Here is a 57,192-nt window from a genome sequence, read left to right on the forward strand (position 1 = left end):
TTTATACGAGAAACTGCAAACAGAGACGCATCATTATCGATATGGGGATGATATTCGCGACTTGCTTGTCAAACATTCGCTTTTTGTGCCTGCTTATTCTCTCCCTTATACGATTGATGAAAAGAAAAAAGAGCCAATTTTTCTTGTGAAATAAGTCATGATCCCTTCTCTAAACAAATACATTTTAGAGAAGGGATTTTTTTAGTCATAAACAAATAGGACAACAACATATGCATATAATGTCCTCATATGTTTTAAATATAAGGGAGGGAAGGCAGTTGGAAAAGGTCGATCTTTTTAAAGATATTGCTGAACGAACAGGCGGAGATATTTATTTAGGGGTTGTCGGTGCCGTTCGAACAGGCAAATCGACATTTATTAAAAAGTTTATGGAACTTGTTGTCATTCCGAATATTCAAAACGAAGCAGATAAAGCTCGGGCACAAGACGAACTGCCACAAAGTGCAGCTGGAAAAACGATTATGACGACAGAGCCGAAGTTTGTTCCGAATCAAGCGGTAAAAGTGAAAGTAGACGATGGACTTGAAGTGAACATTCGTCTTGTAGATTGTGTCGGTTATACAGTGCAAGGGGCAAAAGGTTTTGAAGACGAAAACGGGCCGCGTATGATTCATACACCGTGGTATGAAGAACCAATTCCGTTTCAGGAAGCGGCCGAAATTGGCACAAGAAAAGTCATTCAAGAGCATTCAACGATTGGTGTTGTCATTACAACGGACGGTTCAATTGGAGAAATTCCGCGCGAAAATTATATCGAGGCAGAAGAGCGTGTCGTCAACGAATTGAAAGAGGTCGGTAAGCCGTTCATTATGATTATTAATACGGTGCGTCCACAACACCCAGAAACAGAAACGTTGAAGCAACAATTAAGTGAAAAATACGATATTCCGGTGTTAGCATTAAGTGTGGAAGGCATGCGTGAAGCAGATGTGTATCAAGTGCTTCGAGAAGCATTATATGAATTCCCTGTGCTAGAGGTGAATGTCAATTTACCAAACTGGGTTATGGTGTTGCGTGAAAATCATTGGTTGCGTGAAAGTTATCAAGATGCAGTGCGTGATACAGTAAAAGATATTAAGCGATTACGCGATGTCGATCGTGTCGTACAACAATTTAGCGAATATGATTTTATTGACGAAGCGCGTTTAGCTGGTATTGAAATGGGGCAAGGCATTGCAGAAATTGATTTATATGCGCCGGATGAATTGTACGACCAAATTTTAAAAGAAGTTGTCGGCGTTGAAATTCGCGGAAAAGATCATTTATTGCAATTGATGCAAGATTTTGCTTATGCGAAAGCAGAATACGATCAAATCGCCGATGCGCTTCGCATGGTGAAGCAAACAGGTTATGGCATCGCTGCTCCATCACTTTCTGATATGAGCTTAGATGAACCAGAAATTATTCGCCAAGGCTCTCGTTTTGGGGTTCGACTAAAAGCCGTTGCACCATCCATTCATATGATTAAAGTCGATGTCGAATCGGAGTTTGCGCCGATCATTGGAACAGAAAAACAAAGTGAAGAGCTCGTCCGTTACTTGATGCAAGATTTTGAGGATGACCCGCTGTCTATTTGGAACTCTGATATTTTTGGCCGTTCCCTCAGTTCCATTGTTCGCGAAGGCATTCAAGCGAAGCTAGCACTTATGCCTGAAAATGCCCGTTATAAATTAAAAGAAACGTTAGAGCGCATCATTAACGAAGGATCCGGTGGACTGATTGCCATTATATTATAAAAAGACTCCATTTGGGGTCTTTTTTGCTTTGAAACGAAAATTTTTTCTTGCAGTGAAAAAGAGCGATATGATAATCTTTATTCAGAAAATGTTAGGCTCGTTGGAGAATAATAGGCAAATTGCATGATTTTGCTGAAAAAATGTTGAATTATGAGCAAGAATCAGTTAATATAAGGCATGTTAATGTATAGAAACAATAGAAAGTGTAAACAACTGAAAGTAATGTATAATACATACGCTTTGGGAGGAGGTGAATGGCATGAACAAAACGGAATTAATCAACGCGGTAGCTGAAGCAAGCGGTCTTTCTAAAAAAGATGCATCAAAAGCAGTTGATGCGGTTTTTGACGCGATTACAGAAGCGCTTAAAAACGGTGATAAAGTGCAATTAATCGGTTTTGGTAACTTCGAAGTGCGTGAGCGTGCGGCGCGCAAAGGACGCAACCCACAAACAGGAGAAGAAATCGAAATTGCTGCAAGCAAAGTTCCTGCTTTCAAACCTGGGAAAGCGTTAAAAGATGCTGTAAAGTAAGAAATTACATACAGCCAAAGAGGTAGCCGGTTGCGAGCTACCTCTTCTTTTTTGCCTTTTTTCATCTTTATGTGCTAGAATCGGATTACGTGAGGTTGAATGCTAGGAGGATGCAACAAATGAATGTAGAACAAATCGAACAGGCAGTCCGCTTAATTTTAGAAGCTATTGGCGAAGATCCAAATCGTGAAGGTTTGCTTGATACGCCGAAGCGGGTAGCAAAAATGTATGCAGAAGTGTTTTCAGGTTTAAACGAAGATCCGAAAATACACTTACAAACGGTATTTAGTGAAGATCATGAAGAACTTGTCCTCGTCAAAGACATTCCGTTTTATTCAATGTGTGAACATCATCTCGTTCCATTTTTCGGTGTTGCTCATGTCGCATACATTCCACGCGGCGGCAAAGTGACAGGGTTAAGCAAACTAGCAAGAACGGTTGAAACAGTCGCGCGACGCCCGCAGTTGCAAGAGCGGATTACGGCAACCGTAGCTGACGCCATTATGGAGACGCTCGAACCGCATGGAGTGATGGTTGTTGTCGAAGCTGAACATATGTGCATGACGATGCGTGGCGTGAAAAAACCAGGGGCTAAAACAGTTACAACGGCAGTACGTGGAACGCTGGCAACAGATGACAAAGCACGTGCGGAAATATTAGCGCTTATTAAATAGGAGGGGTATTATGATGCAAGGCGATTATGTTGTGATTAAAGCGTTAGAAGACGGAGTGAATGTCATCGGGTTAACGCGTGGTTCGGATACGCGTTTTCATCATTCTGAAAAGCTCGATCAAGGGGAAGTACTAATTGCGCAATTTACAGAGCATACATCAGCGATTAAAGTACGTGGAAAAGCACTTATTCAAACGCAACATGGCGAAATCCAGTCTGATGCGAAAAATCATCGTTAACGTGAAGACGGTTTATGATATAATAAAGTTTGAGTTTTTGGGAAGCAAGGGTGATAAGTCATGGATATGCAACAGCAAATCGAACAAGTACAAATGCGCATTCAACGCGCAATTGCCCATTCGTACGTAGATCGTTATATACAACCACGCATCATAGACGAAGATCGCGTATCGTTTGCTCTTTCTATGTTACGTTCGGCTCAGGTGGAAGAAAGCATCGCGCTCGATTACGTGTTTGCCATGATGTTAATTCAACTCGCCCTTGACACCCATGACGAAGTAGATGAGCAACAAATGATGCAACAAAAGCAATTAACTGTGCTTGCCGGAGATTTATATAGTGGATTGTACTACGACTTTTTAGCGCGACGACACGACATTTCACTCATTCGTCGCTTTGCTGAAGCGATTAAAGAGATCAACATACAAAAAATTCACCTGCAGCAACTGTCGTCGGATGATCTTGAACGCTTTCATTGCATCGCTGTTATTGAATCCGCCTTGCTTCGTCAGCTTGCGGAACATGTGCATGCCCATGAGTGGGGAGAGTTAGCGTATTACTTATTCGCGCTAAAACGTGTTCGGCGTGATGGAGCGAAATCGACAGCCTTGATGGATTATATCGATCACTGTCAGCGAAAATTACAAGATCTTCTCCCGTTTCATGTGCACGAAGAAGTAAAAGAGCGATTCTCTCATCTCCTCGCTTGATTTTAGTTGAAAGAAGGGGATTTTATGCAACAATCGAAAGAAGAACGTGTGCATCGCGTGTTTGAAAAAATTTCTGACCATTATGATCGGATGAATTCAGTTATTAGTTTTAAACGTCATGTCGCATGGCGAAAAGATACGATGAAACGAATGAATGTACAAAAGGGAGCGAAAGCGCTCGATGTATGTTGCGGGACGGCAGATTGGACAATCGCGTTAGCCGAAGCCGTTGGACCTAGCGGTGAAGTGTATGGGCTTGATTTTAGTCGCAATATGTTAAAAGTAGGGGAAGAAAAAGTAAAAGAGCGTGGTTTTCAACATGTTACGCTTGTCCATGGCAATGCGATGAGTTTACCGTTTCCTGACGATACGTTCGACTATGTTACTATCGGTTTCGGATTGCGTAACGTTCCTGATTATATGACGGTATTAAAAGAAATGTATCGTGTAGCAAAACCAGGCGGAAAAGTTGTTTGTCTAGAAACATCACAGCCAACGCTTATCGGTTTTCGGCAACTGTACTATGCCTATTTTCGCTATATCATGCCCTTTTTTGGGAAAATTTTTGCGAAAAGTTATGAAGAATACTCGTGGTTACAAGAGTCAGCACGCGAATTTCCGGGAATGGATGAGCTCGCAGATATGTTTCGTCAAGCCGGTTTCGTGCGCGTACAAGTGAAACCGTATACGTTTGGAGTGGCGGCGATGCATCTCGGACATAAACCTGATAGATGTTAAGGTGAATAGTGATGAAGCTAAAAGCGATGTATTCGTTTTTAAATGGAGATTTAAACCGAATTGAAGAACAATTGAAAATAACGGTGCAAACGTCCGACCCGCTCGTCAATGAAGCATCGTTACATTTGCTTGAGGCGGGCGGAAAGCGCATTCGTCCAGTGTTTGTTTTGCTTGGCGGACAATTTGGTACGTATCATTTTGAGAAGATGAAGCGGGTAGCTGTGGCTCTGGAGCTCATTCATATGGCTTCCCTTGTCCATGATGATGTGATTGATGGGGCGATGTTGCGACGTGGAAAGGAAACGATTCAAGCGAAATGGGGCGATCGATTTGCCATGTACGTTGGTGACTACTTGTTTGCCCGAGCGCTCGAGCAAATGTGTGAAATCGATGATCCCGTCGCTCATCATATTTTAGCAAACACCATTGTTGAAGTATGTCGAGGAGAAATTGAGCAAATTAGTGACAAATATCGATTTGATCAAAATTTACGTCGCTATTTGCAACGAATTAAGAGAAAAACGGCGTTACTCATTGCAGCAAGTTGCCAACTCGGTGCGGTCGTAGCAGGAGCGCCGGAAGCTGTCCATAAAAAATTGTATTGGTTCGGTTATTACGTCGGTATGTCGTTTCAAATTACAGACGATATTCTCGATTTTATTGGGACGGAAAAGCAACTCGGTAAGCCAGCAGGAAGTGATTTATCGCAAGGAAACGTGACACTTCCTGTTCTGTATGCCATGAAAGAACGAACATTAAAGGAACAAATTATGAAAGTAAACGAACATACGACAAGTCGTGAAATGGCGAATGTCATTGATCGCATTAAGCAAACAAATGCGATCGAAAAGTCATATGAGCTTGGGGATCGCTATCTACAAAAAGCGCTTGATACATTACAAAAGTTGCCACGCAACCGTGCCTGGACAGCGCTTTACAATATTGCAAAATATATCGGGAAACGGAAGTACTAAGAGAAAAAATTAAATCGTTTTCATGGCGAATATTGCTAATTTATATGTAAGATGATATAATTGCAAAGGAATCATTTCCAATACATAACGTATCAGGGGTGGAGAATTCGTCATGGAAAGAACATTTCTAATGGTCAAACCAGATGGGGTACAGCGTGGTGTCATCGGTGATATTGTTGCTCGTTTTGAGCGCAAAGGTTTTCAGCTTGTCGGTGCAAAGTTGATGCAAGTATCGCGCGAGCTTGCTGAACAACATTATGCAGAGCATAAAGAGCGTCCGTTTTTCGGTGAGCTCGTTGAATTTATTACGTCCGGTCCAGTATTTGCGATGGTATGGGAAGGCGAAAACGTCATCGCAACAGCTCGTCAAATGATGGGAAAAACAAACCCACAGGAAGCGTTGCCAGGGACCATTCGCGGTGATTTCGGCCTAACGGTCGGGAAAAACATCATTCACGGCTCTGACTCCAAAGAGAGCGCTGCACGCGAAATTCAACTATTTTTCAAAGAAGAAGAACTCGTTTCTTACAACAAGCTAATGAACGAGTGGATATACTAAAAAAGGTAGGCGCATGCCTATCTTTATTTTTTTATTCCCGTTTTTTCACATTTTCGTTATACTGTATGTATGAAAGAAAAGGAAGAGGAGTTTTTAGAATGAGTGATTATCAACAATTTATTGCAAACGTGAAACGAAAAACAGGCATTGATTTAGCGCTATACAAAGAAGCGCAAATGAAACGGCGATTAACTTCCCTTTACGAAAAAAAAGGATTTAAAAATTTCGATGAATTTTTTCGGGCGATGAATCATGATCAAGCGTTGTTTCATGAGTTTTTAGATCGCATGACGATCAACGTATCTGAATTTTTCCGGAATGCAAAACGATGGGAAGTGTTAGAGAAAAAAATTATTCCGAAACTTCTTGAAAAAAACAAACGATTAAAAGTATGGAGTGCCGCTTGCTCAACTGGGGAAGAACCGTATACGTTAGCAATTATTTTGTCTAAATTTATGCCATTATCGCAAGTGTCTGTATTAGCGACGGATATTGATGATAACGCCATGGCGCGCGCGAAGCTTGGCATTTATATGGAAAGGTCTCTTCAAGAAGTGCCAGAAGACGTGAAGAAAAAATTTTTTGTTAAAGAAGGAGCTCACTATAAAATTATCGATGATATTAAACGAGCGGTCACGTTTAAAAAGCATAATTTGCTTGCCGATCCGTTTGATACAAATTTCGACTTAATTGTTTGTCGCAACGTGCTTATTTATTTTACAGAAGAAGCAAAACATGAATTGTACTTAAAATTTAATCGCGCCCTTCGTCCTGGGGGAATTTTTTTCGTTGGTAGTACGGAACAAATTTTTAATCCGACTGCATACGGTTTTGAAGTGGAAGATACGTTTTTTTATCGAAAAATGTAGTTGCGGCCGAGCCAGGTCGCTTTCTGTGCAATTAAGGGGTTACGTCCGTAGAAAAAATGTGCTATATTCATACATAATCGCTTTAAAGAGATGAAGGGAGAGAGGGAATTGCGATACTTAACAGCTGGTGAATCTCACGGTCCACAATTAACAACAATTATTGAAGGTGTCCCGGCCGGATTGACGCTTTTGGCGGAGCATATTAACGAAGAGTTAGCTCGTCGGCAAAAAGGGTATGGTCGTGGGCGACGCATGCAAATTGAAAAAGACGAAGTAAAGATTTTAAGCGGTGTTCGTCACGGGAAAACGCTCGGTTCTCCGATTACGCTCGTTGTTGAAAATCGCGATTGGAAACATTGGACGAACATTATGGGGATCGAACCGCTCGCTAGTGATACAGAAGAAGTGAAACGAAAAGTGACGCGCCCACGTCCAGGACATGCTGACTTAAACGGGGCGATCAAGTATGGTCATCGTGATATGCGCAACGTATTAGAGCGTTCCTCGGCGCGTGAAACAACGGTGCGCGTAGCAGCTGGAGCGGTAGCGAAGCGCATTTTATCGGAATTAGGTATTCGCATCGCAAGCCACGTCGTTGAAATTGGAGGGGTAAAGGCGGAAAATACCGCATATACATCGCTTGAGGAGTTGCAACGAGTGACAGAACAATCTCCTGTTCGTTGTTTTGATGCGGAAGCGGAAAAAAAGATGATGGCCGCAATTGATGAAGCGAAAGAAAAAGGCGACTCGATTGGTGGAATTGTTGAAGTCATTGTTGAAGGTGTTCCGGTAGGCGTTGGGAGCTATGTTCATTATGATCGGAAGTTAGATGCAAAAATCGCTGCTGCGATTGTTAGCATCAATGCCTTTAAAGGCGTTGAGTTTGGCATCGGATTTGAAGCTGCACGTCGCTTTGGCAGCGAAGTGCACGATGAAATTATATGGAGCAAAGAAACGGGATATACGCGCAAAACAAACCGACTTGGCGGATTTGAAGGCGGGATGACGACGGGCATGCCGATCGTTGTTCGCGGAGTCATGAAGCCGATTCCGACATTATATAAACCGCTCATGAGTGTCGATATTGAAACGAAAGAACCGTTTGCAGCAAGCATTGAACGTTCAGATAGTTGCGCAGTTCCAGCCGCAAGCGTTGTTGCGGAAGCTGTTGTAGCATGGGAAGTTGCCAATGCCATTGTCGAACAATTTGGACAAGATCGCATCGATCTCATTATAGAGAATGTTGAAAACATGCGCCGGTACGCAAAGGAGTTTTAATGATGAAACGCATTCACATCGCTACGTCGTCGAAACAATATGAAGTTGTCATTGGGAATGAATTATTGCATATGATAGATCGCATGATTGATCGTATTTGTCCACATGTGACAGCTGTCCTTATCATTACAGATGAAACAGTCGCTTCGCTTTACTTAGCTGATGTGCAACAAGCTCTTCGTCAAACATATGACCGTGTGTATACTCATATTATTCCAAGTGGAGAAGAAGCGAAGTCATTTGAACAGTTTTACGCGTGCCATACAGCAGCATTAACAAACCGTCTCGATCGTGATTCATTAATCATTGCGCTTGGCGGAGGGGTCGTTGGGGATTTAGCAGGTTTTGTCGCAGCGACATATATGCGTGGCATTCGATTCGTTCAAGTGCCGACGACGTTGCTAGCGCATGATAGTGCTGTTGGTGGGAAAACGGCTATTAACCATCCGCTCGGAAAAAATATGATTGGCGCTTTTTATCAGCCTGAACTCGTTTTTTACGATATTTCTTTGCTTCATACGCTTCCAGAACAGGAAATGCGGTCAGGTTTTGCGGAAATTATTAAACACTCTTTAATTTATGATCGTGTTTTTTTCGGCTGGTTACAAGCGAATGTGCAAAAACTCGATGATTTACGTGGTGACCGTTTGCAATACGCGATTCAAAAAGGAATTGAAATTAAAGCGGCTATTGTCGCCAAAGATGAAAAAGAGCACGGTGTTCGCGCTCATTTAAACTTTGGTCATACGCTCGGTCATGCGCTAGAGAGTGAACTTGGTTATGGGGTGATGACGCACGGAGATGCGGTTGCTCTTGGTATGCTATTTGCCATTTTTGTAAGCGAACATTTTTACAAACAACCGCTTTTTTATTCATCTTTTCGAACGCTGTTTAAACATTACGGGTTTCCAACATCCCTTCCATCGCACGTATCACCTGAACGGTTGCTCGAAAAAATGAAACAAGATAAAAAAGCGAAAGATCAAACGGTGCGTATGGTGTTAATGAAAGAGATTGGAACGGTATGTGTAGAGCGGATAGATGATGAGCAATTACTACAATGGCTATACGTGTTCGCTGAAGAAGGAGGAGGAAAGTGTGATTCGAGCGATTCGCGGGGCAACGACTGTGAGCGATAACGATGAACGAGAAATTATAGACGAAACGAAGCGATTGTTAACGGAAATGATACAGCAAAACGATGTGAAAGCAGAAGACGTCGTATCGGTACTCATTTCGATGACCGATGATTTAAACGCTACGTTTCCAGCAAAAGCGTTGCGTCATCTGGACGGCTGGACGTATGTGCCCGTCATGTGTATGCGTGAAATTAACGTTCCACACGCGTTACCAAAATGTATTCGCGTCATGATGACCGTACATACAAATCGAACGCAACAAGATATGCATCACGTATATTTACGCGATGCTATCCAACTTCGCCCAGATTTAAAGTTGACAAAAAAGTCAGACATATAATATGATGGTTTATAAGTTAGTTGAGTAGAGTAAGAGTTGAGTAGAGTAGAGAATGAGTGAGAGCGGAGCAGAGGATCATTAGGATACGTACGCCTAAAGGCCGCTCGTCTTTAGGCTTTTTTACTTTCCTCTTTGTTTCCCCCTCATGTTCATTCTCCAAGAAAGGAGAACGATCATGAATATAGCTACATTTTTACAAACAGCTTCCCGGTTTCGAACGATTCCGATTGTGCGCCGTTTTTTTGCAGATACGTTTCAACCCATACAGCTATTTGTGGCGTTACGTGATGAGGCGGCGTTTTTGCTTGAGAGCAAAGACGATATGTCCCCTTGGTCGCGCTATTCGTTTATCGGCATTCGCCCGTTTATGTCGATTGAAAGCGATGATGGTAAACAATTTTTTGTGAAAGAAAAGCAACAAGTGCTCGCGTGTACGGCGACAATCCAAGAAGCGTTTGTGACGATGCAACAGCACTTAAACGTTCAACTGTTATCATTGGACGTCCCGTTTCGTGGAGGAGCTGTCGGTTATATAAGCTACGATTTTATTTCTTACATTGAGAGAGTCCCGTATCATGCGTATAACGATTTGCAAATGAAAATCGTCCATTTTGTCGTCTGCGAATCACTTTTTGCCTTTGATCACATAAAAAAAGAGTTATTACTCATTCATTATGTTCGTTTAACGGAAACAGATGATGAAGAAAAACAAGTAGAGAAATATGAGGCAGCTTGCCGAAGAATCGATGAGCTAGCACGTCAAATGGTTCAAGGCTACGATGAACAAGCACATATGATGTTCGACCGAAATATATGTGTTTCATTTGACCGAGTTCGTTCGAATATGGATCGCGAAATGTTTTATGAAGCTGTTGAAAACATTCAATCGTACATTGCCAGCGGAGATGTGTTTCAAACGGTGTTGTCGCAACGATTTGAGATTGAAACTTCCATTCATGGACTTGAGCTATATCGTTTATTACGTTTATTAAATCCGTCACCATACTTATTTTATTTAAAAATTGGTGAAGAACACATCGTCGGTAGCTCCCCAGAGAAGCTCATTCAAGTACGAAACAGGGAGCTTGAAATTGATCCGATCGCAGGGACGCGTCGCCGCGGTAAAAATGAACAAGAAGATGTTGCGCTCATGAACGAGTTGCTTCATGACCCGAAAGAGCGAGCGGAACATTATATGCTTGTCGATTTAGCACGAAACGACATCGGTCGCGTTGCTATGTATGGGACGGTGCGTACGCCACAATTTATGCAAATCGGGAAGTTTTCACACGTCATGCATTTAATCTCAAAAGTAACGGGAACGCTCCGTGATGACGTTCATCCGCTTGATGCCCTTATCGCAGCTTTTCCTGCAGGAACGGTGAGCGGAGCACCGAAAATTCGGGCGATGCAAATTATTCAAGAGCTAGAGCCGACAGCGCGCAACGTGTATGCAGGTGCAGTTGCCTATATTGGTTTTGACGGGAATATTGACTCGTGCATAGCGATTCGCACAGCTGTATTAAAAAATAATGTAGCATACGTACAAGCAGGGGCGGGAATCGTTGCGGATTCATTGCCTGCATTGGAATGGAAAGAAACACGAAATAAAGCGAGCGCTTTAATTCATGCGATTCAGCTTGCAGAGCACGTATTTCAAAGGGGGAAGCGACATGTTTGAACGGTTTTTGCATAAATGTGCTGGACAACAAACGTTGACGGAACAAGAAGCGTATGAAGCGATGCATGCGATGATGAGCGGGGAAGTGGATGAAAGACAAGTAGCTGCTTTTTTAGTTTTGTTGCGGTTTCGTGGTGAAACGGTTGATGAGCTTGTTGGCTTTATTCGGGCCATGCGTGAACGTATGCGAACGGTTTCTTTCGACGAACCAGTGATCGATACGTGTGGAACAGGTGGAGATGGAAAAGGGACATTTAACATTTCGACAGCCGTCGCTTTGCTTGTGGCTTCGCTCGATGTTGCTGTCGCAAAGCACGGCAATCGTGCGGTGTCGTCGACAAGTGGAAGCGCGAATGTCATTGAGCATTTCCTAATCCCAATGCCGAAAACGGAAGAAGAAGCAAAACAAGCGTTACGTACACATCGGCTCGTTTTTTTATTTGCTCCATTTTATCATGAGGCAATGAAGCATGTTGCCCCTGTTCGCCAAAGTTTAAAAATGCGAACAGTATTCAATTTGCTCGGTCCGCTCGTCAATCCAGCTCAACCGAAACGCCAAGTCATTGGCGTACATGATAAAAAAGATGCGCGCAAAATGGCTGAAGCGTTGCGACGAATCGGAACGGAACATACCGTGTTTGTCACAAGTGATGACGGTTTAGATGAATGCAGCATTAGTGCGGCAACGCAATTGATCGAACTCAAACACGACCATATCATTGAGCGCATCATTACACCAGAAGATGTAGGGTTACAGCGTGGTTGTTTGTCTCATATATGCGTTCATAGCGTAAACGAAAGTGCGCAACTCATTGAACACGTGTTTGCTAATCGTGCAAATAAAAGTGCGACAAATATCGTTTTACTAAACGCAGGTGTTACTTTATATGTTGCAGGTGTTGCATCACATATTGAAGAAGGAGTCGATATGGCGAAGCGAGCGATTGAAACGGGTCGTGCTTATGCATATTTACAGCGATTGCGAGGTGCTATGTATGCTTGAAGCCATTTTACAAACAAAGAGAGAAGAAGTTTTATCGTTACAATTACCAGAGACATATGAACAACTTCCGCGTCGTTCGTTTTACGACGCTTTAGCGAAGCCACGTCGCGTTTTAGGATTGATTGCAGAAGTGAAAAAAGCGTCACCATCAAAAGGAATCATTCGACAACATGTGAATGTCGTTGATATTGCCCGCGCATACGAGCAAGCAGGTGCCGATGTCGTGTCTGTTTTAACAGATGAAAAATATTTTGCTGGCCATCGGTCATACGTGACGCAAGTGAAACAACACGTGCAAATTCCAATTTTACGTAAAGACTTTATTATTGATCGTAAACAACTTGTCGAAAGTGTGCGCATTGGCGCAGATGCCATTTTACTCATTGGTGAAGCGCTTGATCCGAGTTTTTTGCATGAATTATATGAAGAAGCGCACGAAATGGGATTGCAATGTTTAGTAGAAGTGCATACCAAAAAAACAGTAGAAGCGATTTTAAAACGTTTCACACCGAAAGTGATTGGCATCAATAATCGCGATTTAACAACGTTTCACACATCGCTTCATGTGACAAAACAAATTGTTCCGCTTTTGCCTCCATGCATTATCGTTAGTGAAAGTGGCATTCACACATACGACGATGTGCAGACGATACGACAAGCCGGTGCCCATGCGATGCTCGTTGGTGAGGCATTTATGCGCAAGCCAGCTGTCGATGTGGCCATTTATGAATTGTTTGGGGAGCGGTATGTATGACCGTTTTAAAATATTGTGGAAATCGTTCATTGCAAGATGTGCAACTTATTGCCAAAAGCAAAGCGGACTATATCGGATTCGTGTTTGCAGAAAGTAAGCGAAAAGTCGAACCGAAAGATGTGAAACGATGGTTATCTGTCGTTCAACTTGAAACAAAACAAATTGTTGGGGTTTTCGTTCATCCAACCGTTTGTTCCGTTGCTTCCGTTCTTGAGCACGTTCCATTATCCATTATTCAATGTCATGGGATGGAAACGGTCCAGACGGTGCAGCAGTTAAAAGAGAGGTTTCAACTTCCAGTTTGGAAGGTTATTCATCACAACCTAGAAGCGTGGACATATATGCGCGCATGGAAAGGCGTTGCAGACGGTTTTGTTATTGATAGCGGACGAAAGGGAGCGTGGGGAGGAACAGGCATCTCATTTGATTGGTGTAATGTTCCTCAATACATGGAAGAAGCATATAAACAAGGTGTGCCTTGTTTCATCGCTGGAGGTATTACGCCAGACAACGTTGAGCAGCTGTTAGCATATGAACCATTCGGGATCGATATCAGTAGTGGAATTGAAGAAAATGATAGAAAAAGCGAAAAAAAAATAAACAAAATTGAACAGAAGGTGAAATGATGTTGACGTTACCAAATGAACGTGGTCGTTTTGGCATGTTTGGTGGAAAATTCGTTCCAGAAACATTAATGCGTCCATTAGCTGATATAGAGCGCCAATTGCATGAAGCATTGGCTGATCCTTCGTTTCATGCCGAATATATGCATCATTTGTATGAATATTCGGGACGACCGACCGCTTTAACATTTGCAAAAAACTTGACAGAACGATTAGGCGGGGCGAAAATGTACTTTAAACGTGAAGACTTAAACCATACCGGTGCTCATAAAATTAACAACGCCATTGGGCAAGCGTTGTTAGCGAAACGAATGGGAAAACGAAAAATTATCGCTGAAACAGGTGCAGGTCAACACGGAGTAGCTGCGGCGACCGTTGCCGCTCGTTTTGGTATGGAATGTAAAGTGTTTATGGGTGAAGAAGATGTGAAGCGACAAGCATTAAACGTATTTCGTATGAAATTGCTTGGTGCACAAGTCATTCCAGTAACAAGCGGCAATCGTACACTAAAAGATGCGACAAACGAAGCGATTCGTTATTGGGTGGAGCATTGTGACGATCATTTTTATATGATTGGCTCTGTCGTTGGACCGCATCCGTATCCGATGATGGTGCGTGAATTTCAACGTATTATCGGGGAAGAAGCGCGCGAACAAATGTTAAAAGTAGAAGGAAAACTCCCAAATACGATCATCGCTTGTGTTGGTGGTGGAAGTAATGCGATTGGCATGTTTCATCCATTTTTAGAGGATGACGTCGAATGTATTGGTGTCGAGGCAGCCGGAAAAGGTGTGCATACAACTGAGCATGCTGCAACAATAACAAAAGGGACAAAAGGTGTCATTCATGGCTCCCTCACATACGTATTGCAAGATGAACACGGTCAAATTACGGAACCTTATTCGATTTCAGCGGGATTGGATTATCCAGGTGTCGGACCAGAACATGCATATTTAGCACATATCGGTCGTGTTCGCTATGAAAGTGTCACAGATGAAGAAGCGATTGCAGCAGTTCAAATGACTGCAGAAACAGAAGGAATCATTCCAGCGATCGAATCGGCGCACGCACTTGCCAAAGCGTTTCAAATCGCCCCCCTTCGCCCAAAACATGAAACGATTCTCGTTTGTTTATCAGGAAGAGGAGATAAAGATGTGCAAACGGTGATGAACTATTTGGAAGGGGATGAGCGGTAATGAAACATTTTATTCCATTTATCGTGGCGGGCGATCCGTGTGAAGAAGTGACGATCGATTTAGTTATTGCTCTTGAACAGGCAGGTGCAACGATATTAGAGCTTGGTGTACCATACTCGGATCCGCTTGCAGATGGTCCGATCATTCAACGGGCAGCGAGCCGGGCTCTAAAAAATGGAATGACCTTAACAAGAGCGCTTGAACTCATCGGCCAAATGCGAAAAAAAGGTGTAAAAATTCCGATTATTGTCTTTACGTATTACAATCCTGTGTTACAATTAGGAGAAGAACGCTTTTTTGCTTTAGCGCAACAAAACGGTGCGAGCGGCGTGCTCATTCCAGATTTACCGTTTGAAGAAAGCGAGCATATGAGAATATTAGGTGACACATATGGAATTCCTTATATTTCGCTCGTCGCCCCAACGTCTCATGAACGCATCGCAATGATTGCCTCGCAAGCTCAATCGTTTTTATATTGCGTGTCATCGTTAGGTGTAACGGGCATTCGGGATTCGTTGCCGGCGGAATTGCACGAATTTTTGAAACAAGTGAAATTATATAGCCGTGTCCCTGTTGTCGTCGGATTCGGTATTTCGACAGCTGAACAAGTAGATCGACTACAACACGTGTGTGATGGCATCGTCATCGGCAGCGCCATTGTACAAAAAATTGAACAGCTTCAACATCAGTTAAACGATGTGCATACACGCTCAAATGCGCTCATCGCTTTTTCTCAATATGTCGTTTCACTTATTGAACCATTAAAAAGGGTGGGGAAAAATGAAAGTCAAACAACAACTGAAACAACTAAAACCGTATCAACCGGGCAAACCGATTGAAGAAGTAAAACGTGAATATCGGTTAGAAACGGTCATTAAACTTGCATCAAATGAAAATCCGTACGGATGTTCACCACTTGCTCAACAGGCGATTATGAAAGAACTTGATTACTTAGCACTGTATCCTGACGGATATAGCCGGTCGTTGCGCGAGGCGCTCGCTAAGCATGTTGGCGTCAATGAAAAACAACTTATTTTTGGAAACGGTTCGGATGAAGTCGTTCAAATCGTTTGTCGCGCCTTTTTACAAAAAGGAACGAATACAGTGATGGCTACGCCGACGTTTCCGCAATATCGTCATAATGCGATCATCGAAGGTGCGGAAGTGCGTGAGATTCCGCTTCAAGACGGACATCATCATTTAGAAGCGATGCTTGAAGCGATCGACGACGATACGCGCGTCGTTTGGATTTGTAGTCCAAACAATCCGACAGGTACGTATGTCAATGACGCTTCTTTACGTGCCTTTTTGGACAAAGTACCGAAACATGTGCTCGTCGTTGTTGATGAAGCGTATTATGAATATGTGCAAGCGGAAGATTATCCAAATACCGTTTCTTTGCTTCAACAATATGAAAATATGATGATTTTACGCACGTTTTCAAAAGCATACGGGTTAGCAGCGCTCCGCATCGGATATGGCATTGCCCACGAGCATATTTTACAAGCAATCGAGCCAGCGCGTGAACCATTTAATACATCTCGGCTGGCGCAAGTGGCAGCATTAGCCGCATTAAACGATCAAACATTTATTGAACAATGTGCACAAAAAAATAAACAAGGGCTAAGTCAATTCTACACATTTTGTGATGAACATAGCTTGCATTACTACAAGTCGGAAGGGAATTTTATTTTAATTGATTTCGGTTTTAGCGGTGACGAAGTGTTTACGTATTTGCTTCAACGCGGCATCATTGTTCGTTCAGGATGCGCTCTCGGTTTTCCAACCGCTGTGCGCATTACAGTCGGATCACCGGAACAAAACGAAACGATTATTCGTGTTTTAACAAACATGTTGAAAGAAAGAAGTGAGCAGTTTTGCGAGGAAACATTTTAATTGCGGGTCTTGGCTTAATTGGTGGTTCGATTGCGCTTGCTATAAAGCGAGCGCATCCGAACGCGACAATGATCGGATATGACGTATCAGACGAATCGTTGCGTTTGGCGCGTTCGCTTGGTGTCATTGATGAAGCAGTATCGTCGTTTGCTCATGGGGCATGTGAAGCGGATGTCATCGTGCTTGCTGCCCCTGTCGTTCAAACGGAGCAATTGCTTCGAGACTTAGTTCATCTCTCGTTGCGCCCAAACGTCATTGTAACAGATGTCGGAAGCACAAAAGAGCGCATCGTCAAACAAGCATTGCCGTTATTAGAAAAAGGAGCGACGTTTATCGGTGGACACCCGATGGCCGGCTCGCATAAAAGTGGAGTGGCAGCTGCGCGTGCGCATTTGTTTGAAAATGCGTTTTACATTTTAACACCAACGGAACATGTGAAAGAAGAAGATGTCATACGACTAAAACATTGGCTTGAAGGAACGAAAGCTCATTTTGTTACATTAACACCGAAAGAGCATGACCGCATTGCTGGCGTCATTAGCCACTTTCCGCACATCATTGCAGCAAGCCTTGTTCATCAAGCACAGCAGTATGAGCGAGAAGATGAACTTGTGAGCCGATTAGCGGCAGGTGGATTTCGTGATATTACGCGCATTGCTTCAAGCAATCCGGAAATGTGGCGTGATATTTTCATACATAATAAAGAGGAGTTGCTGCAGCTGTTTGATCGTTGGATCGAGGAAATGAAAAAAATCCGCACATACGTTGCTGACGGTGATAGCGAACGCATTTATCAATATTTTCATGAAGCGAAACAGTTTCGTGATGGGTTGCCTGTTCGAACGAAAGGAGCGATTCCTTCTTTTTACGATTTGTATGTTGATGTGCCAGACTATCCAGGGGTTATTTCTGAAATTACGGGTTATTTGGCAAAAGCGCGCATTAGTATTACAAACATCCGTATTATTGAAACGCGCGAAGATATTTATGGTGTGCTTCGTTTAAGCTTTCAAACAGAAGATGACCGTCAACGAGCAAAGCATTGTATTGAAGCAAATACAAACTATGAAACGCACGTTGTGTAAAAGAGGGTGGAATGATGGAATTAAAAACAAATATTCATGCATTGCGAGGAGAGATTGCTATCCCGGGAGATAAGTCGATTTCTCACCGCGCCGTTATGTTTGGTGCGCTGGCGAAAGGGACAACTCGGGTGACAAATTTTCTAACAGGTGAAGATTGTTTAAGTACAATCGATTGTTTTCGAAAAATGGGTGTAGAAATTACGCAACAAGGAAATGAAGTGATTGTAGAAGGAAAAGGGATTGCCGGTTTAAAAGAGCCTACACATATATTAAATGTCGGCAACTCAGGGACGACGACACGTTTATTGTTAGGCATTTTAGCCGCTTGTCCGTTTCATGCTTGTTTAATCGGGGATGATTCGATTGCGAAACGACCAATGGATCGCGTCACAAAACCGTTAAAACAAATGGGCGCGCACATCGATGGAAGGGAACAAGGACGCTATACACCGTTAGCCATTCGTGGTGGACAACTCCAGCCAATCACATATCATTCCCCTGTTGCGAGCGCACAAGTAAAATCGGCTATTTTGCTTGCAGGTTTACATGCAGAAGGAACGACTACAGTTACTGAACCTCATCGTTCGCGCGATCATACTGAGCGTATGTTAAGAGCGTTTGGAGCGGACGTGCATGTCGACGGATTAAGCGTCTCCGTCACAGGAAGACAAACGCTTCAAGCGATTGATATACAAGTGCCAGGTGATATTTCTTCCGCAGCTTTCTTTTTAGTCGCTGGTGCAATTGTCCCAAATAGTGAAATTACATTAAAGCATGTCGGAATGAATCCGACGCGCACAGGGATTATTGATGTATTAAAAGACATGGGGGCAAATATTTCGATTGAAAATGTTCGTCATGAAGAAAGTGAACCTGTAGCCGATATTACCGTTCGTACTTCAACGTTGAAAGCAACGCATATCGGAGGAGATATGATCCCACGATTAATTGATGAAATCCCAATCATTGCGCTTTTAGCAACACAAGCAGAAGGAACGACCGTCATTACAGATGCAAGCGAGTTAAAAGTAAAAGAAACAGATCGTATTGCTACGGTCGTATCCGAGTTACGAAAGCTTGGTGCTCACATCGAAGCGACAGAAGATGGGATGGTTATTCACGGAAAAACACCGCTTTATGCGAACGATGTCATTGTTGATAGCTATGGTGATCATCGCATCGGTATGATGTTAGCTATCGCAGCATGCATCACAAAAGGAAACGTCACTCTCCAACGTCCCGAAGCGATTGCGGTGTCATATCCGGCATTTTTTGAACATTTGCATGCCTTGCAAAGCTGATTCTATGATGGATCAGCTTCTTTTTTTGCATGGTTATTTGTTCGGTGGTATCATAAAGCGTGATGATATGAATGATGAGGGTGAGATTCATGAAGACATTAGATCAAATCGTTCAACTCGTTGAACAAGGTGATGTTGAACGCGCATTAGCACTTGCCGAACAAGTGAAGCAAAACGGAAATGATGAAGAGCGATATATGTTAGCTGACCAATTATTTTCGTGGGGATTGTTAGAAGAGGCGGAATCGCTCGTTCGTATGTTGCTTACACGTTATCCAGACGAACGTGAACTACAACTCTTTTTAGCAGAAATATATACAGAAATGGATAAAGAAGAAGAAGCGCTCGAATTGTTGATGGACATAGAAAAAGATGACCCATATTATGTGCGCGCATGCTTGTTAATGGCAGATCTTTATCAAATGCAAGGATTAGATGAAGTAAGTGAACAAAAACTATTAAAAGCATATGAGAAAATGCCGAACGAACCACTCGTTCAATTTGCGTTAGCCGAGTTATACTTTACGACCGGTCAATATCAAAAAAGTTTGCTATATTATGAACAAGTCATTAACAAAACAAAAACGCTTGCAGGCACTGTCATTGCCCAGCGCATAGCGGAAGCATACAGCTTACTTGGTGAATTCGAACGATCGTTATCTTATTATGAGGAAGCATTAAATGAACGTTTCGATGCCCACACGTTATTTCAATACGGATTTACTGCATATCAAGCGGAAGCATATAAAACAGCTATTGCGAAATTCAGTGAGTTAAAAGCGCTCGATCGCGAGTATGTACCCCTTTATTTATTTTTAGCAAAATCGTATGAACAAGAAGGAGATATACAACAAAGTTACGAAATAGCAAAAGAAGGATTAACAATAGATGAATGGAATAAAGAGTTGCTTGTATATGCTGGGAAAATTGCATTAAAACTCGGAAAACGAGAGGAAGCGCTAATGTACATTGAAAAAGCGCTAGACATTGATCCGGGTTATTTAGAAGCATTGTTTATACAGACGAGTTTGCTGTTTCATGAGGAGCGGTATGAAGACGTTGTGCATGTCATCCAACAAGCAATCGATCAAGGAGAATACGATCCGCAATTTGAATGGGAGCTTGCGAAGGCGAAGCAAAGGCTTGAAATGTATGATCAGGCATTAAATCATTATGAAGAGGCATATACTTTTTTTAAAGATGATCCAAACTTTTTATATGATTTTGGCTACTTTTTATTTGAGGAGGGAAGAAGAGAAAGAGCGAAAGATATATTTGAACAACTATTGCGTATTGATCCGACAAACGAAGAGATTGCCCAGTTGATGTTGCAATTTGAATGAAGATGTCATTCGGAATGCAAGGGGGGAAGGGAATGGTTTCCGTTCGGGAGAAGAAAGAGTTTGTTCGCTGGTTTTTAAACAATTATCAATTAAAACGGCGTGAATGTGTATGGATTTTAAACTATTTACTTAGTCATGATGCGCTCATGGAAAAAGTGCACTTTGTGGAACATGCGGAATATTGTCCGCGTGGCATGATGATGTCGACGCATTGTGTAGACGATGTACCGTTTCGATTTTATAAGCAAAGTGTCATTACGACAGATGCGGAAAAATCGTTTCATGACATTCGTTTAAACCGCGATGAAGATATTTTCATTCAACTAAACTTTCGCGGCGCTTTCCATTCACCACAATATGTGGCGGTCCTTGAAGAAAATCCGTACATGCCAAAACGAGTGAATAAACAAGATGAACAACTTGTAGAAACAATCGTTCATCAATCGATTCAACATTTTCAACGGCAAAAAATTATGCGGTTAATTGACGAGGCCCTTGATCAGCAAGATGAACAAAAATTTCGCGAGCTGACCGAACAGTTAAAAGCGTTGCGTTAACCTCGTGGTTCGCAACGCTTTTAAGTGTGTATATATTTGTCACAAAATGTTCAAAAAAATACATATGCATTTCGTGTAAGATGGAAACATAAGGAGTGGTTTGAATGAAATGGACAGCAAAAGATGTAAGTATGTACGATCAAGCAAAAGAGTATGTTGACACAGCGCTCATTCCGTGCATACCGATTGGGTGCACAAATATGAAAGCGTTTGCTGAAATGAGCGAGCATACGTTGTTTATTGCGAATGAAGTGGAAAGACAGTTTAAAGGGAGAGTGATGTTATTTCCGCCGCTCACATATTTCGTGCAAGAACAAATACAAGCGCGTGTGCACGAATGGACGAACATGCTTAAAAAGGCGGGTTTTCAACATGTATGTTTTGTGACTTCGCATGCGGATATTGCGGATGAATCGTTTGTTTATGTGCCAGCCCTTCCGCTTGAACATGTCGATGAAGGGTATAAACAAAAAGTTGTTCGTCAACAAGTCGATCAAGTGATGGATGCATTAGTGACGAAATGGACGTTAAAAAATTAGATAGCGTTTACACTATCATTATATTGACCTTGGTGGAAACATGATATATCATTAGGTTGTCCTAGTTTTATATATGTGTTATAACAATTCGTCCGGATGGACTTAACTTCGTATAGAGGGGGGAAAACGATGAGCGAGAAGAAGCATCGCGTGTCAAGACGGCAGTTTTTAAACTACACGTTAACAGGTGTAGGCGGGTTTATGGCAGCTGGCATTTTATCACCGATGGTACGCTTTGCCTTAGATCCGATCTTAAAAGAAGAAGCTGGGCAAGATATGGTTGCGGTTGCCCAAGTGAAAGACATTACGACAGAACCACAGCGCTTCGACTTCAAAGTAAAAGTAAAAGACGCGTGGTACGAGTCAGAAGAGCCAAGATCGGCTTGGGTATTTAAAGATGAAAAAGGAGATATCATTGCGCTTTCACCAGTCTGTACCCATCTTGGCTGTACGGTAAACTGGAACGGTGAAAAAAGTAATCCAAACCGTTTCTTCTGTCCTTGCCATTACGGTTTGTATGAAAAGGATGGTACGAACGTACCGAATACACCACCGACTGCTCCGTTACACCGTTATGAATATGAAGTGAAAGACGGCACGTTGTATTTAGGAAAAGCGAAACCACAAGGGGGTGCGTAATACATGCTTAATAAGATTTACGATTGGGTTGATGAGCGGTTAGATATTACGCCTTTGTGGCGCGATATCGCAGATCATGAAGTGCCAGAGCACGTAAACCCTGCACATCACTTTTCAGCATTTGTTTACTGCTTTGGTGGATTAACATTTTTCGTGACAGTCATTCAAATTTTATCTGGTATGTTTTTAACGATGTATTACGTACCAGATATTAAAAACGCGTGGGAATCTGTTTATTACTTACAAAACGAAGTGGCGTTTGGACAAATTGTGCGCGGTATGCATCACTGGGGGGCAAGCCTTGTTATTGTGATGATGTTTTTACATACGTTGCGCGTATTTTTCCAAGGTGCTTACAAAAAGCCACGTGAGTTGAACTGGATCGTCGGTGTGCTTATTTTTATGGTAATGATGGGTCTTGGTTTTACAGGTTACTTATTGCCTTGGGATATGAAAGCACTCTTTGCGACAAAAGTAGGATTGCAAATCGCTGAAGCAACACCAGTCATCGGTCCAGCGATTAAAACGTTATTGGCAGGTCATCATGAAATCGTTGGGGCTCAAACGTTAACGCGCTTCTTTGCGATTCACGTCTTCTTCTTGCCAGGAGCGTTATTAGGATTAATGGCTGCACACTTTTTAATGATTCGGAAACAAGGAATTTCTGGTCCACTGTAAAATTTAGCATAAGGGAGGGAACGATATGCATCGCGGAAAAGGGATGAAATTTGTCGGCGATTCACGTGTGCCCGCTACGCGCAAGCCGAACATTCCGAAAGACTATTCCGAATATCCGGGGAAAACTGAGGCGTTTTGGCCGAACTTTTTATTAAAAGAATGGATGGTCGGCTCCGTCTTTTTAATCGGCTTCTTATGTTTAACTGTTGCGCATCCGTCACCGCTTGAGCGAATTGCGGATCCGACAGATACAAGTTATATTCCGCTTCCAGACTGGTACTTTTTATTCTTATATCAGCTGTTAAAGTACTCATTTGCATCTGGTCCATATACCGTTATTGGAGCGATTATTATTCCTGGACTTGCTTTCGGTGCGTTATTACTTGCGCCGTTTTTAGATCGCGGTCCAGAGCGTCGCCCATCGAAGCGTCCGGTTGCTGTCGGCATGATGTTGCTTACACTTGCTGCAATTATTTTCTTAACATGGGAATCTGTCGTCACGCACGACTGGGAAGCAGCGGCTGAGCAAGGAAAAATTCGCGCAGAAGTAGAAATTGACAAAAATGCGGAAGGATATAAAATTTTAGAAGCAAATACATGTTTAACATGTCACGGTGAAAACTTGCAAGGTGGTCCAGCTGCACCATCTCTTGTCGGCACAGGATTATCTCCTGAAGAAATTGCTAATATTGCGAAAAACGGTCAAGGTGGCATGCCTGGTGGTCTTTTCAAAGGTACAGATGAGGAACTACAAAAACTTGCAGAGTTCGTTGCAGGTTTAAAAGCAGAATAATTTGTGAAAGCTGACTGAACATCAGTCAGCTTTTTTGTACATATGGGAGGTTTGATACATGTTATACATACGTGATTGGTTGGTGCATCGCTCGTTTTTAATGCTATTATTGATTGTCAATGTCATTGGTACAATTTATGGTTATATATGGTATGGTCCGCAGTTATCGGAAACCCCAGCGATCTTTCTTCCGTTTGTCCCGGATAGTCCAACAGCGAGTTTGTTTTTTGTTTTTGTTGTAATCGCGTGGCTTCGTCATACGCATTGGCCGCTCATGGAAGCGTTGGCGGTTGTTACGCTCGTGAAATATGGCATTTGGGCTGTTGTCATGAACATGCTTGTATTTTTTGTGACCGGAGAACTCGGTTGGGCAGGATGGATGCTCGTGATATCGCATGGAGCCATGGCGGTGCAAGCATTGTTGTATGCCCCACATTACCGCATGTCGTTTGTTCATGTTGTGATCGCTGCAATTTGGACATTGCATAACGATGTTATCGATTATGTGTTTGGGATGATGCCACAATATCGGATGTTGGCGCAATATACGCTACAAATCGGCTATTTTACATTTTGGCTAAGCATCGTTTCGATTGCGGTGGCGTACATTTTTTCACGCCGGCGATAAATCAAGGTCTATGTCTCTTTTTGCGATCATATATTCAATAGTAAGATCGTAAGGAGGGACAAGGAGATGCGCATTCGATTCGTCGTGATGTTTATCATCATTTCTTTATTTCCGTATACCGTATATGCAAACGGACATGAGTGGGACAAACTCGATCAAATTTCTGACGAAGCGCTTCAGCTAACAAAAAATGATCGCCTGCAAGAAGCGAAACAGCTATTAGAATATTTTGAAAAACAATTCGCGTTATTTCGTGAAGATATTCATTCCATGGATGTCATATATGTGTTAACAGCTACGCACGAAGAAGCATTAAAAGCGGTCACAACATCGAGTGTACCGATGGAACAACGAATCAATCAATTAACACAATTTCGGCTTGCTGTTGATGCTGTTCACACGAAACATCAACCGCTTTGGAAAGAAATGAAATACGCTGTCATGTCAGCATTTGAAAAGATGAAGCAAGCGATGGAACGTGAGGACGAACAATTATTTCAACAAGCATTTCATCAATTTTTACAACGGTATCAACTGATTGAACCGAGCGTAAAAATTAACGCTGATCGTGAACAAGTCCAACGTGTATCTGCTCACATTTCTCTTTTAGAAGCTCCTGCTTTTCGTCAATTGCATGCAACAGAGCGAATGAAAGAGTTGCGACAAATGGAAGATGATTTGCAAGCTTTGTTTGCTGATGGAAAAAAAGAAACGACACTTCCGTCACTTTGGTGGGTCATGACGTCTATCGGTGGTATGATCATTATGACGTTAACGTATGTAGGATGGCGAAAATATCATGGAGAAAAAGAAAGAAAAATGGTAAGAGATAAACAATAAAAGCGTCCGTCGATGGACGCTTTTATTCATGTAGCGGTTGTTTATTTTCATCTAATGTAAATCCTTCACCATGTACATCGTGCACATCGCTAATAGCGACAAATGCATATGGGTCAACGGACGTGATAATGGATTTTAAACGTGATAATTCATTTTTAGCTACAACGCAATATAAAACATCTCGTTCTCGTTTTGTGTAAGAGCCGATTCCTTTTAAAATTGTAACTCCTCGCTCCATTTCCGTCATAATTTTTTCTGAAATTAAATCGCTTTTTTCAGAAATAATGGTCGCTCCTTTTGCTGCATATGCGCCTTCTTGCAAAAAGTCAATCACGCGCGCCCCGACAAACACCGCAACGAGCGTATACATGCCTTCACGGTACGGTAAATACGTCAGTAAAGAGAGGACAATGACACATGAGTCGAACAAAAACATCGTTTTTCCCATACTAATGCCTTTATATTTATATACGAGCCGCGCAATAATATCGACACCGCCTGTTGTTCCGCCGTAGCGAAAAATAATACCAAGACCGACCCCGATAAACACACCAGCAAACAATGCTGCTAACGTGAGGTCGTTATTGAGCGGAATGTGAAATCCGTATCGTTGAAAAATCCAAAGAAATACAGATAAACTAACTGTTCCGAGAATCGTATAAAAAAACGTCGTCCGTCCAAGCAATTTCCATCCGATAAAAAACAGCGGGATGTTCAGTACTAAGTTTGAAATAGAAGGATCAATGCCAAATAAAAAGTATAAAAGAAGGGTAATCCCTGTAAATCCGCCTTCCGCTAGTTTATTTTCCATATTAAAGTGGACAAGTCCAAACGCAAAAATAGCAGATCCTAGTAAAATAAATGCGACATTTCTTAGTTTCATCGTCTTCACCTCTCGAATATGACTGCGTTTTTTATTATAGAGGAATGTGATTGCACCCGTCAAAAACATTTGTCAAATGCCCTACTTTTAGCTAACATGAATGTAAGAGGTGAAGACAATGGAAAAAACGATGCGGCAAATGCAACACGAAGTTGACGAATACATTGGACAGTTTAAAGAAGGGTATTTTAGTCCGCTAGCAATGCTTGCTCGTTTAACAGAAGAATTAGGCGAGCTCGCTCGCGAAGTGAACCATCACTATGGTGAAAAGCCAAAAAAGAAAACGGAACGAGAAAAAACGATTCAAGAAGAATTAGGGGATGTATTGTTTGTACTTATATGTATGGCCAATTCGTTACATATCGATTTACAAGAAGCGCATGATACGGTCATGCATAAATTTCAAACGCGAGATCGCGATCGTTGGACAAGAAAGGAAGAGGGAAGATGATTCGAATTGTTATTGCCGGCCCGCGTGGACGAATGGGTAGAGAAGCCGTTTCTCTCGTTCATGATACAAAACATTTTGAGCTTGTCGCTGTTGTAGACCGAGTGAACGAAGGAAAAACGTTAGCACAACTTGACGGTTTCCCAGCGATTGAAGCCCCGATTTTTACAGATTTAGAGCGATGTTTGCAAACAGTGCAAGCGGACGTATTAATCGATTTAACGACGCCAGAAGTCGGAAAACGTCATGCGGAAATCGCATTGCATTACGGCGTTCGCCCGGTCGTTGGTACGACAGGATTTACAGAAGATGATTTAACACGTTTAACACAAGTAGCTGAAGAGAAAAAAATTGGCGCAATTATTGCCCCAAATTTTGCGATTGGTGCAATTTTAATGATGAAATTTGCACAAATGGCGGCTAAATATTTTCCTCACGTAGAAATCATTGAACTTCATCACGATCAAAAACTTGATGCTCCGTCTGGTACAGCGTTGAAAACAGCGCAGCTCATTCAACAAGTGCGTCCTTCATTCACACAAGGGCATGAAGCTGAAAAAGAGACGATGGAAGGAGCGCGCGGAGCCTTATATGACGGCATGCGCATTCATAGCGTTCGCTTGCCGGGGCTTGTAGCACATCAAGAAGTCATTTTTGGTGGCGATGGACAAACATTGACAATTCGTCACGATTCGTTCCATCGTTCATCATTTATGTCAGGTGTTCGTTTTTCTGTTGAAACGGTGATGAAGCTAGAAACGCTCGTATATGGATTAGAACATTTAATTGAATAAGGAGGAGAGGGAATTGAAAATTGCTTTAATTGCGCACGATAAAAAAAAGGAAGATATGGTTCAGTTTGTAACAGCTTATCAACACATTTTAGCTGAACACGAATTATACGCAACAGGAACGACAGGATTACGCATTCAAGAAGCGACAGGTCTTGCTGTTCATCGTTTTCAATCTGGTCCACTTGGAGGCGATCAGCAAATCGGTGCGATGATTGCAAATAACGATATGGATATGGTGATTTTTTTTCGCGATCCATTGACAGCTCAACCACATGAACCGGATGTTAGCGCTCTTATTCGTCTTTGTGACGTGTATGCTATTCCGTTAGCGACGAACATGGGAACAGCTGAAGTACTCATACACGGTTTAGAGCGTGGCGATTTTGCATGGCGAAATATTGTGAAGCGAGGGAAGAAGTAATGCATATGTTAGCATTTGGCGCCCATCCCGATGATGTTGAAATCGGCATGGGCGGCACGATTGCGAAATACGCTCAACAAGGATATAACATCGGTATATGCGACTTGACGTTAGCAGAGCTATCATCGAACGGAACGGTACATATTCGCCAGCAAGAAGCGAAGCGGGCAGCTGACATTCTCGGCGTTCATACACGTATACAGCTCAATCTTCCAGATCGTGGACTAACCACGCAAAAAGAGCATATTGATCCGATCGTGACCGTTATTCGTACATATCGACCGCATATTGTATTTGCACCATATTGGGAAGATCGCCATCCAGATCATGGTCAATGCGCGAGATTGGTGGAAGAAGCGGTGTTTTCAGCTGCCATTCGCCGTTATGAAGATGGTCAACAGCTACCTCCTCATCGCGTGCAAGCCGTTTATTTTTATATGATTAACGGATTTCATCGCCCTCATTTTGTTGTTGATATTAGTGATACGATCGATAAAAAATTAGCGAGTTTACAGGCATACGAAAGCCAATTCGATCGAATGAGCGATTCAGTTGACACGCCGTTAACGAACGGATATATTGAAACCGTTGAAAGCCGCGAGCGATTGTTCGGAAAAGAAGTCGGTGTTTCGTTTGCGGAAGGATTTATGTCAAAAAAACCAATTATACTTGCACAAGATTTGTTAGGGGAAGAAAAATGAAACTGAAAATAGGGATCGTATGCTATCCGTCAGTCGGCGGCTCTGGGGTCGTTGCGACGGAATTAGGAAAAATGCTTGCTGAACGTGGTCATGATATTCACTTTATTTCATCAAGCATTCCTTTCCGACTAAATAAGGTATATCCAAATATTTACTATCATGAAGTGACAGTGAATCCGTATTCTGTATTTCAATATCCGCCATACGATTTGGCATTGGCAAGTAAAATTGCAGAAGTGGCGAAGCGGGAGCAACTTGACATCATTCACGCCCACTATGCTGTTCCGCACGCCCTTTGCGCCTTTTTAGCAAAACAAATGGTCGGTGATCATTTAAAAATTGTGACGACGCTACATGGTACAGATATTACTGTGCTCGGGTACGATCCGTCATTAAGTGACTTAATTAAATTTGGTATCGAACAATCCGATGTTGTCACAGCCGTATCCAATGCATTAGCTATTCAAACGTATGAACTACTTGATGTGCAAAAGCCGATTCAAACGGTGTATAACTTTGTTGACGAACGTGTATACAGCAAACGGCGAAATGATGAACTCCGTCGGCAATACGGCATCGCCCCGCATGAAAAAGTAGTTATTCATGTGTCGAACTTTAGAAAAGTAAAGCGGGTATGCGATGTCGTCCGTACGTTTGCGCTCGTTGTGAAACAAGTCCCTGCTAAATTACTCCTTGTCGGTGATGGACCAGAAATGACAGTCGTTTGTCGCCTTGTGAAAGAATTGAAACTATGCGAACATGTTCGCTTTTTAGGGAAACAAGAAAATTTAGCGGACTTGTACTCGATTAGTGATGTGAAATTATTATTGTCAGAAAAGGAAAGCTTCGGTCTTGTTTTACTTGAGGCGATGGCATGTCATGTGCCTTGCGTTGGCACGGCGATTGGCGGCATTCCCGAAGTCATTGAGGATGGAAAAAACGGCTTTTTATGTGCGCTCGGTGATATCAACGATGCGGCACGTCAAACACTTCGTTTATTAACGGATGAAGCTCTTCGTCAAACGATGGGACAAAAGGCGTGTGAAACCGTGTATGAAAAATTTTATTCTGAGAAAATCGTGGCACAATATGAACATATTTATTTTCAACTTAAAGGGGATGAATGATGAACGAACAATTTCAACAGGCGCTGTCTGTCATTGAAACATTAAAACGTCATGGGCATGAAGCGTATTTTGTCGGTGGGGCGGTTCGTGACTATTTACTACAAAGACCGATCGGTGACATTGATATTGCGACATCTGCCCATCCACAAGAAGTAATGTCCATCTTTCCGAAAACCGTTCCTGTCGGTATTGCGCACGGAACGGTGATGGTTATTGAGCGTGGCGTTTCATATGAAGTGACAACATTTCGAAAAGAAGGACGTTACGAAGATTATCGAAGGCCGAAAGATGTCACGTTCGTCAGCTCCCTTTATGAAGATTTGCAGCGACGCGACTTTACGATGAACGCCATCGCGATGAATGAGCACGGTGACATCATCGATCCGTTTGGGGGAACGGAAGCGTTGAAGCAGCGCATCATTGAAACGGTTGGCGATGCTGCGGAGCGCTTTAACGAAGATGCGTTACGGATGATGCGAGCGCTTCGGTTTGTCAGCCAGCTCGGCTTTTCTTTATCTACAAAGACAAAACAAGCCATTATACAATACGGACATTTATTGCAACATATTGCTGTTGAGCGCATCGCCGTTGAATTTGAAAAATTGCTGCTCGGTCCGTTTATGTCAAAAGCAATTGATCTTTTAATCGAAACGAATTTATTTTGTTACTTGCCAGAGCTTGCTACGAAAAAAAAGGAGCTTGCTCAACTAGCTACCTATTCCATTGTGCCGACTCATCGCACGGAAGCATGGGCGCGATTTGCATTTGTCGTCCATTTTCATCAAAAAGAACTAAAAAAATGGAAATTACCAAACCACTTCATTCGTGACATTTTGATTTGTTTAAAGGCGCTCGAACATATTCGTTCGCTTTCGGATTGGACAATTGACACATTGTATGAGTATGGATCATACATTCCACACATTGAGCGCATACGCGCAGCATTGGATCATGATGAACCACATGTGCATCTGTTATTGAAACAATGGGAGGCGTTACCCATTCACAATCGTAAAGAGCTTGCGATTAATGGGAACGATTTGCTTATTTTATTTGAAAGAAAAGCTGGTCCATGGTTAGCTGAAATGATTGAAAACATCGAGCGTGCCGTACTGCATCGTGAAGTGGAAAATGAGAAAGAGAAGCTAAAGGAGTGGGCGGTATGCAATCAGAGACGAGAAAACAACTGTTGAAACTATTTACAGAAGCAGGTGGAGCGTTTTTATCCGGACAAAAGATTAGTGAGCAGCTCGGTTGCTCACGAACAGCTGTTTGGAAACATATTGAAGATTTAAGGAAAGAAGGATTTGAAGTTGAAGCCGTTCGCAGGCTTGGCTATCGGTTAAAACAAATGCCTGATAAACTGAACGCAAATGAGGTTCAGCTCGGGTTAAAAACGAAACGTTTTGGTTGGAACGTATATGACCAAGAAAGCGTGCCTTCGACGCAACAATTAGCTCATCAACTTGCCCACGAGGGTGCCGAAGAAGGGACGATTGTCATTGCCGAGGAGCAGACGGCAGGAAGAGGGCGTTTAAACCGATCATGGCACTCACCGAAAGGAACAGGGATTTGGATGAGTTTAATTTTGCGCCCGTCTATTCCACCGCAACAAGCGCCTCAGCTGACGCTTTTAGTTGCTGTTGCGGTTGCCGAAGCGATCCAGGAAGTAACAAACATCGTACCGGATATTAAATGGCCGAACGATATATTAGTCAATGGCAAAAAAGTCGCTGGCATTTTAACGGAATTGCAAGCCGATCCCGATCAAGTGCGGGCAGTCATCGTCGGCATCGGCATGAACGTCAATCAAAAACAGTTCCCTAATGATATTGCCCCGATTGCAACGTCTCTGGCGCTTGAAACGGGACGAACGTTCCACCGTCCGAAAATTGTTCAAACATTGTTACAAAAGTTAGAACAGCTATATGGACAATATTTACAACACGGCTTTCTACCGATTAAACTGTTGTGGGAAGGCTATGCAGTCACGATTGGTCAACAAATTGTAGCGCGTACGCTAAATGGAGCGATTCGCGGTGTGGCGCTTGGAATTACAGATTCAGGTACATTAAAGGTGCAAACTGAAGACGGGGCGATTCATTACATTTATTCGGCAGATATTGAAATAAAAAAAGAGTAGGAAAATTTCTAAATATTTGTTAAAATGAAAGCGGTTGAAATTGGGCAGTATCTTCATGAGAACTGCACCACGCATATGACATATTAACGGTCAATTCTGCCTTGATCCGATTAACCGGACGGGGACAGAGGGATGGAGCAAACCAAAAAGTCCTTCTTTCTCTATTTTGGCAGAAAGAAGGCTTTTTTTATCCATTTCCTCTGCATATTGAGAGGAGGATGTATATGAAAACGAAATTAGATTTTTTGAACATGAAAAAAAATCATGAGCCGATTGTTATGCTAACGGCTTACGATTATCCATCAGCGAAGCTTGCTGAGGCAGCCGGTGTTGACATGATTTTAGTCGGCGATTCGCTTGGAATGGTCGTATTAGGATACGATTCAACGATCCCTGTAACAGTGGAAGATATGATTCATCATACGAAAGCTGTTCGACGTGGCGCGCCAAATACGTTTATCGTCACCGATATGCCTTTTATGTCGTACAGCACCCTTCCTGACGCGTTAAAACATGCAAAAGCAATCATGCAACAATCAGGTGCAAATGCTGTAAAAGTCGAAGGGGCAGGTTCTGTATTACAAGTCATTTCTTCTTTAACAGAAGCAGGCGTGCCTGTTGTCGCTCACCTCGGTTTAACGCCACAATCGGTCGGTGTGTTAGGTGGATATAAAGTACAAGGAAAAGATGCCGAAAGTGCTCGACGTCTCATACAAGAAGCAAAAGCGTGTGAACAAGCCGGAGCGATCGCCCTCGTTTTAGAATGTGTACCGAAGCAACTTGGTGAAGCGATAACAAAGCAATTAACGATCCCGACGATCGGTATCGGAGCCGGAGTTGGTACGGATGGACAAGTGCTCGTCTATCATGATGTGCTCGGATATGGTGTAGAACGCATTCCGAAATTTGTCAAACAATATACGAACATTCAACAAACGATGCAACAAGCGCTAGCGGAGTATGTGGCTGACGTAAAAACGCGTCAATTTCCAAGCGATGAGCAATCATTTACGATGAATGAACAACAATGGCTAGCGTTATACGGAGGGAAACAATCGTGATTACAATCGAAAAAATTGAACAGATGCAAGCCCGTATGATGGCTGAACGCCAAAAAGGAAAAACGATCGGTTTCGTGCCAACGATGGGCTACTTGCACGAAGGACACGTCGCGTTATTAAAACGCGCACGAGAGGAAAATGATTTTGTTGTTTTAAGCATTTTTGTCAACCCGCTTCAATTCGGACCGAATGAAGATTTTGATCGTTATCCGCGCGATTTTGAGCGCGATCATGAAATAGCTAAACGGGCGGGAGTCGACATCGTCTTTTACCCGTCCGTCCGTGAAATGTATCCGCATGAGCCGTCAGTAACAGTGAAGGTACATGAGCGCGTCGATGTACTTTGTGGCAAATCTCGCCCGGGGCATTTTGACGGAGTCGCAACGGTTGTGACGAAACTGTTTCATATTGTCATGCCACATCGCGCATATTTTGGAATGAAAGATGCACAACAAGTGGCGGTCATCGATGGGCTTATTCGCGATTTCCATTTTCCAATTGAACTCGTTGCTGTTCCGACGGTGCGTGAAGACGATGGGCTTGCGAAAAGTTCACGCAACGTATATTTAAGCGAGCAAGAGCGAAAAGAAGCGCCTGCGTTATATGCGGCTTTACAAAGAGGAAAAGCATTTATCGAAGCCGGAGAACGCGACGTAGAGAGGGTACGACAAGCGATTGTGCATCATATTGAACAACATACAAACGGTGTCATTGATTACGTTGAAATTTACTCTTACCCAGAGCTAAAGCCACTCGAGACGTTACAAGGAAAGATCATCCTTGCGCTCGCTGTACGGTTTACAAACGCTCGTTTGATTGATAATATCGTTATGAACGTACAATAAGGAGGCAACACCATGTTCCGTACATTAATGAACGCTAAAATTCATCGTGCTCGTGTGACGGAAGCGAATTTAAATTATGTTGGTAGCATTACAATTGATGAAGATATTTTAGATGCAGTTGGGATGGTTCCAAATGAGAAAGTGCAAATTGTAAATAATAATAATGGAGCACGATTCGAAACGTATATTATTCCTGGTGAAAGAGGAAGCGGTGTGTTTTGTTTAAATGGAGCGGCAGCTCGTCTTGTTCAAAAAGATGACATTATTATCGTCATCTCATACGTACTCGTACCAGAAGAAAAATTGGCGTCTCACCGCCCGAAAATTGCGATTATGGACGAGCATAACCGCATTAAAGAACTCATCGTACAAGAGCCGGCGGCGACCGTTTTATAACGGGAGCCATGCCGCCTCTTTTTGTTTGTTACACAGATGTGAGGTGAAAAAAGATGAATGATCGCTTTGTCGTCGTCGATATTGAAACGACAGGAAATGCCCCGAAAAAAGAAGATCGCATCATTCAAATTGGTTTTGTCGTCATCGAGGGCGACAAAGTTTGCGAAAGTTTTTCAACATTTATTCAGCCAGAGCGAGACATTCCTCCTTTTATTCAACAGTTAACGGGCATTGATTATACGATGGTGCATGATGCTCCGCCGTTTCACTATATTGCCCCAATGCTTGTTGAAAAATGGAAAGGAGCTTATTTCGTAGCGCATAACGTTCATTTCGACTGGGCATTTTTACAAGAGGAGTTTATTCGAAGCGGCATACAACCGCCGACATGTCGGCTTTTAGATACGGTGGAGCTCGCCCGTTTTCTTATGCCGACACAGTCAAGCTATAAGTTGAATCATTTAGCTGAAGCGTTGTCGCTTGCACATGATCGTCCTCATCAAGCAGATTGCGACGCAGAAGCGACAGCCCAACTGCTTCTTTTTTTACTGCATAAGCTATCTCATTTACCGCTTGTGACATTAAAACAACTGCGCCGACACAGTCAAGCGCTAAAGAGTGAGTTAACTGCTCTTTTAGATCAATACATCACTAAAAAAGAACGCTCTCTTCAGCAGAACGAAGAAACGGTTGAATATGAAGGGGTCGCTTTAAAAAAATGGTTTTCGCCAAAACAAACTGACAACCGTAAACATATTCCATCTTTTTCACAATGGCTTGCGACAAACCCATTTGTTTCGCCATTTGAATATCGAGCTGGACAAAAACAAATGATGGAAGACGTCGACTACGCGTTACAAACGTGTCAACATGCACTCATTGAAGCAGGAACAGGCATTGGAAAAACGATGGCGTACTTACTTCCTTCTGTTTTTTATGCGGTAAAGCAACAGCGACCTGTCGTCATTAGCACACATACGCTCCAGTTGCAAAAACAAATGATTGAAAAAGAATTACCGAGGGTCACACAGCTTGTTCCTTTTTCATTTACAACAGCTGTTTTGAAAGGCAAACGAAATTATATTAGCGTAAAAAAATTTGCTCGTACGTTAGACGATATAGATACGAACTACGACATTGCTTTAACAAAATGTCAATTGCTCGTCTGGTTAACAGAAACAGAGACAGGTGATGTCGATGAACTAAACTTAACTGCGGGAGGTACGTTATTTTGGGAAGATGTGCATAGCGATGACACGAATGAGGAATACGATTTTTTTGTTCGTGCCAAAGAACAAGCAAAACATGCGCATATCATTATTACAAACCATTCGTTCGTTATGCATGATTTAACTGCTGACGAAAACTTTCTCCCACCGTATGAACGACTCATCATTGATGAGGCTCATCATTTAGAAGATGTGGCTGCTCATTTTTTCGGAAGGCACGTGTCATATGAGTACGTTCGTCTACTGTGGACACGAATGAACGACGTTGCTATGATGCACAAAGTGGGTGCACTCCGCTCGTTTCTAGGGGATCTTGAATATGAACTGAATCAACTATTTCAATCTCTTCGCTATTATGTATTACGGCGACAAAAAGGAAATGGACGTATTCGCTATCGCTTTGTTCCGTGGAAAGAGTATGGGAAAGAATGGAACGGAACAATTGAATTGCTTATGCGCATTATGAGCACCGTGCAACAATTGTCGCAAATGATAGACGATATTCCAAAAGAAGAGAGGAAACCTTTTACAACGTTTATTGACGTTTTATCGACGTTACAACATTTATTAACGAGCGACGACGATGATATTGTTCGCTGGCTAGAAGTAGATGCGAAAGCCGCTGTAAATGCGATCACAGTCATTTCACAGCCGCTCGATTTAGCCCATTTTTTTGCTGAGCAATTATTTTCACGTAAGCGGAGTGTTATTTTAACTTCAGCAACGTTAACGACAAACAATCGTTTCTCGTTTATGATTGCTCGGCTTGGTCTTGATGATTTTTATCCGTTTACACGCATCATTCCGTCACCATTTTCGTATGAAAAACAAGCCGCACTGATGGTGCCAACAGACTTGCCAACGTTTCCTGCGGTTGCAGTTGAACAATATGCTGAACATGCCGCTCAGCAAATTATTCGTATCGCTGAACATACAAAAGGGCGCATGCTTGTATTGTTTACGTCATATGAGCTATTGAAACAAACGTATACCTTCGTAAAACAGCTCAATGACGAGCAATCATTTGTATTACTTGCTCAAGGAGTAAGTGGAGGTAATGCAGCGAAGTTAACGCGCCATTTTCAGCAATTTGAACAAGCGATTTTATTTGGCACAAGTAGCTTTTGGGAAGGGGTAGACCTCCCTGGAAATGAAGTGACATGCGTCGTCATTGTTCGGCTACCATTTGCTCCACCAGATGATCCGGTCATGGAAGCAAAAAGCGATTATATTCGCGCCAAAGGAGGCAATCCGTTTTACGATTTATCGTTGCCACAAGCGATTTTGCGCTTTAAACAAGGATTTGGACGATTAATTCGTACAAAAGAAGATCGAGGAATGATTTTCGTTTTAGATCAGCGATTGTTAACAGCATCGTACAGTAAATATTTTTTGCAATCTCTTCCACCTATTCGGGTATATCATGCGCCGCTTGCCGAACTTTTACAACATGTTAATGAGTGGCTATAAAATTCCCTTTATCAGTGAAAGATAAAAGATGTAGATGAAGGGAGTGAACATTTTGCAATGGATGCTATTCTTTTTTGTATTAAGTAGTTTCATGCATCCTTCAACGGCAGGAGAGCACATTCAAAAAATTGATATGATGCTTGAAGAAGAGGAAATGGCCATTATGTTTTTGCCACTTAGCAACGGAGAAGCGACGTTATTTAAACATGCAAGCGGAAAAACGGTATTGTTAAATACAGGGGCACCGCATACGGAGCGAGAACTAAAAAGATGGTTTGAGCATTTCCATATTGCCGAAATCGATGAACTTTTGCTAACGAGTGATGATCAAGAATATGTCGGCAATGTCAAATGGATTGAACAAACGTATGGTCCGAAAATAGTGAATGAATGGAAAGAACAAAAAGTATATGAACCTTTTCCGCATTTTCGCATACAGCCACTCTATATAGCCGATGGAGATGTAACGATGTCCCTTCAATACGGTCAGCTCCGCCTTTTATATATGGCGCATGCTGACAATGATGTCGAGCGAACATTGATGACCATGCCGCTTCATGATGTAAACATATTAAAAATTGCCCATTTCGGTATAAATGACTATCCGCGGACGTCTTTTTTAAAACATGTCGACCCACAAGTAGCAATCATTTTCAAAAAGCACGGCAGCTGGCCGAGTGAACGGTTGCTTGAGCGGTTGTACGCGGCGTGGATCGATTGTTATGAGACAAATCGTTTTGGTGTGATTGTAGTGAAATGCAACTTAGAGGAATACGATGTCATGACATTTTAAAAAAGGGCCAACATTCGGCCCGCGGTGTGTACGATAGGAAATTTTTTAATTCAAATTGACCAATGTAGGAAATCGTTGCTACAATGAAGATGTTTATACACCGAAATCGGTGTGTAATTGTATTGTTTCCGTTCATGACAAACGATATAAGTAACAAAATTTGTGCACATGGAGGATCGGATCGTGGAGAGTAAAATCGAAGTATTAGCAACTGTAAAGGTTGAATACTCATCGGACTTATACAAAATTGTTGATTGTTTGAACCGAACATTAAAAGAAAAAGATTTAATGTTCGGACTAGCGCTTGATGAAGAAAATAAGGAAAAGGCTGTGTTTACGATTTATCGAACGTAAGAAGGGATGAATGTGAAAAAAATAGTCATTGCCTTCGTATGTGTGTTGTTCGCTGCTTTATTCCTATATATCGACGCATATAGCGATGCGATATCGTCTAAAAACGAAAGCGAACAACGTGCGATGAAACAGGCGGAGAAAAAAGGGATTATCCATATAACTGATGTATATACGTATCGAGGTAGTGACGTATACATCATCGTCATAGGCAAAAATGATAAAGATGAACAAATGATTGCGTGGGTGACGGAAAAAGGAAGAGTGGTTGATGTTCGAAAAGCTTCAGAAGGCATTACGAAACAACAAGCGCAATCGTCTATTAAACCTTATCATCCGAAAGAAGTTGTTTCAGTGAAATTAGGAATGGAAAAAGGGGTCCCGCTATGGGAAATTACATATATTGACGAACGAGACCGTTATTCGTTTTATTACGTTCGTTTTGAAGACGGGACCTTTTTGAAAAGATATCATTTTGCGAGGGGGAAGGATTCATGAAGTTAGCGAAACGCGTTGCATCATTAACGCCGTCATCAACGCTTGCCATTACAGCGAAAGCAAAAGAATTAAAAGCAGCAGGGCACGATGTCATTGGACTTGGCGCTGGCGAACCAGATTTTAATACGCCCCAACATATTATGGAAGCCGCTGTAAAAGCGATGTATGACGGCCATACAAAATATACGCCATCTGGTGGGTTAGCAACACTCAAGCAAGAGATTATTAAAAAATTTCAGCAAGACCAACAACTTGACTATAAACCGTCAGAAATTATCGTATGTGTCGGGGCGAAGCATGCGCTTTACACGCTATTTCAAGTCATTTTAGATGAAGGCGACGAAGTCATTATTCCAACGCCGTATTGGGTGAGCTATCCGGAACAAGTGAAACTAGCAGGAGGCGTACCGGTATATGTTGAAGGACTTGAAGAAAATGAGTTCAAAATAACACCGGAGCAACTCAAACAGGCGATTACAAATCGCACGAAAGCGGTCATTATTAACTCTCCAAGTAATCCAACGGGCGTCATTTACACGAAAGAAGAGTTACGGGCGCTCGGTGAAGTATGTTTAGCCCACGATGTGTTGATTGTTTCTGATGAAATTTATGAAAAACTCGTTTACGGTGGACATGAACATGTTTCGATTGCTCAGCTCTCACCGGAATTGAAAAAACAAACGATCATCATTAACGGGGTGTCCAAATCACATTCCATGACAGGATGGCGCATCGGTTATGCAGCAGGGGATGCCGATATCATTCGCGCCATGACAGATTTAGCGAGCCATAGTACGTCAAACCCAACATCGATTGCTCAATACGCTGCCATTGCGGCATATAGCGGATCCCAAGAGCCAGTTGAACAAATGCGTCAAGCGTTTGAAGAACGATTAAATATTATTTACGATCGCCTTATTCAAATCCCAGGGTTTTCATGCGTGAAGCCACAAGGTGCGTTTTATTTGTTCCCAAATGCAAAACAAGCGGCAACGATGACTGGATACGAAAATGTCGATGCGTTTGTCGAAGCGTTGCTTGAAGAGGCGAAAGTCGCACTTGTGCCTGGTTCAGGATTTGGTGCACCAAACAACGTGCGCTTATCATATGCGACATCGCTTGAGTTACTTCATCAGGCGCTCGATCGTATCGAAACGTTTATTAGTGAAAAAACGCGCGGCTAGTCGATATGACTAGCCTTTTCTTTGAGTGTAAGAACGATCATCTTGCGTTTTTTTGTCGAAATGTATAATATTGATGATGTACATAACAGTTGAACGTCTTTGGAGGGAATTTTTGTGAAAACGACGATTGCAGAAGTACATAAATATGTAGGACAAGAAGTAACGATTGGCGCTTGGCTTGCGAATAAACGATCAAGTGGAAAAATCGCTTTTTTACAACTGCGCGATGGCACAGGCTTTATTCAAGGAGTTGTAGAAAAAGCGCAAGTAAGTGAAGACGTATTTCAATCAGCAAAAAGCATAACACAAGAAAGTTCACTATATGTCACAGGTGTTGTGCGCGAAGATAATCGTTCACCGTTTGGATATGAGCTATCTGTCACAAACATTGAACTTATTCATATGGCTGTTGATTATCCAATTACACCAAAAGAACACGGTATTGAATTTTTAATGGATCATCGCCATTTATGGCTTCGCTCGAAGCGCCAACATGCGATTATGAAAATTCGTAACGAAGTCATTCGGGCCACATATGAATTTTTCAATGAAAACGGCTTTGTGAAAGTGGATCCGCCAATTTTAACAGGAAGCGCGCCAGAAGGAACGACAGAATTGTTCCATACGAAATATTTTGATGAAGATGCGTATCTTTCACAAAGTGGTCAGCTATATATGGAAGCAGCAGCGATGGCACTTGGCAAAGTATTTTCGTTCGGTCCAACGTTCCGTGCGGAAAAATCAAAAACGCGCCGTCATTTAATTGAGTTTTGGATGATTGAGCCGGAGATGGCTTTTTATCAATTTGAAGATAACTTACAAGTACAAGAACAATACGTTTCTCATATTGTGCAGTCAGTATTGAAAAATTGCCAACTAGAGCTCAAAACGCTCGGTCGTGATACGTCTAAGCTCGAAAATGTCAAGCCGCCATTTGCGCGCATTACGTATGATGAAGCGATTCAGCTTCTTCATGAGAAAGGATTTAACGACATTCAATGGGGCGATGACTTCGGTGCGCCACATGAAACAGCCATTGCGGAAAGTTTTGATAAACCGGTATTTATTACACATTATCCAACGACATTAAAGCCGTTTTATATGCAGCCAGATCCAAACCGTCCAGAAGTCGTTCTTTGCGCTGACTTAATCGCTCCAGAAGGATACGGCGAAATTATTGGCGGTTCAGAGCGCATTCATGACTACGATTTATTAAAACAACGGTTAGAAGAACATCAATTGTCGCTTGATGCATATAAATGGTATTTAGAGCTTCGTCAATACGGTTCTGTGCCACATTCAGGTTTCGGACTAGGGCTTGAGCGGACCATCGCCTGGATTTGTGGTGTTGAACACGTTCGTGAAACGATTCCGTTTCCACGTTTACTCAATCGTTTATATCCATAATGACGAAATCCCCCGTGTTCACATGGGGGATTTGTTTTATGATATAATAGGGCGTGAGGTGTTTGACATGGATAATGAAATGATTCGCTTTTTTCGTGAAGGAAGCGTGGCCATTCCACGGTTATTATTAACGAACTATAAAACGCTTGGATTAAATGAAACAGAGTTTATGTTATTGTTGCACATTCATTCTTTTCTTGAACAAGGAACTTCATTTCCAACTCCAGATGAAATTGCTGCACGCATGACCATTTCTTCTGAAATGTGCATGCAACAACTGCGAAAGCTTGTACAAAAGGGATTTTTGGCTATTGAAGAGCGAATGGATAACAACATTCATAGCGAATGTTATTCGCTTGATCCGCTTTGGGAAAAGCTTATTCGCACCGTCTTTCAGGATCGAAAACAAGAGGAACAGCAAGAGGAACAATTGTACACCGTTTTTGAACATGAATTCGGTCGCCCGCTTTCCCCAATGGAATGTGAGACGCTAGCGATGTGGATGGATCAAGACGAACACGACCCTGTAATCATTAAAGCGGCGCTACGCGAGGCGGTATTATCAGGAAAATTAAATTTCCGCTACATCGATCGCATTTTGTTTGAATGGAAAAAGAATGGAATTAAAACAATTGAACAAGCGCAACAACATGCCAAAAAGTTTCGTAAAAACCAAGTGAAGCAAGAGCAGCCATATAAACCAACCGTTCCGATTTATAATTGGCTTGAACAGTCGTAGAAAGGATGGTTACATGTTCACGAAGCAACAAATTCGCTACTGTTTAGATGAGATCGCAAACATGTTTCCAAACGCTCATTGTGAGCTCGTTCATCGCAATCCGTTTGAACTATTAATCGCTGTTGTTTTATCGGCACAATGTACCGATGCGCTCGTCAATAAAGTGACGAAGCAACTATTTGAGAAATATAAAACACCAGAAGATTACGTGTCTGTTCCACTAGAAGAGCTCCAACAAGACATACGTTCGATCGGACTATATCGCAATAAAGCAAAAAACATTCAGCAACTATGTCGTATATTAATCGAGCAATATAACGGGGAAGTGCCAAAAAGTCGCGATGAACTAATGAAGCTTCCAGGTGTAGGACGGAAAACAGCGAACGTTGTCATATCTGTTGCATTCGGCGTTCCTGCGATTGCTGTCGATACGCATGTCGAACGAGTGAGTAAACGGCTTGGCATTTGTCGTTGGAAAGATTCTGTGTTAGAAGTAGAAGAAACGCTAATGAAAAAAATTCCGAAAGAAGAATGGTCGGTGACCCATCATCGCCTTATTTTTTTTGGACGCTATCATTGTAAAGCACAATCACCGAAATGTGACGTTTGTCCACTGCTTCATCTCTGTCGAGAAGGAAAAAAACGGATGAAGGGGAAGATGTAAATGATCATTCCAAAAACGTTTCAACATCCGCTTTTTTTTACGACCGATACAATGGACGTTTCTACGTTCCAGCCGTTTCCGATGATGATGAAGCATGTGCCATTTTACTACGATATGACACAACAGGAGAAAGCGTGGCAACGAAAAGAGCAGTCTCTTCCTGCTATATTTAAACTTTGGGAGGAAGAAAAACATGAACTAGCTCCGTTGTTTGCAACTCGTCAAGGGAACAAAGCAAAAGACGGAATGGTTCGAGGGATTAGCTACTTTTTATGTGCGCTACATTGGCTCAATGAACGAGCAGTAAGCAACGTATACGAATGGGAAAAGGAAGTTCAGTCGCTTCCGCTTCGTCCGTTAAATGTTGTGGATCGGCTTTCGTTTATTTTCGTCCGCCCTACTCTTCACCATTCTTTCGTCCAATTAGATGAACTATTTACCGAACTCATGAAGCTATTTTATAAACAAATGGCTCAACAAAAAAGAGACTGAGGATTGCACTCAGTCTCTTTTGTCATTATTATTGCCGATTTGTTGCCCCGTCATTGTTTCCATTTCGTTGTTGATTGTTCGTTCCCGACGAATTTGTTGATGAATTGTTATTTGGGTTTGTTGGATTTGTCGGGTTTGTTGGTGTCCCCGGATTGTTTGGGTTTGGCTCGGTCGGGTTTGTCGGTGTCCCCGGATTGTTTGGATTTGGCTCGGTCGGATTTGTTGGCGTCTCCGGGGATTCTCCGTTTCCCGGTTGTCCCGGTGTCTCATTTTCTGTTGGTTGCTCCGGTTCTTTTTTCGGAATTTGCACAAGCGCTGTAGTTGGTGCGCTTGTTGTGCCATCTGCTGCGACGGCATATACTTCAAACAAGTACACCGAGCCTTCTTTCGCATCAACGGTCAGCTGCGAATCTTTCGTTTTAGCAATGACGGTTGGCTTACGACCATCTACCGTTTGCCGCACTTCAAACGACACATCTTTTTCAGGATCGATCGTGTACGACCACGACAACGAAATCGTTTGTGTCGCTGGATCGTATTGTGCCCGTAAGTCTTTTACTGGTTCAACCACTTCCGGTTTATCTTCAGCCACTTCCGTTGGCTCTTCATAACCGCGCACGAAATATTCGTACGTAATTTCACTTTTTGGTGTATGTTCATTCGCTAGTTTTGGCGGATTCGTTCCTTTTTTTACTGCGAGTTGAACAACGCTTTTCGGCTGTTTAAAATCGCCCCCGCTACCATCGTCTACGTGGGAAATGACACGTTTAAACAATTGCTTCGCATATTGTTGTTCATATTTTGATAAATACGCTTCGCTACTTTTTTTGCTAAATCCGGTCCAAATCGCCGCTGTATAATTTGGCGTATAGCCGACGAACCAGCTGTCAGGCACGGCTCCTTTTGAGAGGCCGTACTTACGACGATCTTTTTCATCATAGTTTGTCGTTCCAGTTTTTCCAGCAATATGAAGTCCTGGTACGTTCGCAGCTGTTCCTGTCCCTGACTGGACGACCGTTTTTAACATATCGGTAATCATAAACGCGGTATAATCTTTCATTGCTACTTTTGGCTCTGGACGAAGATCCATTTCTGTCCCATCTGGGAATACGACTTTTTTTACAGCATGCGGTTCAATATAAATGCCACCGTTTCCGAATGCGCTATATGCACCGGCCATTTGAAGTGGAGATACGCCTTTATCGACCCCACCGACCGCATATGCTTCGTGCATTTCTTCAAAGCCCATGCCAAGTTTATTAGCAAATTGCTTTGCGCGTTCTAAGCCGACTTCTTGGAGCGCTTTTAGCGCTGGAATGTTTCGAGAACGAGCAAGCGCTGTGCGCATCGACATTTGTCCTTCGTATTTGCCGTCCCAGTTTTTAATTGGTGTTCCGTCCGAGTATTGATACGGTTCATCTTTTAATTGATGGTATGTCGACCATTTTAAATATTCGATCGCAGGACCGTAATCGACAATCGGCTTAATCGTTGAGCCGGGCTGTTTCCGTGTATCTGTAGCATAGTTAAATCCAAACGTGACTCCTTCTTCTTTTTTACGTCCGCCACCAAGTGCCCGAATTTCGCCAGTTTTTGTATCGACTAGAGCAATACCAGCTTGGAAATCAGCCTTGTTTGTGCGAATGACCTCGTCGGAATTGAGTAATTCCTCAACGTATGACTGGGCGTTCGGATCTAACGTTGTATAAATTTGCAGTCCGGCAGTAAACACATCAAGTCCTGTTTTTTCTGTCACTTCATCGATCACTTGATCAATAAATGAATCGTATGGAATATCGCTTTGTTGTTTATTTTCCGTTAATAGCGATTGTACAGGTACTTTTTTTGCTTCTTCTGCTTCTTCTTTCGAAATAAACCCATGTTTAGCCATCAGCGACAATACTGTGTTGCGACGCTTTTCTGCTGCTTCAGGATGCGTAAACGGGTTATAATTGTTTGGACTTTGCGGAATGCCGGCAAGCAATGCTGCTTCTGGTAGCGTCAATTGCGATAAATCGCTTTTGCCGAAGTATGTTTCCGCCGCTTTCGCAACACCGTACGCTCGGTTTGAGTAATAAATTTTGTTTAAATACATTTCTAAAATTTCATGTTTTGAGTATTTTTGCTCTAACCGAATGGCAAGCCATAACTCTTGCACTTTTCGTTTTAACGTTTTTTCAGGTGTTAAAAAGGAAAGTTTGACCACTTGTTGCGTAATTGTACTTCCACCTTCAGCACCAAATCCTTCCCGAATGTTTGCTAAAACAGCACCAAAAAAGCGCACAATATCAAACCCATGATGTTTGTAAAAACGAGCATCTTCCGTAGCCAGCACCGCTTCTTCAAGCACTTTTGGAATATCGTTATACGATACGTAAATACGTTTTTGTTGACCGAGTTCTACTACTTTTTGCCCGTTGACGTCGTAAACGATTGAAGCTAAAGGATCTCGCAACAACGTTTCATCAAGTGGCGGTGCATCCTTAATCATCCATGCAAACGCTGCTACACCAGAAAACATACCAATAGTCATGATAAGCAACATAATAAGCACAATTTTTTTCATCATTGAACGCCCTCGCTTACGTGGACGTTGTTTTTTTTGTTCCGCTTGTTTTCGTTCAGTTCGTGAACGATAGTTCTCCATATCGTTCCTCCTATTCTAAAAATATAGTTTGTCCACAATTTGAATATAATCGATTCGTGGGTGATAGCCAAGCGGAATGAGATAACCATGTCGTTCAATTTCCGCTTTTGTTATCGATTTGCGACCACCTTGTCGTTTTCGCTCCCAATATTCAAGGAGGTGATGTGCGTCCAATAAATACGTTTCATCAAATGTCGTAAAACGCAAAATCACGAAGCAAATCGCTCCGTGGGCTAACACTTGTTTCATATGTTCAATTTGATGTTCGTGAAAATTTTGAAGCGGAAACGATGTGCGATTTCGTGTTTCCTTCGCTTCAAAATCAATATATTTCCCACGGTATACGCCGTTATAGTCTGTTGTGGACGGTTGTTTAAAATACGCTTCTTTAATGACTGCGGCACTTCGTTTCGGATAATCGACGCGCACAATTTGTACTGGTGTCGGCTTTTTATGAATAACGGCAATACTTTGAGCCAAGTAATAGGCGTTTGTTTCGTTTAAATCTGCCTCTAGCGTCATTCCTCGATTTCCATACGTATCGGCAGCGGAAGTGCGCAACGTCTGTTCATTTTCTTTTTTTTTATACGGTCGCCCATTCGGATATTTCAACATATCATCCCCCCTTGAATGTTCATCATTATACCATATGTTTCAGCAGTTCGTCATTTTCATGAAAATTAGAAAAAGCGAGCATATTCGCCCGCTTTTCTTATGTAGAAGGACGGTCTGGACCTTCTAGTTTTTTGTCGCCAAAACCTGTCGTTTCTTCTTGCTTCGGCTTTTGTTTTTTCTTTTGTTCTTTTTTGGCCATCAGAATGCCCCCTTTCATCTTTTTATTTTGACCGATCATGTCAAAAACATACGCATCGATTTGTCGAATTTTGTACGCACAACACTTTGTTTGCCGAATTTCTTCTAGTTTTGTCAAGTGAGAAGGGAGGAGAAGATGGATGGCGAATGTGTATGGCAAAGGTCGAAAGGGGAGTTGGAGGATGGAACATATTCAAATGCAGTTACAACAGTTATTAGACGACATTGAACAGTTGGAAAATAAATTAAAAGAGCGTACGGCAGAACAAATGGCTACACATTACGATATGCAACAAGACAGTTTACAAGACATCGAACGCCAACTCGACAACATGGAACGACAAATCGAAAAAAAAGAAACATATACGTTTGCTCCAGCGATATAAAAAAGGTGGCGTGATTCGCCACCTTTTATTCTTTTACCCGTTCAATCGTCACCGGGCGATGTTCTTCATTTCCTACTGTATCGATGGCGTAGTCCACGACTTCACGTTGTTTCGACGACGCCAATTCGCCATGTTTTGGCTTTTTGCTTTCATGACCTTTTTTCTTATGGTGAAAATGAACACCACGACCCATTTTCCGATGCCTCCTTTTGTCATGCTAACGTCCCACTTAGCATGGCACAAGAGGGGACAAATCATTCAGCACTTCCCGAATATTGCTCGATACGCTCATCATCAGGTTTGTAAGCACCGAGCGCTTCTAAATCGCGCACGAGATGGCGATACACGCCAAGTGGCAACTCATTGCGCAAATACAATTGACGCGCAAAATCAAGCAATTCGTTTGCATCAATTGGCTCATATTGTTTTGTTGCAATAAACTTGTTTTTTAATTCAATAATTGTCATAATTATTCCCTCCCCCTTTTGCACTTATCATAACATAAAAAAAGACAACATGTTAAATTCAAAAAATTGAGAATTCCGACATCGATTGACATGATTAGTCACGAACCATTCCGCTCAAAGCGAATACGATGTAATGAAAGGAGATGAGAAGCTATGTATCAACCATGGTCTACCATGCAAATGCCACATATTCCACCTGTTCATTATTATCCATACTATTCTCAACACTATTCTCAGCCGACTTCGTTTCCAACCCAGCCAGTCGTTCCGCCAGTTGCACCATCGATGTCCCCATTCGCTCCGCCAGCGGCTTCTCCTTTTGTACCGCCGATGTCTCCGTTCCCAAAACCGCCAAGCTTGCTTGAGCAGTTTAAAACAAAAGAAGGAACGTATGATATAACAAAAATGATGAATACGATGGGGCAGGCGGTGCAAGTCATGAACCAAATGAGCGGGCTTGTAAAAGGATTAACGCAAACGTTTAAATTGTAACGTTTGCGTTTTTTTCGTATCGTTATTCAATTGGGATAAATGTTTTTTTCTGTGGGAGACGAATGATTAGCTTGCCGTCTTGAAATGATGCGTGAATGTCTGATTCACTCACAGGATAAGGGAGAAAAATAGATTTCGTCGCTCGTTCATATGTCCGTTGGCGATGAACAATTTTGTTTTCATCATCAATTGTTTCTGTCTGTTCATCGTAAACGACCGACAATAACAGGCGTGTATCATCTATGAACTGTAAATGAATACTGTCACGTTTTGCGTTTGGAATACGGGCAATGATGATGTATTCTTCATTTGTTTCACGCACATCAATCGGAATATAAACAGGTGAAAATGTACGATGAACATACTCATCAAGCGCATGCAACATTTTTTTTAACGACCGATCATCAAAAAACGAATCGAGCATATGAGACAAATCTTTTTTCATCAGCATTCACTCCTTATGACATACGTTTGTTCGTAATATATGCAGGAAAAAAGTAAATCGTGCGCGAAACTTTTTATGTTGTCATTCGTAAATATGTAAAAGAGATGAGAAAGGAAGAGATCGCGTGCAAAGAAAAAGAAAGGAAAACAAGCGGCCAAACGCGAGACAGATTGTAAACAAATATAAAGAAAAAGGAATGAATATTAGCTTATGCAAGCCACGTTCAGCCATCAAATGGCTTTTTGTGCAAAACAGTTGCCTTTTTCCACGCATATGATACAATGAAACTAAAGTTCATACATGTCAAGAGACGAAGAGAGACCATACATGCATAATAAGCAAAAACTTATTGTGCCTGTTTTGGTCTCTTTTTGTTTTTGCAAGGGGGAATAGTTATGTTTTCAGCAAAACAACGGTTGCAAATGATTGAGAAAATGGGCAAAACGACGTATGATGTGCTCGTCATTGGTGGGGGAATTACCGGTTGTGGCATTGCGCTCGACGCGACGACGCGCGGAATGAAAACAGCGCTTGTTGAGATGCAAGATTTCGCGGCAGGTACGTCAAGCCGTTCAACGAAGCTCGTTCATGGCGGATTACGTTATTTAAAACATTTCGAAGTAAAAATGGTCGCAGAAGTAGGAAAAGAGCGAGCAATCGTATATGAAAATGGTCCGCACGTGACAACTCCGGAATGGATGTTATTGCCGATTCATCGCGGTGGCACGTTCGGCAGATGGAGCACATCGATCGGGCTATGGGTGTACGATCATTTAGCTCGCGTCAAAAAAGAAGAACGACGAACGATGTTATCAGCAGATGAAACGCTACAAAAAGAACCGTTAATTAAACGAGATGGATTGCTCGGTGGTGGCTATTATGTTGAATATCGAACAGATGATGCGAGACTGACGATTGAAGTGGTGAAAAAAGCGGTAGAATGTGGAGCACACGCGGTGAACTATGTGCAGGCGGAATCGTTTTTGTACGACGAAAACGGTTTTGTCAAAGGTGTGACATGTCGTGAGCAAATCACAGGGCGAACGTTTACAATATATGCAAAAAAAATAGTGAATGCGGCAGGTCCATGGGTCGATATCCTTCGTGAAAAAGACGGCTCAAATGTCGGAAAAAAATTACGTTTAACAAAAGGTGTGCACATTGTCATTGACCAAGCACATTTTCCGCTTAAACAAGCGGTATATTTTGATACGCCTGACGGTCGCATGGTGTTTGCGATTCCACGCGAAGGAAAGACGTACGTTGGCACGACAGATACGTTTTATGACAGCGATCGTGCTCATCCGAAAATGACAAGTGATGATCGCGACTATTTATTGCGCGCCATTCATTACATGTTTCCTTCCGTTCATGTTACGGAACAGCACATTGAATCGAGTTGGGCTGGTTTACGCCCTTTAATTTACGAAGAAGGAAAAGATCCGTCAGAGATTTCTCGAAAAGATGAAATTTGGCAATCTCCTTCCGGCCTTATTACAATTGCAGGTGGAAAGTTAACTGGGTATCGAAAAATGGCGGAAACGGTCGTTGATTTGATTGCTAAACAGCTGGGTGGAGCGTATCCACCTTGCCAAACGAAACATTTGCCTATTTCTGGGGGTGACGTTGGAGGAGCGAGCCAATGGTATACATTTATGTCTGAAAAAATAGCCGAAGGAACGGCTTACGGCTTAACTGAACAACAAGCGAAACGGCTTGTGCAACGATATGGTACGAATGTTGATCATTTATTTGCTTTAGCTCGTACGTACGACCGCAATCAAACATCGCTTCCGATCGATTGGTATGTGATGTGTTTATATGCGCTTGAATATGAAATGACGTTAACACCGCTTGACTTTTTCATTCGACGTACCGGTGCTCTCTTTTTCGACATTCATTCCGTCCAACAGCTAAAAGAAGATGTCGTTACATTCATGCAATCGTATTTTCATTGGACAGAAGAAGAGCGAAATAAATACGAACAACAAGTAAACGTTGCGCTTCATGATGCGGTCATTCCGTGTGACGAAGCATAGTTATTAGGCGGGATTCTCCGCCTTTTCTATTTCTTTTACTTTTTCCATAATGCGTCGTTTTCGGTAAAACATCGCCCCTGTTTCAGCAATATCAGCGATCATTGTTTGATTCGTCCATGCGCCAAATACCATTAAAAACGATTTGTCATCCATACCGCTCACCTCGTGTATATATACGTGTAACAAAAAAGAAAGTTTCAAAAAAACACCGGCGATATGGCCGGTGTCAATGGAATTGTATGTCAATTCGTTTTTTGTCGTCCGCTTGTGCTTTCGGAATGCGAATTTCAAGTACACCATTTTTATAGGATGCTTGTACATGTTCATGCGTAGCAGGGGAAGGAAGCGGAATTGTACGATGAAATCGCCCATAAAACCGCTCTTGTCGATGCATATGTTCATCGTGCACGTCATGTTGTCGGCGCACGTGCCCACTAATGGATAACGTTTGATGATCAATATGAATATCGACGTCTTCTTTTCGTTCTAGCCCTGGAATATCACATGTTACGATCATTTCTTTTTCATTTTCATGCACATCGACGCGAGGCATACGAAACACATCATCTACGTGCGAGAAAAGCGAAGGGAAGTTAGAAAACATACGTTCTATATCCCGTCGCATAACATCTAATGAACGAAACGGATCCATCGTAAAACCTCCTCGTGTAGTATTCGCTACGTATTTTGTGCAAATGACGGGATGTTATACAAAAAACTTGCCTTAGCGAGAAGGCAAGTTTTCGAGCTGTTGTACGTATAAACGAACGAGTTCGTATTGTTGTTTGGCATCAAGCGATGATGACGCAATGCGCTTGATCGCCCATGAAAATTTTTCGTAAGGTGATTTTCTCAAACGCGGATGTGTCATTTCATCTAATAAATCGCGCCGAATCGCATCGATTAACACTTTTTCAGCTTCATTTTCCGTTGCGGGTAGCGAACGGTTTGACCATAATGATCGATACGCTTCTAACAGTTCCAAAAAAATCCCTCCTTAGTCAATACGTTCAATCGTTTCTGCCATTTGTAAAAACGGGTCTAGCTCATCTGTTTGTTGGACAAAAATAGTCAATCGCATCGGTGTTCCGTTTTTTACAACGAATACATATACTTCGCCATCTGCAATGGTGCTTTTATATACATCCGCACCGTTCAAACGCGTTCCTTTTGTCCACGTTATTTTTTCGACCGTCCCGTCTTTACTGCTCGCTTTTACATATTGTTCGGCTTGTTCCGCGATAAGTGACCAATCTGCACCTTCATCAATGAGTTCGACCGTCATCGATGACTTTTCTTCATCAAGAAAAATCATATCTTTGCCTGGTTCAACCGCTTCTGCCTGATAACCGTCTAAAATATTTGCTTGAAACGGTTGGTTGCCACTTTTATATGTGTAAAATGATTCGTTCGGTTGTTCGCTCGTTTCATTTTCGATCGTTGCCGTACGTTTAATTGTTTTTGCCATCGTCATAAACTGGTCAAGCCAGTTATCTTCTTTTTTCGTAAACACGGTTAAAAACATCGGAGCGTCTCCGGTTATGCCAATAATATAAACGACACTGTCATCGACCGGGGCTTCATATACGATGGCGTCTTCAAACGGCAACGTTCCTTCAAACGGTGTAGCTTGCTCGGAGACGGCCGTGGCCCGTTCTTTGGCGTACGTTTCCATTTGATCTTTCGCATCTTTCGGCAAAAGTTCAATGCGCATCCATTGTTCTTGCTCGCTTTCATGCATGACGACATCTTTTCCTGGTTCTTCTGCTTCTAAACTAAACTTTGGTAATAATGAAATGGTAAACGGTTGATTCGTACTTTCAACAGGTGTCAATTCAAGCGGGGCTTGTTTTTTTTGTTGCTCTTTATTTGCAACAGGCTGCTTTGCTGGGGCAGTTGTTTGTTCGTTGCAAGCAGAGAGCAATGTGAAAGTTGCAACGATGCTAATGAATAACTTCGATCGTTGTTTCATATTTTTCGCTCCTTTAATTGTTTTTACTTTTATTGTCGTATAGTTTGGCATTTCATGCAAGTGTTCCTTTTTTATATACAACCGTGCGATTTCTCCCTTGTTGTTTTGCTTCATATAAAGCAATATCTGCTTGTTTAAATAGCTCCGTTTCATTTGTTGCAAGCGTCGGGAAAAGTGAAATGCCGATAGAAACTGTAATATGCACCGTTTGTTTTTGCACGACAAATGGATGACGCTCAATCGTTGTTCGAACATGCTCGGCAAATGTTACTGCTTCATGTTCGCAACTTGTAAATAGGATGGAAAATTCCTCACCACCATTGCGAAAGGCTAGGGCGTTTTTCGGAACGAGCGAGCGAATGAGTTCACCAAGATGACGTAAAATGACATCTCCACCATCATGTCCGTACACGTCATTTACTGATTTAAAGCGATCAATATCAAATAAAATAAGCGCTAAACAGCTGTTTTGCTGCTTGACTTGTGCCATTTTTTCATTTAATACGGTATGAAACTGACGCACATTATAAAGCCCCGTTAAAAAATCGGTCGTTGCCCATGCTTTATAATGTTGCAATAAGTCTTTTGATTGACGAATATCTTTACAAATGTTCGCGGCTATATACGTAGCGAAGAAGGAGACAGGCCAAAAAACAAATAGTGTTTCGGTGTACATGTGGCGATCTGGAATATTAATGAATAAGGCAAACGAAATGAAACACATGCTGTAAACGTTCATCCAAAACGTTGTTACTGCGATGTTTCGTTTCATCCAACGACTTATTAGTCCACAGCCGATTGCAATCGCAAGAGAAATAAAAAAAGAAACGATTGACGCAAACGTATTGCCGAATAAAAATCGTCCTGCTCCCATAATGATCCCTGCCGTCAGTGCGCTTGGCATGCCGCCGTAGTAGCTGACGACAATGAGTGGAACGTGGCGCAAATCAGCAATGACTCCATGTCCGAGTGGAATCGAAAAAAACATAAGTACAATGCTTAGCAAACCGCAAAAGGCCCCTGCAAATAGGCGCATATGGAAAGGGGATTGTTTATGAATATTTGATGGGAAAAATTTGCTAATTAAATAAAAACCAGCAATAAGTATCCCGCTGTTGGCAATAAATTGTTTGATCATCCCTCGCTCCTCCTCTCTTTGCCAATATATGCGAATGAAAAAAAATGTTGCGGACAAACGCCGCAACATCTTTAAATAGAAATCACCCATTCACCATTTCGCATAATCGGTTCGCGCACACCATCTTTTGTGACCCCATCGACGTTTAATTCATGAGAACCGATCATAAAATCTTCATGCACTAAGCTATCGTTTGCTCCACGCGCAAGCAATTCTTCAGTGCGCATATTTGTCCCGCCTTCGATATTTGTTGGATACGCTTTGCCAAGCGCCAAATGCGAGGCAGCATTTTCATCAAATAACGTATTATAAAACACAAGATTTGATTGTGAAATTGGCGAGCGATGCGGAACGAGCGCAATTTCCCCTAATCGACGTGCACCTTCATCTGTATCAAGCAAATGTTTCAACGTATCGTAACCAACTTCTGCTGTAAAATCGACAACTTTACCATCTTTAAATGTAAGCGTAAAGCCGTCAATAATATTTCCGCCGTAGTTCAGCGGTTTTGTATTGCGCACAACGCCGTTCGTTCCATCTTTATGCGGCATTGTAAACACTTCTTCTGTCGGCATATTTGGATTAAATACAATGCCGTCTGTACTTTTTGCTGCCCCACCAGCCCAAATATGTCCATCTGGAAGTTCTACAGTTAAATTTGTGCCTGGTCCGTCATAAATGAGTTGTTTATATTGTTTGTTGTTTAAATAATCGACAATGCGCGCTAATTTTTCATTGTGCACTTTCCATGCAGCAATCGGATCGTCTTGGTCGACGCGAGTCACTTGGAAAATAACGTCCCATAACTTTGCAATAGCTTCGTTCTCAGCCATATTCGGAAATACTTTTTTCGCCCATGCTGGTGTCGGCACAGCAATTAAAGACCAGCAGTTATGATCGGCCATTAAGCGGCTACGGTAATGTTGCAACGCCATGCTTGCCGCTTTTGTTGCTGCAGCTACTCGTGCAGGATCAATATCTTTTAATAAGTCTGGATTCGGTGCATAAATACTTAAAAACGCCCCACCTTTTTCGGCGACTTCCTCGCGTCCTTTCGCAAGCCATGTCGGGTATTCATGAAGCGCTTCTTCTGGTGCGTGTTTAAATTTTATGTACGTAATTTCTTCATCGCTCCACTCGACATGCACATGTTTTGCCCCAGCTTCGTACGCTTTTTTAGCAATTTCGCGTACAAGTGGAGCAGACGGTAGCGGCGCGCTAATAAACAACGTTTGCCCAGGTTGAATGTTGACCCCAACACGTACAGCGAGTTCAGCATATTTTTGCAACTGTTTTTCTAACATAATAACTCCTCCTTGTTGTAAAGCATACTCTCATTTTAACAAAAGGGACGATGTTGTGAAAACATTTTCACTTGTATTATGATTGAGAAAGAAACATAGCGAGAAAGGAAATGACTTATGGAATGCGGTGACCAACAGTTATTTTATGTGGAAGGTATGTTTATTTGTGCCGATGAACGAGCGATTGATGTACAAGTGAAGGGAGAGACGTTGACGTTTACAACGCCAGAGCGGATGATTGGTTTTTGTGCAGGAGATGATGTTGGTGTCGCTTTTTGTGAAATGGGTGAAGAAAAAAAGCTCATTTCGATTGAACGACAAGACGGGCCTTCGCTTTCGTACGTGAACGGGGAATGGTTTGCGAAAATTACATTTATCGATTCGGTGGATGAAACAACATTTTTATTTGATTTATATCGTTCTCCTTATCGCGATTATGAACGAATGGTAACAAGCGAGCCGTTTTCGCGCGAACGTGGAACGATTATGACCGTTGTGTTTGTTCGACAAGACGGAAAAAATGTATTAAAGAAGGTGGTGAGCGGATGAATGTAGTCATTGCACCCGATTCATTTAAAGGAAGTTTATTAGCGAGTGAAGTGTGCACCATCATTAAAGAAGCGTTTCGCTGTGAATATCCAGAAGCGACAGTCATCGCTGTTCCGATGGCAGACGGGGGAGAAGGAACGATGGAAGCGATCGTTTCTGCGATGAACGGTTCCGTTCAATACGTAACGGTTCGCGGCCCGCTGTTTGAAACGAGGCAGGCGGCATATGGTGTTGTTCAAGATACAGCGGTCATTGAAGTCGCTCAAGTCATCGGTTTGCCGCTCGTTCCAATGAAAAAGCGCAATCCGCTTCACACGACTACGTATGGTGTTGGGGAAATGATTATGGCAGCGCTTCATGCGGGGTACCGCCGTTTCGTCATCGGACTTGGCGGAAGTAGTACAAACGACGGTGGTTTTGGGATGTTATGTGCGCTCGGTGCGACGTTTACGAATGCCAAAGGAGAACCGTTGCCTCCGATCCCGTCTTCTTTACCGCATATTGCCCATGTTGATATGACATCAGTTGATCGGCGTGTATACGAAAGCGAGTTTCTCATTGCATGTGATGTCGATAATCCGCTTTATGGGGAACGAGGGGCATCGTACGTATTTGGACGGCAAAAGGGGGCAGATCGTGAAACGGTTCGCACATTAGATAAATGGCTACATACGTATGCAAAAACAATCGAACAGCGAATCGGTCGTTCATATGCACATGAGCAGGGAGCTGGAGCGGCAGGCGGTTTAGGTTTTGCCTTTTTATTGCTTGGAGGAAAACTCATTTCTGGAGCAAAACTTGTCGGGGAAACGGTGCAACTGCAAGAAAAAATAAAACGCGCGCGCATCGTTATTACGGGCGAAGGACAAAGTGACGCACAAACGTTGTACGGGAAAGTTCCGTTTTACGTAGGACAGCTAGCGAAACAACATCACGTGCCTGCGTTTTTATTGTCCGGCAGTCTCGGTGATGGGTTTGAACAGTTATATGATTATTTTGTTAGCTGTGATGCGATTGCAACAAAACCGATGACCGTAGAACAATGTATGCAATCCGCACATTCTCTTTTATATACGAAAGCCCGCAATCTTGCGCGCATATTGAAGCGGTTTTCCTAGTTGAGAACCGTTTCATTTACGCCTTTCTTATTTTTATTAAACATTGTTCTAAATAAACAACAAACAAGGGGAGAAGCACCCCTTGTTTATTCCGCTTGTTCGACTAATTGCATAGACAAGGAAGATAAATGTTTCATCACGCGATGAATTTCTTCAATTGATCGTAAAATATAGTCGATTTGTTGTTGGTTTTCTTGAAACAGATGAGTATGATGATCGAGTTCCATTTTTGAAGCAACCATTGCTCCTTTTGTTTGTTCAACTTGACTAGAAGCTTCTTTTGCCATTGTACTCATATCGTTCATTTTGTGGACAAGGGTTGCAACTTGATGGTAGTTCGTTTCTATTCCTTCAATGATGTGTGTGCTCATTTGTTTTGTATGTTCAGCTAGTTTTCGTACTTCATCAGCAACGACAGCAAATCCTTTTCCTGCTTCTCCTGCTCGAGCCGCTTCAATTGCAGCGTTTAAAGCGAGCAAATTTGTTTGATCCGCAATCGTTTGAATTTGAGAAGACGTATTACGTATACTTTCAGATGAGTTAGATAATTGTTGTAAAATCGTAAGTACATCGTTTACTTTATCGACCACTTCATCGAATGTTTTGCGCGTTTGTTCAACTTGTTGTTCTGTTGAGTTCATAAGGCTAGATAAGTTTTGACTGCTTTTCTGCGTCATTTCCGTTTGTTCTCTCACTTTTCTTGCTTTTTCTCCGGCTTCACTTAGCCCTGCCTCCGTTTGTTCAATTGAAGCGGCAAGCTGCTGACCCATACCACGTAATTGTAATTGAGTAGCGGTTTGTTTTTTAGTTA

Annotated in this window: 67 protein-coding genes (2 of these 67 running past the window's edge); 54 read left to right on the forward strand and 13 right to left on the reverse strand. The window is 42.3% G+C overall.

Features of this window, described 5'->3' with window-relative positions; genetic code table 11:
- The 30 genes from HNR43_RS08705 to ypjB form a co-directional block, all read left to right on the forward strand.
- Window positions 1-154: the end of a hypothetical protein gene (locus HNR43_RS08705; RefSeq protein WP_183243076.1), read on the forward strand. The gene continues 569 nt to the left of window position 1, outside the view; the window shows 154 of its 723 coding nt (coding positions 570-723); its start codon lies beyond the left edge, outside the window; the stop codon is at window positions 152-154.
- A 124-nt stretch (window positions 155-278) separates the two neighbouring features.
- Window positions 279-1,757, forward strand: a complete 1,479-nt coding sequence (gene spoIVA, locus HNR43_RS08710; RefSeq protein WP_099668846.1) for a stage IV sporulation protein A — start codon at window positions 279-281, stop codon at window positions 1,755-1,757.
- Between the two features lie 259 nt (window positions 1,758-2,016).
- Window positions 2,017-2,289 carry an HU family DNA-binding protein gene (locus HNR43_RS08715; RefSeq protein WP_003394524.1) on the forward strand — a complete coding sequence of 91 codons (273 nt, stop codon included), beginning with the start codon at window positions 2,017-2,019 and terminating at the stop codon, window positions 2,287-2,289.
- A 110-nt stretch (window positions 2,290-2,399) separates the two neighbouring features.
- Window positions 2,400-2,963: a GTP cyclohydrolase I FolE gene (folE, locus tag HNR43_RS08720; RefSeq protein ID WP_035049935.1), complete on the forward strand. Its 564-nt coding sequence runs from the start codon at window positions 2,400-2,402 to the stop codon at window positions 2,961-2,963.
- Window positions 2,964-2,973: 10 nt separating this feature from the next.
- Complete coding sequence (gene mtrB / locus HNR43_RS08725) at window positions 2,974-3,201, forward strand: trp RNA-binding attenuation protein MtrB (RefSeq protein ID WP_004889838.1); 228 nt, start codon at window positions 2,974-2,976, stop codon at window positions 3,199-3,201.
- A 60-nt stretch (window positions 3,202-3,261) separates the two neighbouring features.
- Window positions 3,262-3,912: a heptaprenyl diphosphate synthase component 1 gene (locus HNR43_RS08730; protein WP_183243078.1), complete on the forward strand. Its 651-nt coding sequence runs from the start codon at window positions 3,262-3,264 to the stop codon at window positions 3,910-3,912.
- Between the two features lie 24 nt (window positions 3,913-3,936).
- Window positions 3,937-4,650 (forward strand): demethylmenaquinone methyltransferase, encoded by a 714-nt coding sequence (locus HNR43_RS08735; protein WP_183243080.1) that lies wholly within the window; start codon window positions 3,937-3,939, stop codon window positions 4,648-4,650.
- Window positions 4,651-4,661: 11 nt separating this feature from the next.
- Window positions 4,662-5,624: a heptaprenyl diphosphate synthase component II gene (gene hepT, locus HNR43_RS08740; RefSeq protein ID WP_183243082.1), complete on the forward strand. Its 963-nt coding sequence runs from the start codon at window positions 4,662-4,664 to the stop codon at window positions 5,622-5,624.
- A gap of 112 nt (window positions 5,625-5,736) precedes the next feature.
- The gene (ndk, locus tag HNR43_RS08745) at window positions 5,737-6,183 is read left to right on the forward strand and encodes a nucleoside-diphosphate kinase (protein ID WP_032099885.1); all 447 of its coding nucleotides are present in this window, start codon (window positions 5,737-5,739) and stop codon (window positions 6,181-6,183) included.
- A 98-nt stretch (window positions 6,184-6,281) separates the two neighbouring features.
- Window positions 6,282-7,052: a CheR family methyltransferase gene (locus HNR43_RS08750; RefSeq protein ID WP_183243084.1), complete on the forward strand. Its 771-nt coding sequence runs from the start codon at window positions 6,282-6,284 to the stop codon at window positions 7,050-7,052.
- Window positions 7,053-7,160: 108 nt separating this feature from the next.
- Window positions 7,161-8,330, forward strand: a complete 1,170-nt coding sequence (aroC, locus tag HNR43_RS08755) for a chorismate synthase (RefSeq protein ID WP_183243086.1) — start codon at window positions 7,161-7,163, stop codon at window positions 8,328-8,330.
- Window positions 8,330-9,469, forward strand: coding sequence for a 3-dehydroquinate synthase (gene aroB, locus HNR43_RS08760; RefSeq protein WP_183243088.1), 1,140 nt, complete (start codon window positions 8,330-8,332; stop codon window positions 9,467-9,469). Before aroC ends, aroB begins: the two co-directional genes overlap by 1 nt.
- The gene (gene aroH, locus HNR43_RS08765) at window positions 9,429-9,809 is read left to right on the forward strand and encodes a chorismate mutase (protein ID WP_032099881.1); all 381 of its coding nucleotides are present in this window, start codon (window positions 9,429-9,431) and stop codon (window positions 9,807-9,809) included. Before aroB ends, aroH begins: the two co-directional genes overlap by 41 nt.
- A gap of 175 nt (window positions 9,810-9,984) precedes the next feature.
- Window positions 9,985-11,490, forward strand: a complete 1,506-nt coding sequence (gene trpE / locus HNR43_RS08770) for an anthranilate synthase component I (RefSeq protein ID WP_183243090.1) — start codon at window positions 9,985-9,987, stop codon at window positions 11,488-11,490.
- Window positions 11,483-12,493, forward strand: a complete 1,011-nt coding sequence (trpD, locus tag HNR43_RS08775) for an anthranilate phosphoribosyltransferase (RefSeq protein WP_183243092.1) — start codon at window positions 11,483-11,485, stop codon at window positions 12,491-12,493. The genes trpE and trpD overlap by 8 nt, the downstream gene beginning before the upstream one ends.
- Complete coding sequence (trpC, locus tag HNR43_RS08780) at window positions 12,486-13,247, forward strand: indole-3-glycerol phosphate synthase TrpC (RefSeq protein WP_183243093.1); 762 nt, start codon at window positions 12,486-12,488, stop codon at window positions 13,245-13,247. Before trpD ends, trpC begins: the two co-directional genes overlap by 8 nt.
- Complete coding sequence (locus tag HNR43_RS08785) at window positions 13,244-13,873, forward strand: phosphoribosylanthranilate isomerase (RefSeq protein ID WP_183243094.1); 630 nt, start codon at window positions 13,244-13,246, stop codon at window positions 13,871-13,873. The genes trpC and HNR43_RS08785 overlap by 4 nt, the downstream gene beginning before the upstream one ends.
- Entirely contained in the window at window positions 13,873-15,066 is a 1,194-nt protein-coding gene (gene trpB / locus HNR43_RS08790) for a tryptophan synthase subunit beta (protein ID WP_183243096.1), read from the forward strand. The genes HNR43_RS08785 and trpB overlap by 1 nt, the downstream gene beginning before the upstream one ends.
- Complete coding sequence (gene trpA, locus HNR43_RS08795) at window positions 15,066-15,905, forward strand: tryptophan synthase subunit alpha (protein ID WP_183243098.1); 840 nt, start codon at window positions 15,066-15,068, stop codon at window positions 15,903-15,905. Before trpB ends, trpA begins: the two co-directional genes overlap by 1 nt.
- Entirely contained in the window at window positions 15,847-16,962 is a 1,116-nt protein-coding gene (hisC, locus tag HNR43_RS08800; RefSeq protein WP_183243100.1) for a histidinol-phosphate transaminase, read from the forward strand. Before trpA ends, hisC begins: the two co-directional genes overlap by 59 nt.
- On the forward strand, window positions 16,944-18,047 hold the full coding sequence (locus HNR43_RS08805; protein WP_183243102.1) for a prephenate dehydrogenase: 1,104 nt from the start codon (window positions 16,944-16,946) through the stop codon (window positions 18,045-18,047). Before hisC ends, HNR43_RS08805 begins: the two co-directional genes overlap by 19 nt.
- A 14-nt stretch (window positions 18,048-18,061) precedes the next feature.
- On the forward strand, window positions 18,062-19,348 hold the full coding sequence (gene aroA / locus HNR43_RS08810; RefSeq protein WP_183243104.1) for a 3-phosphoshikimate 1-carboxyvinyltransferase: 1,287 nt from the start codon (window positions 18,062-18,064) through the stop codon (window positions 19,346-19,348).
- Window positions 19,349-19,437: 89 nt separating this feature from the next.
- Window positions 19,438-20,691: a tetratricopeptide repeat protein gene (locus HNR43_RS08815; RefSeq protein WP_183243106.1), complete on the forward strand. Its 1,254-nt coding sequence runs from the start codon at window positions 19,438-19,440 to the stop codon at window positions 20,689-20,691.
- A 32-nt stretch (window positions 20,692-20,723) separates the two neighbouring features.
- Window positions 20,724-21,248, forward strand: coding sequence for a ReoY family proteolytic degradation factor (locus HNR43_RS08820; protein WP_183243108.1), 525 nt, complete (start codon window positions 20,724-20,726; stop codon window positions 21,246-21,248).
- A 104-nt stretch (window positions 21,249-21,352) separates the two neighbouring features.
- On the forward strand, window positions 21,353-21,787 hold the full coding sequence (locus HNR43_RS08825; RefSeq protein WP_183243110.1) for a YpiF family protein: 435 nt from the start codon (window positions 21,353-21,355) through the stop codon (window positions 21,785-21,787).
- Between the two features lie 129 nt (window positions 21,788-21,916).
- The gene (locus HNR43_RS08830) at window positions 21,917-22,426 is read left to right on the forward strand and encodes a Rieske (2Fe-2S) protein (protein ID WP_183243111.1); all 510 of its coding nucleotides are present in this window, start codon (window positions 21,917-21,919) and stop codon (window positions 22,424-22,426) included.
- Window positions 22,427-22,429: 3 nt separating this feature from the next.
- The gene (gene qcrB, locus HNR43_RS08835) at window positions 22,430-23,104 is read left to right on the forward strand and encodes a menaquinol-cytochrome c reductase cytochrome b subunit (RefSeq protein WP_006319468.1); all 675 of its coding nucleotides are present in this window, start codon (window positions 22,430-22,432) and stop codon (window positions 23,102-23,104) included.
- A gap of 25 nt (window positions 23,105-23,129) precedes the next feature.
- Window positions 23,130-23,897 (forward strand): menaquinol-cytochrome c reductase cytochrome b/c subunit, encoded by a 768-nt coding sequence (locus tag HNR43_RS08840; protein ID WP_183243113.1) that lies wholly within the window; start codon window positions 23,130-23,132, stop codon window positions 23,895-23,897.
- Window positions 23,898-23,955: 58 nt separating this feature from the next.
- Window positions 23,956-24,525: a lipoprotein heptaprenylglyceryl N-acetyltransferase LhaT gene (gene lhaT / locus HNR43_RS08845; RefSeq protein WP_183243115.1), complete on the forward strand. Its 570-nt coding sequence runs from the start codon at window positions 23,956-23,958 to the stop codon at window positions 24,523-24,525.
- A 66-nt stretch (window positions 24,526-24,591) separates the two neighbouring features.
- On the forward strand, window positions 24,592-25,365 hold the full coding sequence (gene ypjB, locus HNR43_RS08850; RefSeq protein ID WP_183243117.1) for a sporulation protein YpjB: 774 nt from the start codon (window positions 24,592-24,594) through the stop codon (window positions 25,363-25,365).
- A gap of 22 nt (window positions 25,366-25,387) precedes the next feature.
- Here the strand turns inward: ypjB and HNR43_RS08855 are convergent, their stop codons facing one another.
- The gene (locus HNR43_RS08855) at window positions 25,388-26,248 is read right to left on the reverse strand and encodes a YitT family protein (protein ID WP_183243120.1); all 861 of its coding nucleotides are present in this window, start codon (window positions 26,246-26,248) and stop codon (window positions 25,388-25,390) included.
- A 118-nt stretch (window positions 26,249-26,366) separates the two neighbouring features.
- Between HNR43_RS08855 and HNR43_RS08860 the strand changes: the two genes are divergently transcribed.
- From HNR43_RS08860 to HNR43_RS08950, 19 genes are all read left to right on the forward strand, one after another.
- A complete protein-coding gene (locus HNR43_RS08860) occupies window positions 26,367-26,699 on the forward strand; it encodes a nucleotide pyrophosphohydrolase (protein ID WP_032099866.1) in 333 nt (110 codons plus the stop codon).
- Window positions 26,696-27,490 carry a 4-hydroxy-tetrahydrodipicolinate reductase gene (gene dapB, locus HNR43_RS08865; RefSeq protein WP_183243122.1) on the forward strand — a complete coding sequence of 265 codons (795 nt, stop codon included), beginning with the start codon at window positions 26,696-26,698 and terminating at the stop codon, window positions 27,488-27,490. The genes HNR43_RS08860 and dapB overlap by 4 nt, the downstream gene beginning before the upstream one ends.
- Before the next feature lie 13 nt (window positions 27,491-27,503).
- Entirely contained in the window at window positions 27,504-27,911 is a 408-nt protein-coding gene (gene mgsA / locus HNR43_RS08870) for a methylglyoxal synthase (RefSeq protein WP_183243124.1), read from the forward strand.
- The gene (gene bshB1, locus HNR43_RS08875) at window positions 27,878-28,612 is read left to right on the forward strand and encodes a bacillithiol biosynthesis deacetylase BshB1 (protein WP_246346286.1); all 735 of its coding nucleotides are present in this window, start codon (window positions 27,878-27,880) and stop codon (window positions 28,610-28,612) included. The genes mgsA and bshB1 overlap by 34 nt, the downstream gene beginning before the upstream one ends.
- Window positions 28,609-29,739, forward strand: a complete 1,131-nt coding sequence (bshA, locus tag HNR43_RS08880; RefSeq protein ID WP_183243126.1) for an N-acetyl-alpha-D-glucosaminyl L-malate synthase BshA — start codon at window positions 28,609-28,611, stop codon at window positions 29,737-29,739. The genes bshB1 and bshA overlap by 4 nt, the downstream gene beginning before the upstream one ends.
- Complete coding sequence (locus HNR43_RS08885; RefSeq protein ID WP_183243128.1) at window positions 29,739-30,932, forward strand: CCA tRNA nucleotidyltransferase; 1,194 nt, start codon at window positions 29,739-29,741, stop codon at window positions 30,930-30,932. The genes bshA and HNR43_RS08885 overlap by 1 nt, the downstream gene beginning before the upstream one ends.
- A complete protein-coding gene (locus HNR43_RS08890) occupies window positions 30,902-31,882 on the forward strand; it encodes a biotin--[acetyl-CoA-carboxylase] ligase (RefSeq protein WP_183243130.1) in 981 nt (326 codons plus the stop codon). The genes HNR43_RS08885 and HNR43_RS08890 overlap by 31 nt, the downstream gene beginning before the upstream one ends.
- Window positions 31,883-32,106: 224 nt before the next feature.
- On the forward strand, window positions 32,107-32,943 hold the full coding sequence (gene panB, locus HNR43_RS08895) for a 3-methyl-2-oxobutanoate hydroxymethyltransferase (protein WP_183243132.1): 837 nt from the start codon (window positions 32,107-32,109) through the stop codon (window positions 32,941-32,943).
- Window positions 32,940-33,788, forward strand: coding sequence for a pantoate--beta-alanine ligase (gene panC, locus HNR43_RS08900; protein WP_183243134.1), 849 nt, complete (start codon window positions 32,940-32,942; stop codon window positions 33,786-33,788). Before panB ends, panC begins: the two co-directional genes overlap by 4 nt.
- Window positions 33,789-33,800: 12 nt before the next feature.
- Window positions 33,801-34,184, forward strand: coding sequence for an aspartate 1-decarboxylase (panD, locus tag HNR43_RS08905; protein ID WP_003394601.1), 384 nt, complete (start codon window positions 33,801-33,803; stop codon window positions 34,182-34,184).
- A gap of 53 nt (window positions 34,185-34,237) precedes the next feature.
- Window positions 34,238-36,883 (forward strand): ATP-dependent DNA helicase DinG, encoded by a 2,646-nt coding sequence (gene dinG, locus HNR43_RS08910; RefSeq protein WP_183243136.1) that lies wholly within the window; start codon window positions 34,238-34,240, stop codon window positions 36,881-36,883.
- 61 nt (window positions 36,884-36,944) lie between these two features.
- Window positions 36,945-37,676, forward strand: a complete 732-nt coding sequence (locus tag HNR43_RS08915) for a ComEC/Rec2 family competence protein (RefSeq protein ID WP_246346288.1) — start codon at window positions 36,945-36,947, stop codon at window positions 37,674-37,676.
- Between the two features lie 183 nt (window positions 37,677-37,859).
- Window positions 37,860-38,030, forward strand: a complete 171-nt coding sequence (locus HNR43_RS08920; RefSeq protein ID WP_006319505.1) for a YpmA family protein — start codon at window positions 37,860-37,862, stop codon at window positions 38,028-38,030.
- A gap of 6 nt (window positions 38,031-38,036) precedes the next feature.
- Window positions 38,037-38,525 carry a cell wall elongation regulator TseB-like domain-containing protein gene (locus tag HNR43_RS08925; protein WP_183243140.1) on the forward strand — a complete coding sequence of 163 codons (489 nt, stop codon included), beginning with the start codon at window positions 38,037-38,039 and terminating at the stop codon, window positions 38,523-38,525.
- Entirely contained in the window at window positions 38,522-39,709 is a 1,188-nt protein-coding gene (locus HNR43_RS08930) for a pyridoxal phosphate-dependent aminotransferase (protein ID WP_183243142.1), read from the forward strand. The genes HNR43_RS08925 and HNR43_RS08930 overlap by 4 nt, the downstream gene beginning before the upstream one ends.
- Window positions 39,710-39,823: 114 nt before the next feature.
- A complete protein-coding gene (asnS, locus tag HNR43_RS08935) occupies window positions 39,824-41,116 on the forward strand; it encodes an asparagine--tRNA ligase (RefSeq protein WP_183243144.1) in 1,293 nt (430 codons plus the stop codon).
- 67 nt (window positions 41,117-41,183) lie between these two features.
- Complete coding sequence (locus tag HNR43_RS08940) at window positions 41,184-41,855, forward strand: DnaD domain-containing protein (protein WP_183243146.1); 672 nt, start codon at window positions 41,184-41,186, stop codon at window positions 41,853-41,855.
- Window positions 41,856-41,868: 13 nt separating this feature from the next.
- Window positions 41,869-42,519: an endonuclease III gene (gene nth / locus HNR43_RS08945; protein WP_183243148.1), complete on the forward strand. Its 651-nt coding sequence runs from the start codon at window positions 41,869-41,871 to the stop codon at window positions 42,517-42,519.
- Entirely contained in the window at window positions 42,520-43,011 is a 492-nt protein-coding gene (locus HNR43_RS08950; protein WP_183243150.1) for a YpoC family protein, read from the forward strand.
- A 28-nt stretch (window positions 43,012-43,039) separates the two neighbouring features.
- On the opposite strand, the gene HNR43_RS08955 is transcribed toward HNR43_RS08950, so the two are convergent.
- Window positions 43,040-45,658 (reverse strand): transglycosylase domain-containing protein, encoded by a 2,619-nt coding sequence (locus HNR43_RS08955; RefSeq protein ID WP_183243152.1) that lies wholly within the window; start codon window positions 45,656-45,658, stop codon window positions 43,040-43,042.
- A gap of 15 nt (window positions 45,659-45,673) precedes the next feature.
- Window positions 45,674-46,273 (reverse strand): Holliday junction resolvase RecU, encoded by a 600-nt coding sequence (recU, locus tag HNR43_RS08960; RefSeq protein ID WP_183243154.1) that lies wholly within the window; start codon window positions 46,271-46,273, stop codon window positions 45,674-45,676.
- A gap of 380 nt (window positions 46,274-46,653) precedes the next feature.
- On the opposite strand from recU, the gene HNR43_RS08965 reads away from it, so the two are divergent.
- Entirely contained in the window at window positions 46,654-46,857 is a 204-nt protein-coding gene (locus tag HNR43_RS08965) for a hypothetical protein (protein ID WP_183243156.1), read from the forward strand.
- 25 nt (window positions 46,858-46,882) lie between these two features.
- Here HNR43_RS08965 and HNR43_RS08970 read toward each other — a convergent pair whose 3' ends face one another.
- Both HNR43_RS08970 and HNR43_RS08975 read right to left on the reverse strand, forming a co-directional pair.
- Window positions 46,883-47,050, reverse strand: a complete 168-nt coding sequence (locus tag HNR43_RS08970) for a hypothetical protein (RefSeq protein WP_183243158.1) — start codon at window positions 47,048-47,050, stop codon at window positions 46,883-46,885.
- Between the two features lie 61 nt (window positions 47,051-47,111).
- Window positions 47,112-47,324: a YppF family protein gene (locus HNR43_RS08975; protein ID WP_183243160.1), complete on the reverse strand. Its 213-nt coding sequence runs from the start codon at window positions 47,322-47,324 to the stop codon at window positions 47,112-47,114.
- A 153-nt stretch (window positions 47,325-47,477) separates the two neighbouring features.
- On the opposite strand from HNR43_RS08975, the gene HNR43_RS08980 reads away from it, so the two are divergent.
- The gene (locus tag HNR43_RS08980; protein WP_183243162.1) at window positions 47,478-47,816 is read left to right on the forward strand and encodes a YppG family protein; all 339 of its coding nucleotides are present in this window, start codon (window positions 47,478-47,480) and stop codon (window positions 47,814-47,816) included.
- A 22-nt stretch (window positions 47,817-47,838) separates the two neighbouring features.
- Here the strand turns inward: HNR43_RS08980 and HNR43_RS08985 are convergent, their stop codons facing one another.
- Window positions 47,839-48,261, reverse strand: a complete 423-nt coding sequence (locus HNR43_RS08985; protein ID WP_183243164.1) for an Hsp20 family protein — start codon at window positions 48,259-48,261, stop codon at window positions 47,839-47,841.
- Between the two features lie 395 nt (window positions 48,262-48,656).
- On the opposite strand from HNR43_RS08985, the gene HNR43_RS08990 reads away from it, so the two are divergent.
- Window positions 48,657-50,300: a glycerol-3-phosphate dehydrogenase/oxidase gene (locus HNR43_RS08990; protein ID WP_183243166.1), complete on the forward strand. Its 1,644-nt coding sequence runs from the start codon at window positions 48,657-48,659 to the stop codon at window positions 50,298-50,300.
- Window positions 50,301-50,303: 3 nt separating this feature from the next.
- Here HNR43_RS08990 and HNR43_RS08995 read toward each other — a convergent pair whose 3' ends face one another.
- The 6 genes from HNR43_RS08995 to HNR43_RS09020 all read right to left on the reverse strand — a co-directional run bounded on the left by HNR43_RS08995 (window position 50,304) and on the right by HNR43_RS09020 (window position 54,714).
- Window positions 50,304-50,453 (reverse strand): EcsC family protein, encoded by a 150-nt coding sequence (locus HNR43_RS08995; RefSeq protein WP_246346287.1) that lies wholly within the window; start codon window positions 50,451-50,453, stop codon window positions 50,304-50,306.
- A gap of 73 nt (window positions 50,454-50,526) precedes the next feature.
- A complete protein-coding gene (locus tag HNR43_RS09000) occupies window positions 50,527-50,952 on the reverse strand; it encodes an Hsp20/alpha crystallin family protein (protein WP_183243168.1) in 426 nt (141 codons plus the stop codon).
- A gap of 72 nt (window positions 50,953-51,024) precedes the next feature.
- Complete coding sequence (locus HNR43_RS09005) at window positions 51,025-51,285, reverse strand: hypothetical protein (RefSeq protein ID WP_183243170.1); 261 nt, start codon at window positions 51,283-51,285, stop codon at window positions 51,025-51,027.
- A gap of 12 nt (window positions 51,286-51,297) precedes the next feature.
- Window positions 51,298-52,272 carry a hypothetical protein gene (locus tag HNR43_RS09010; RefSeq protein WP_183243172.1) on the reverse strand — a complete coding sequence of 325 codons (975 nt, stop codon included), beginning with the start codon at window positions 52,270-52,272 and terminating at the stop codon, window positions 51,298-51,300.
- A gap of 52 nt (window positions 52,273-52,324) precedes the next feature.
- On the reverse strand, window positions 52,325-53,410 hold the full coding sequence (locus HNR43_RS09015) for a GGDEF domain-containing protein (protein ID WP_183243174.1): 1,086 nt from the start codon (window positions 53,408-53,410) through the stop codon (window positions 52,325-52,327).
- Window positions 53,411-53,481: 71 nt separating this feature from the next.
- The gene (locus HNR43_RS09020; protein WP_183243176.1) at window positions 53,482-54,714 is read right to left on the reverse strand and encodes an aminopeptidase; all 1,233 of its coding nucleotides are present in this window, start codon (window positions 54,712-54,714) and stop codon (window positions 53,482-53,484) included.
- 117 nt (window positions 54,715-54,831) lie between these two features.
- On the opposite strand from HNR43_RS09020, the gene HNR43_RS09025 reads away from it, so the two are divergent.
- Complete coding sequence (locus HNR43_RS09025) at window positions 54,832-55,263, forward strand: hypothetical protein (protein ID WP_183243178.1); 432 nt, start codon at window positions 54,832-54,834, stop codon at window positions 55,261-55,263.
- Entirely contained in the window at window positions 55,260-56,381 is a 1,122-nt protein-coding gene (locus tag HNR43_RS09030) for a glycerate kinase (protein ID WP_183243180.1), read from the forward strand. The genes HNR43_RS09025 and HNR43_RS09030 overlap by 4 nt, the downstream gene beginning before the upstream one ends.
- An 86-nt stretch (window positions 56,382-56,467) precedes the next feature.
- Here HNR43_RS09030 and HNR43_RS09035 read toward each other — a convergent pair whose 3' ends face one another.
- Window positions 56,468-57,192, reverse strand: the 3' portion of a protein-coding gene (locus HNR43_RS09035; protein WP_183243182.1) for a globin-coupled sensor protein. It continues 562 nt past the right edge of the window; 725 of the gene's 1,287 nt are visible here — the last part of the coding sequence; the start codon falls outside the window, past its right edge; it ends in the stop codon at window positions 56,468-56,470.

The organism is Anoxybacillus mongoliensis, assembly GCF_014201515.1.
Classification (GTDB): Bacteria; Bacillota; Bacilli; order Bacillales; family Anoxybacillaceae; genus Anoxybacillus; species Anoxybacillus mongoliensis.

Coding starts and splice junctions, on each gene's coding strand:
- HNR43_RS08715 (WP_003394524.1), top strand. CDS start 2,017: ATGAACAAAACGGAATTAATCAACGCGGTAGCTGAAGCAAGCGGTCTT.
- folE (WP_035049935.1), top strand. CDS start 2,400: ATGCAACAAATGAATGTAGAACAAATCGAACAGGCAGTCCGCTTAATT.
- mtrB (WP_004889838.1), top strand. CDS start 2,974: ATGATGCAAGGCGATTATGTTGTGATTAAAGCGTTAGAAGACGGAGTG.
- HNR43_RS08730 (WP_183243078.1), top strand. CDS start 3,262: ATGGATATGCAACAGCAAATCGAACAAGTACAAATGCGCATTCAACGC.
- HNR43_RS08735 (WP_183243080.1), top strand. CDS start 3,937: ATGCAACAATCGAAAGAAGAACGTGTGCATCGCGTGTTTGAAAAAATT.
- hepT (WP_183243082.1), top strand. CDS start 4,662: ATGAAGCTAAAAGCGATGTATTCGTTTTTAAATGGAGATTTAAACCGA.
- ndk (WP_032099885.1), top strand. CDS start 5,737: ATGGAAAGAACATTTCTAATGGTCAAACCAGATGGGGTACAGCGTGGT.
- HNR43_RS08750 (WP_183243084.1), top strand. CDS start 6,282: ATGAGTGATTATCAACAATTTATTGCAAACGTGAAACGAAAAACAGGC.
- aroB (WP_183243088.1), top strand. CDS start 8,330: ATGATGAAACGCATTCACATCGCTACGTCGTCGAAACAATATGAAGTT.
- trpE (WP_183243090.1), top strand. CDS start 9,985: ATGAATATAGCTACATTTTTACAAACAGCTTCCCGGTTTCGAACGATT.
- trpD (WP_183243092.1), top strand. CDS start 11,483: ATGTTTGAACGGTTTTTGCATAAATGTGCTGGACAACAAACGTTGACG.
- trpC (WP_183243093.1), top strand. CDS start 12,486: ATGCTTGAAGCCATTTTACAAACAAAGAGAGAAGAAGTTTTATCGTTA.
- HNR43_RS08785 (WP_183243094.1), top strand. CDS start 13,244: ATGACCGTTTTAAAATATTGTGGAAATCGTTCATTGCAAGATGTGCAA.
- trpB (WP_183243096.1), top strand. CDS start 13,873: ATGTTGACGTTACCAAATGAACGTGGTCGTTTTGGCATGTTTGGTGGA.
- trpA (WP_183243098.1), top strand. CDS start 15,066: ATGAAACATTTTATTCCATTTATCGTGGCGGGCGATCCGTGTGAAGAA.
- hisC (WP_183243100.1), top strand. CDS start 15,847: ATGAAAGTCAAACAACAACTGAAACAACTAAAACCGTATCAACCGGGC.
- aroA (WP_183243104.1), top strand. CDS start 18,062: ATGGAATTAAAAACAAATATTCATGCATTGCGAGGAGAGATTGCTATC.
- HNR43_RS08815 (WP_183243106.1), top strand. CDS start 19,438: ATGAAGACATTAGATCAAATCGTTCAACTCGTTGAACAAGGTGATGTT.
- HNR43_RS08820 (WP_183243108.1), top strand. CDS start 20,724: ATGGTTTCCGTTCGGGAGAAGAAAGAGTTTGTTCGCTGGTTTTTAAAC.
- HNR43_RS08825 (WP_183243110.1), top strand. CDS start 21,353: ATGAAATGGACAGCAAAAGATGTAAGTATGTACGATCAAGCAAAAGAG.
- HNR43_RS08830 (WP_183243111.1), top strand. CDS start 21,917: ATGAGCGAGAAGAAGCATCGCGTGTCAAGACGGCAGTTTTTAAACTAC.
- qcrB (WP_006319468.1), top strand. CDS start 22,430: ATGCTTAATAAGATTTACGATTGGGTTGATGAGCGGTTAGATATTACG.
- HNR43_RS08840 (WP_183243113.1), top strand. CDS start 23,130: ATGCATCGCGGAAAAGGGATGAAATTTGTCGGCGATTCACGTGTGCCC.
- lhaT (WP_183243115.1), top strand. CDS start 23,956: ATGTTATACATACGTGATTGGTTGGTGCATCGCTCGTTTTTAATGCTA.
- ypjB (WP_183243117.1), top strand. CDS start 24,592: ATGCGCATTCGATTCGTCGTGATGTTTATCATCATTTCTTTATTTCCG.
- HNR43_RS08855 (WP_183243120.1), bottom strand. CDS start 26,248: ATGAAACTAAGAAATGTCGCATTTATTTTACTAGGATCTGCTATTTTT.
- HNR43_RS08860 (WP_032099866.1), top strand. CDS start 26,367: ATGGAAAAAACGATGCGGCAAATGCAACACGAAGTTGACGAATACATT.
- dapB (WP_183243122.1), top strand. CDS start 26,696: ATGATTCGAATTGTTATTGCCGGCCCGCGTGGACGAATGGGTAGAGAA.
- bshB1 (WP_246346286.1), top strand. CDS start 27,878: ATGGCGAAATATTGTGAAGCGAGGGAAGAAGTAATGCATATGTTAGCA.
- bshA (WP_183243126.1), top strand. CDS start 28,609: ATGAAACTGAAAATAGGGATCGTATGCTATCCGTCAGTCGGCGGCTCT.
- HNR43_RS08885 (WP_183243128.1), top strand. CDS start 29,739: ATGAACGAACAATTTCAACAGGCGCTGTCTGTCATTGAAACATTAAAA.
- HNR43_RS08890 (WP_183243130.1), top strand. CDS start 30,902: ATGCAATCAGAGACGAGAAAACAACTGTTGAAACTATTTACAGAAGCA.
- panB (WP_183243132.1), top strand. CDS start 32,107: ATGAAAACGAAATTAGATTTTTTGAACATGAAAAAAAATCATGAGCCG.
- panD (WP_003394601.1), top strand. CDS start 33,801: ATGTTCCGTACATTAATGAACGCTAAAATTCATCGTGCTCGTGTGACG.
- dinG (WP_183243136.1), top strand. CDS start 34,238: ATGAATGATCGCTTTGTCGTCGTCGATATTGAAACGACAGGAAATGCC.
- HNR43_RS08915 (WP_246346288.1), top strand. CDS start 36,945: ATGCTATTCTTTTTTGTATTAAGTAGTTTCATGCATCCTTCAACGGCA.
- HNR43_RS08925 (WP_183243140.1), top strand. CDS start 38,037: ATGAATGTGAAAAAAATAGTCATTGCCTTCGTATGTGTGTTGTTCGCT.
- HNR43_RS08930 (WP_183243142.1), top strand. CDS start 38,522: ATGAAGTTAGCGAAACGCGTTGCATCATTAACGCCGTCATCAACGCTT.
- HNR43_RS08940 (WP_183243146.1), top strand. CDS start 41,184: ATGGATAATGAAATGATTCGCTTTTTTCGTGAAGGAAGCGTGGCCATT.
- nth (WP_183243148.1), top strand. CDS start 41,869: ATGTTCACGAAGCAACAAATTCGCTACTGTTTAGATGAGATCGCAAAC.
- HNR43_RS08950 (WP_183243150.1), top strand. CDS start 42,520: ATGATCATTCCAAAAACGTTTCAACATCCGCTTTTTTTTACGACCGAT.
- HNR43_RS08955 (WP_183243152.1), bottom strand. CDS start 45,658: ATGGAGAACTATCGTTCACGAACTGAACGAAAACAAGCGGAACAAAAA.
- recU (WP_183243154.1), bottom strand. CDS start 46,273: ATGTTGAAATATCCGAATGGGCGACCGTATAAAAAAAAAGAAAATGAA.
- HNR43_RS08965 (WP_183243156.1), top strand. CDS start 46,654: ATGGAACATATTCAAATGCAGTTACAACAGTTATTAGACGACATTGAA.
- HNR43_RS08970 (WP_183243158.1), bottom strand. CDS start 47,050: ATGGGTCGTGGTGTTCATTTTCACCATAAGAAAAAAGGTCATGAAAGC.
- HNR43_RS08975 (WP_183243160.1), bottom strand. CDS start 47,324: ATGACAATTATTGAATTAAAAAACAAGTTTATTGCAACAAAACAATAT.
- HNR43_RS08980 (WP_183243162.1), top strand. CDS start 47,478: ATGTATCAACCATGGTCTACCATGCAAATGCCACATATTCCACCTGTT.
- HNR43_RS08985 (WP_183243164.1), bottom strand. CDS start 48,261: ATGAAAAAAGATTTGTCTCATATGCTCGATTCGTTTTTTGATGATCGG.
- HNR43_RS08990 (WP_183243166.1), top strand. CDS start 48,657: ATGTTTTCAGCAAAACAACGGTTGCAAATGATTGAGAAAATGGGCAAA.
- HNR43_RS08995 (WP_246346287.1), bottom strand. CDS start 50,453: ATGGATGACAAATCGTTTTTAATGGTATTTGGCGCATGGACGAATCAA.
- HNR43_RS09000 (WP_183243168.1), bottom strand. CDS start 50,952: ATGGATCCGTTTCGTTCATTAGATGTTATGCGACGGGATATAGAACGT.
- HNR43_RS09010 (WP_183243172.1), bottom strand. CDS start 52,272: ATGAAACAACGATCGAAGTTATTCATTAGCATCGTTGCAACTTTCACA.
- HNR43_RS09015 (WP_183243174.1), bottom strand. CDS start 53,410: ATGATCAAACAATTTATTGCCAACAGCGGGATACTTATTGCTGGTTTT.
- HNR43_RS09020 (WP_183243176.1), bottom strand. CDS start 54,714: ATGTTAGAAAAACAGTTGCAAAAATATGCTGAACTCGCTGTACGTGTT.
- HNR43_RS09025 (WP_183243178.1), top strand. CDS start 54,832: ATGGAATGCGGTGACCAACAGTTATTTTATGTGGAAGGTATGTTTATT.
- HNR43_RS09030 (WP_183243180.1), top strand. CDS start 55,260: ATGAATGTAGTCATTGCACCCGATTCATTTAAAGGAAGTTTATTAGCG.